This is a genomic window from Pseudomonas sp. RW3S2 (genome assembly GCF_014268955.1).
GTDB classification, from domain to species: domain Bacteria; phylum Pseudomonadota; class Gammaproteobacteria; order Pseudomonadales; family Pseudomonadaceae; genus Aquipseudomonas; species Aquipseudomonas wayambapalatensis.
In genome coordinates this window covers 112,964-166,517 of sequence record NZ_JABWRM010000010.1, presented here as the reverse complement: position 1 = coordinate 166,517, position 53,554 = coordinate 112,964, and the positions used below count along the sequence as shown (strand labels likewise).

General features: G+C 63.9%; 60 protein-coding genes (2 of these 60 cut by a window edge). 31 read left to right on the top strand and 29 right to left on the bottom strand.

Annotation, left to right across the window (positions count from 1 at the left end; genetic code table 11):
• Both HU748_RS16310 and HU748_RS16305 read left to right on the top strand, forming a co-directional pair.
• Positions 1-265, top strand: partial view of a DNA-3-methyladenine glycosylase I gene (locus HU748_RS16310; RefSeq protein ID WP_054893031.1) — the end only. 287 nt of this gene lie to the left of the window's left edge; only the last 265 of its 552 coding nucleotides appear in the window; the start codon falls outside the window, past its left edge; it ends in the stop codon at positions 263-265.
• A 41-nt stretch (positions 266-306) separates the two neighbouring features.
• Positions 307-1,194, top strand: coding sequence for a lysophospholipid acyltransferase (locus tag HU748_RS16305; RefSeq protein ID WP_186670214.1), 888 nt, complete (start codon positions 307-309; stop codon positions 1,192-1,194).
• Between the two features lie 177 nt (positions 1,195-1,371).
• On the opposite strand, the gene HU748_RS16300 is transcribed toward HU748_RS16305, so the two are convergent.
• From HU748_RS16300 to def, 5 genes are read right to left on the bottom strand one after another with little or no spacing between them, the layout of a single operon-like run.
• Positions 1,372-1,680 (bottom strand): tetratricopeptide repeat protein, encoded by a 309-nt coding sequence (locus HU748_RS16300; protein ID WP_186721125.1) that lies wholly within the window; start codon positions 1,678-1,680, stop codon positions 1,372-1,374.
• Positions 1,681-1,691: 11 nt separating this feature from the next.
• A complete protein-coding gene (gene trkA / locus HU748_RS16295; RefSeq protein WP_186670218.1) occupies positions 1,692-3,065 on the bottom strand; it encodes a Trk system potassium transporter TrkA in 1,374 nt (457 codons plus the stop codon).
• A gap of 23 nt (positions 3,066-3,088) precedes the next feature.
• The gene (gene rsmB, locus HU748_RS16290; RefSeq protein ID WP_186721123.1) at positions 3,089-4,399 is read right to left on the bottom strand and encodes a 16S rRNA (cytosine(967)-C(5))-methyltransferase RsmB; all 1,311 of its coding nucleotides are present in this window, start codon (positions 4,397-4,399) and stop codon (positions 3,089-3,091) included.
• Positions 4,396-5,328, bottom strand: coding sequence for a methionyl-tRNA formyltransferase (gene fmt / locus HU748_RS16285; RefSeq protein WP_186721121.1), 933 nt, complete (start codon positions 5,326-5,328; stop codon positions 4,396-4,398). Before fmt ends, rsmB begins: the two co-directional genes overlap by 4 nt.
• A 60-nt stretch (positions 5,329-5,388) precedes the next feature.
• Entirely contained in the window at positions 5,389-5,895 is a 507-nt protein-coding gene (def, locus tag HU748_RS16280; protein WP_186721119.1) for a peptide deformylase, read from the bottom strand.
• A gap of 208 nt (positions 5,896-6,103) precedes the next feature.
• On the opposite strand from def, the gene dprA reads away from it, so the two are divergent.
• The 5 genes from dprA to HU748_RS16255 all read left to right on the top strand — a co-directional run bounded on the left by dprA (position 6,104) and on the right by HU748_RS16255 (position 9,324).
• The gene (gene dprA / locus HU748_RS16275; protein WP_186721117.1) at positions 6,104-7,201 is read left to right on the top strand and encodes a DNA-processing protein DprA; all 1,098 of its coding nucleotides are present in this window, start codon (positions 6,104-6,106) and stop codon (positions 7,199-7,201) included.
• Between the two features lie 37 nt (positions 7,202-7,238).
• Complete coding sequence (locus HU748_RS16270; protein WP_186670231.1) at positions 7,239-7,796, top strand: Sua5/YciO/YrdC/YwlC family protein; 558 nt, start codon at positions 7,239-7,241, stop codon at positions 7,794-7,796.
• A 466-nt stretch (positions 7,797-8,262) separates the two neighbouring features.
• Positions 8,263-8,568, top strand: a complete 306-nt coding sequence (locus HU748_RS16265) for a hypothetical protein (protein WP_186721116.1) — start codon at positions 8,263-8,265, stop codon at positions 8,566-8,568.
• 200 nt (positions 8,569-8,768) lie between these two features.
• Positions 8,769-9,053: a type II toxin-antitoxin system prevent-host-death family antitoxin gene (locus HU748_RS16260; RefSeq protein WP_186670021.1), complete on the top strand. Its 285-nt coding sequence runs from the start codon at positions 8,769-8,771 to the stop codon at positions 9,051-9,053.
• Positions 9,019-9,324 (top strand): Txe/YoeB family addiction module toxin, encoded by a 306-nt coding sequence (locus HU748_RS16255; RefSeq protein ID WP_186721115.1) that lies wholly within the window; start codon positions 9,019-9,021, stop codon positions 9,322-9,324. The genes HU748_RS16260 and HU748_RS16255 overlap by 35 nt, the downstream gene beginning before the upstream one ends.
• A 58-nt stretch (positions 9,325-9,382) precedes the next feature.
• Here HU748_RS16255 and HU748_RS16250 read toward each other — a convergent pair whose 3' ends face one another.
• Positions 9,383-10,360: an NADPH:quinone reductase gene (locus tag HU748_RS16250; RefSeq protein ID WP_186721114.1), complete on the bottom strand. Its 978-nt coding sequence runs from the start codon at positions 10,358-10,360 to the stop codon at positions 9,383-9,385.
• A gap of 133 nt (positions 10,361-10,493) precedes the next feature.
• On the opposite strand from HU748_RS16250, the gene hemF reads away from it, so the two are divergent.
• Both hemF and aroE read left to right on the top strand, forming a co-directional pair.
• Positions 10,494-11,405 carry an oxygen-dependent coproporphyrinogen oxidase gene (hemF, locus tag HU748_RS16245; protein ID WP_186721113.1) on the top strand — a complete coding sequence of 304 codons (912 nt, stop codon included), beginning with the start codon at positions 10,494-10,496 and terminating at the stop codon, positions 11,403-11,405.
• A 25-nt stretch (positions 11,406-11,430) separates the two neighbouring features.
• Positions 11,431-12,255 carry a shikimate dehydrogenase gene (gene aroE / locus HU748_RS16240; RefSeq protein ID WP_186721112.1) on the top strand — a complete coding sequence of 275 codons (825 nt, stop codon included), beginning with the start codon at positions 11,431-11,433 and terminating at the stop codon, positions 12,253-12,255.
• Positions 12,256-12,258: 3 nt separating this feature from the next.
• Here the strand turns inward: aroE and HU748_RS16235 are convergent, their stop codons facing one another.
• The 3 genes from HU748_RS16235 to betC all read right to left on the bottom strand — a co-directional run bounded on the left by HU748_RS16235 (position 12,259) and on the right by betC (position 16,406).
• Complete coding sequence (locus HU748_RS16235; RefSeq protein WP_186721110.1) at positions 12,259-13,824, bottom strand: SulP family inorganic anion transporter; 1,566 nt, start codon at positions 13,822-13,824, stop codon at positions 12,259-12,261.
• A 120-nt stretch (positions 13,825-13,944) separates the two neighbouring features.
• Complete coding sequence (choX, locus tag HU748_RS16230) at positions 13,945-14,874, bottom strand: choline ABC transporter substrate-binding protein (protein ID WP_186721108.1); 930 nt, start codon at positions 14,872-14,874, stop codon at positions 13,945-13,947.
• 14 nt (positions 14,875-14,888) lie between these two features.
• Positions 14,889-16,406, bottom strand: coding sequence for a choline-sulfatase (gene betC / locus HU748_RS16225; RefSeq protein ID WP_186721106.1), 1,518 nt, complete (start codon positions 16,404-16,406; stop codon positions 14,889-14,891).
• Between the two features lie 111 nt (positions 16,407-16,517).
• Here betC and HU748_RS16220 point away from each other — a divergent pair, with 111 nt between their 5' ends.
• Positions 16,518-17,441 (top strand): LysR family transcriptional regulator, encoded by a 924-nt coding sequence (locus HU748_RS16220; RefSeq protein ID WP_186721104.1) that lies wholly within the window; start codon positions 16,518-16,520, stop codon positions 17,439-17,441.
• A 46-nt stretch (positions 17,442-17,487) separates the two neighbouring features.
• On the opposite strand, the gene HU748_RS16215 is transcribed toward HU748_RS16220, so the two are convergent.
• The 3 genes from HU748_RS16215 to trpB all read right to left on the bottom strand — a co-directional run bounded on the left by HU748_RS16215 (position 17,488) and on the right by trpB (position 19,944).
• A complete protein-coding gene (locus HU748_RS16215; RefSeq protein WP_186670010.1) occupies positions 17,488-17,796 on the bottom strand; it encodes a DUF3757 domain-containing protein in 309 nt (102 codons plus the stop codon).
• 124 nt (positions 17,797-17,920) lie between these two features.
• The gene (gene trpA / locus HU748_RS16210) at positions 17,921-18,730 is read right to left on the bottom strand and encodes a tryptophan synthase subunit alpha (RefSeq protein WP_186710935.1); all 810 of its coding nucleotides are present in this window, start codon (positions 18,728-18,730) and stop codon (positions 17,921-17,923) included.
• Positions 18,727-19,944 carry a tryptophan synthase subunit beta gene (trpB, locus tag HU748_RS16205; protein WP_186670007.1) on the bottom strand — a complete coding sequence of 406 codons (1,218 nt, stop codon included), beginning with the start codon at positions 19,942-19,944 and terminating at the stop codon, positions 18,727-18,729. The genes trpA and trpB overlap by 4 nt, the downstream gene beginning before the upstream one ends.
• Positions 19,945-20,154: 210 nt before the next feature.
• Between trpB and HU748_RS16200 the strand changes: the two genes are divergently transcribed.
• The gene (locus HU748_RS16200; protein ID WP_186670005.1) at positions 20,155-21,048 is read left to right on the top strand and encodes a LysR family transcriptional regulator; all 894 of its coding nucleotides are present in this window, start codon (positions 20,155-20,157) and stop codon (positions 21,046-21,048) included.
• Between the two features lie 82 nt (positions 21,049-21,130).
• Here HU748_RS16200 and HU748_RS16195 read toward each other — a convergent pair whose 3' ends face one another.
• A complete protein-coding gene (locus HU748_RS16195) occupies positions 21,131-21,454 on the bottom strand; it encodes a DUF883 family protein (protein WP_054893393.1) in 324 nt (107 codons plus the stop codon).
• Between the two features lie 151 nt (positions 21,455-21,605).
• Between HU748_RS16195 and HU748_RS16190 the strand changes: the two genes are divergently transcribed.
• Complete coding sequence (locus HU748_RS16190; protein ID WP_042121737.1) at positions 21,606-21,821, top strand: dodecin; 216 nt, start codon at positions 21,606-21,608, stop codon at positions 21,819-21,821.
• Positions 21,822-21,930: 109 nt separating this feature from the next.
• Positions 21,931-22,152 carry a DUF1161 domain-containing protein gene (locus tag HU748_RS16185; protein ID WP_186670001.1) on the top strand — a complete coding sequence of 74 codons (222 nt, stop codon included), beginning with the start codon at positions 21,931-21,933 and terminating at the stop codon, positions 22,150-22,152.
• Between the two features lie 109 nt (positions 22,153-22,261).
• On the opposite strand, the gene HU748_RS16180 is transcribed toward HU748_RS16185, so the two are convergent.
• Positions 22,262-23,266 (bottom strand): LLM class flavin-dependent oxidoreductase, encoded by a 1,005-nt coding sequence (locus HU748_RS16180; RefSeq protein ID WP_186721102.1) that lies wholly within the window; start codon positions 23,264-23,266, stop codon positions 22,262-22,264.
• 157 nt (positions 23,267-23,423) lie between these two features.
• Here HU748_RS16180 and HU748_RS16175 point away from each other — a divergent pair, with 157 nt between their 5' ends.
• The gene (locus HU748_RS16175) at positions 23,424-23,849 is read left to right on the top strand and encodes an OsmC family protein (RefSeq protein WP_186669999.1); all 426 of its coding nucleotides are present in this window, start codon (positions 23,424-23,426) and stop codon (positions 23,847-23,849) included.
• Between the two features lie 65 nt (positions 23,850-23,914).
• A complete protein-coding gene (locus HU748_RS16170; RefSeq protein WP_186669998.1) occupies positions 23,915-24,148 on the top strand; it encodes a DUF1161 domain-containing protein in 234 nt (77 codons plus the stop codon).
• 37 nt (positions 24,149-24,185) lie between these two features.
• Here the strand turns inward: HU748_RS16170 and HU748_RS16165 are convergent, their stop codons facing one another.
• Positions 24,186-24,599 (bottom strand): hypothetical protein, encoded by a 414-nt coding sequence (locus HU748_RS16165; RefSeq protein ID WP_186669997.1) that lies wholly within the window; start codon positions 24,597-24,599, stop codon positions 24,186-24,188.
• A gap of 45 nt (positions 24,600-24,644) precedes the next feature.
• The gene (locus HU748_RS16160; protein WP_186669996.1) at positions 24,645-25,058 is read right to left on the bottom strand and encodes a hypothetical protein; all 414 of its coding nucleotides are present in this window, start codon (positions 25,056-25,058) and stop codon (positions 24,645-24,647) included.
• A gap of 66 nt (positions 25,059-25,124) precedes the next feature.
• On the opposite strand from HU748_RS16160, the gene HU748_RS16155 reads away from it, so the two are divergent.
• Positions 25,125-26,216 carry an aminopeptidase gene (locus tag HU748_RS16155; RefSeq protein WP_186721099.1) on the top strand — a complete coding sequence of 364 codons (1,092 nt, stop codon included), beginning with the start codon at positions 25,125-25,127 and terminating at the stop codon, positions 26,214-26,216.
• A gap of 31 nt (positions 26,217-26,247) precedes the next feature.
• Here HU748_RS16155 and HU748_RS16150 read toward each other — a convergent pair whose 3' ends face one another.
• Positions 26,248-26,898, bottom strand: a complete 651-nt coding sequence (locus tag HU748_RS16150) for an HAD family hydrolase (RefSeq protein WP_186721097.1) — start codon at positions 26,896-26,898, stop codon at positions 26,248-26,250.
• 102 nt (positions 26,899-27,000) lie between these two features.
• Positions 27,001-27,549 (bottom strand): gamma carbonic anhydrase family protein, encoded by a 549-nt coding sequence (locus HU748_RS16145; RefSeq protein ID WP_186669991.1) that lies wholly within the window; start codon positions 27,547-27,549, stop codon positions 27,001-27,003.
• 102 nt (positions 27,550-27,651) lie between these two features.
• Between HU748_RS16145 and prlC the strand changes: the two genes are divergently transcribed.
• From prlC to HU748_RS16120, 5 genes are all read left to right on the top strand, one after another.
• Positions 27,652-29,703, top strand: coding sequence for an oligopeptidase A (gene prlC, locus HU748_RS16140; protein ID WP_346655475.1), 2,052 nt, complete (start codon positions 27,652-27,654; stop codon positions 29,701-29,703).
• Positions 29,700-29,978: a YheV family putative zinc ribbon protein gene (locus HU748_RS16135; protein ID WP_186669989.1), complete on the top strand. Its 279-nt coding sequence runs from the start codon at positions 29,700-29,702 to the stop codon at positions 29,976-29,978. Before prlC ends, HU748_RS16135 begins: the two co-directional genes overlap by 4 nt.
• Before the next feature lie 79 nt (positions 29,979-30,057).
• Positions 30,058-31,113 (top strand): PA0069 family radical SAM protein, encoded by a 1,056-nt coding sequence (locus tag HU748_RS16130; RefSeq protein WP_186721093.1) that lies wholly within the window; start codon positions 30,058-30,060, stop codon positions 31,111-31,113.
• A gap of 339 nt (positions 31,114-31,452) precedes the next feature.
• On the top strand, positions 31,453-32,172 hold the full coding sequence (locus HU748_RS16125) for a carbonic anhydrase (RefSeq protein ID WP_186721091.1): 720 nt from the start codon (positions 31,453-31,455) through the stop codon (positions 32,170-32,172).
• Positions 32,173-32,362: 190 nt separating this feature from the next.
• Positions 32,363-33,889 carry a SulP family inorganic anion transporter gene (locus tag HU748_RS16120; RefSeq protein ID WP_186721089.1) on the top strand — a complete coding sequence of 509 codons (1,527 nt, stop codon included), beginning with the start codon at positions 32,363-32,365 and terminating at the stop codon, positions 33,887-33,889.
• Positions 33,890-33,908: 19 nt separating this feature from the next.
• On the opposite strand, the gene HU748_RS16115 is transcribed toward HU748_RS16120, so the two are convergent.
• The 4 genes from HU748_RS16115 to HU748_RS16100 form a co-directional block, all read right to left on the bottom strand.
• Positions 33,909-35,486, bottom strand: coding sequence for a M48 family metallopeptidase (locus HU748_RS16115; protein ID WP_186721087.1), 1,578 nt, complete (start codon positions 35,484-35,486; stop codon positions 33,909-33,911).
• Positions 35,483-35,848: a hypothetical protein gene (locus HU748_RS16110; protein ID WP_186669982.1), complete on the bottom strand. Its 366-nt coding sequence runs from the start codon at positions 35,846-35,848 to the stop codon at positions 35,483-35,485. The genes HU748_RS16115 and HU748_RS16110 overlap by 4 nt, the downstream gene beginning before the upstream one ends.
• A gap of 33 nt (positions 35,849-35,881) precedes the next feature.
• Positions 35,882-37,222: a CHASE2 domain-containing protein gene (locus HU748_RS16105; RefSeq protein ID WP_186721086.1), complete on the bottom strand. Its 1,341-nt coding sequence runs from the start codon at positions 37,220-37,222 to the stop codon at positions 35,882-35,884.
• Positions 37,223-37,343: 121 nt separating this feature from the next.
• Positions 37,344-37,979, bottom strand: coding sequence for a hypothetical protein (locus HU748_RS16100; protein WP_186721085.1), 636 nt, complete (start codon positions 37,977-37,979; stop codon positions 37,344-37,346).
• A 382-nt stretch (positions 37,980-38,361) separates the two neighbouring features.
• Between HU748_RS16100 and coxB the strand changes: the two genes are divergently transcribed.
• From coxB to HU748_RS16080, 4 genes are read left to right on the top strand one after another with little or no spacing between them, the layout of a single operon-like run.
• The gene (gene coxB / locus HU748_RS16095; protein ID WP_186721084.1) at positions 38,362-39,489 is read left to right on the top strand and encodes a cytochrome c oxidase subunit II; all 1,128 of its coding nucleotides are present in this window, start codon (positions 38,362-38,364) and stop codon (positions 39,487-39,489) included.
• Between the two features lie 43 nt (positions 39,490-39,532).
• Positions 39,533-41,122 carry a cytochrome c oxidase subunit I gene (gene ctaD / locus HU748_RS16090; RefSeq protein ID WP_186669978.1) on the top strand — a complete coding sequence of 530 codons (1,590 nt, stop codon included), beginning with the start codon at positions 39,533-39,535 and terminating at the stop codon, positions 41,120-41,122.
• Between the two features lie 12 nt (positions 41,123-41,134).
• Positions 41,135-41,701 (top strand): cytochrome c oxidase assembly protein, encoded by a 567-nt coding sequence (locus HU748_RS16085; RefSeq protein WP_186669976.1) that lies wholly within the window; start codon positions 41,135-41,137, stop codon positions 41,699-41,701.
• Between the two features lie 16 nt (positions 41,702-41,717).
• Complete coding sequence (locus tag HU748_RS16080) at positions 41,718-42,605, top strand: cytochrome c oxidase subunit 3 (protein ID WP_186721083.1); 888 nt, start codon at positions 41,718-41,720, stop codon at positions 42,603-42,605.
• Positions 42,606-42,635: 30 nt separating this feature from the next.
• On the opposite strand, the gene HU748_RS16075 is transcribed toward HU748_RS16080, so the two are convergent.
• A complete protein-coding gene (locus HU748_RS16075; RefSeq protein ID WP_186709830.1) occupies positions 42,636-42,839 on the bottom strand; it encodes a twin transmembrane helix small protein in 204 nt (67 codons plus the stop codon).
• 63 nt (positions 42,840-42,902) lie between these two features.
• On the opposite strand from HU748_RS16075, the gene HU748_RS16070 reads away from it, so the two are divergent.
• From HU748_RS16070 to HU748_RS16050, 5 genes are read left to right on the top strand one after another with little or no spacing between them, the layout of a single operon-like run.
• A complete protein-coding gene (locus HU748_RS16070) occupies positions 42,903-43,646 on the top strand; it encodes an SURF1 family protein (protein WP_186721162.1) in 744 nt (247 codons plus the stop codon).
• On the top strand, positions 43,612-44,196 hold the full coding sequence (locus HU748_RS16065) for a hypothetical protein (protein ID WP_186669970.1): 585 nt from the start codon (positions 43,612-43,614) through the stop codon (positions 44,194-44,196). Before HU748_RS16070 ends, HU748_RS16065 begins: the two co-directional genes overlap by 35 nt.
• Before the next feature lie 9 nt (positions 44,197-44,205).
• Complete coding sequence (locus HU748_RS16060; protein WP_125931061.1) at positions 44,206-45,279, top strand: COX15/CtaA family protein; 1,074 nt, start codon at positions 44,206-44,208, stop codon at positions 45,277-45,279.
• Positions 45,264-46,163 carry a heme o synthase gene (cyoE, locus tag HU748_RS16055; RefSeq protein WP_186669968.1) on the top strand — a complete coding sequence of 300 codons (900 nt, stop codon included), beginning with the start codon at positions 45,264-45,266 and terminating at the stop codon, positions 46,161-46,163. The genes HU748_RS16060 and cyoE overlap by 16 nt, the downstream gene beginning before the upstream one ends.
• Positions 46,160-46,792 carry an SCO family protein gene (locus HU748_RS16050; RefSeq protein WP_186709828.1) on the top strand — a complete coding sequence of 211 codons (633 nt, stop codon included), beginning with the start codon at positions 46,160-46,162 and terminating at the stop codon, positions 46,790-46,792. The genes cyoE and HU748_RS16050 overlap by 4 nt, the downstream gene beginning before the upstream one ends.
• 114 nt (positions 46,793-46,906) lie before the next feature.
• Here the strand turns inward: HU748_RS16050 and HU748_RS16045 are convergent, their stop codons facing one another.
• The 3 genes from HU748_RS16045 to HU748_RS16035 form a co-directional block, all read right to left on the bottom strand.
• A complete protein-coding gene (locus tag HU748_RS16045) occupies positions 46,907-47,680 on the bottom strand; it encodes a MetQ/NlpA family ABC transporter substrate-binding protein (RefSeq protein ID WP_186669964.1) in 774 nt (257 codons plus the stop codon).
• Positions 47,681-47,744: 64 nt separating this feature from the next.
• Entirely contained in the window at positions 47,745-48,416 is a 672-nt protein-coding gene (locus tag HU748_RS16040) for a methionine ABC transporter permease (RefSeq protein ID WP_186669962.1), read from the bottom strand.
• Positions 48,416-49,423, bottom strand: a complete 1,008-nt coding sequence (locus HU748_RS16035; protein WP_186669960.1) for a methionine ABC transporter ATP-binding protein — start codon at positions 49,421-49,423, stop codon at positions 48,416-48,418. The genes HU748_RS16040 and HU748_RS16035 overlap by 1 nt, the downstream gene beginning before the upstream one ends.
• A gap of 225 nt (positions 49,424-49,648) precedes the next feature.
• Between HU748_RS16035 and katE the strand changes: the two genes are divergently transcribed.
• Positions 49,649-51,793 (top strand): catalase HPII, encoded by a 2,145-nt coding sequence (gene katE, locus HU748_RS16030; protein WP_186721082.1) that lies wholly within the window; start codon positions 49,649-49,651, stop codon positions 51,791-51,793.
• A 92-nt stretch (positions 51,794-51,885) separates the two neighbouring features.
• On the opposite strand, the gene HU748_RS16025 is transcribed toward katE, so the two are convergent.
• The 3 genes from HU748_RS16025 to znuC form a co-directional block, all read right to left on the bottom strand.
• Positions 51,886-52,593, bottom strand: coding sequence for a PA5502 family lipoprotein (locus tag HU748_RS16025; protein WP_186721080.1), 708 nt, complete (start codon positions 52,591-52,593; stop codon positions 51,886-51,888).
• 129 nt (positions 52,594-52,722) lie between these two features.
• Complete coding sequence (znuB, locus tag HU748_RS16020) at positions 52,723-53,505, bottom strand: zinc ABC transporter permease subunit ZnuB (protein ID WP_186669954.1); 783 nt, start codon at positions 53,503-53,505, stop codon at positions 52,723-52,725.
• Positions 53,498-53,554, bottom strand: partial view of a zinc ABC transporter ATP-binding protein ZnuC gene (gene znuC / locus HU748_RS16015; RefSeq protein ID WP_186669952.1) — the 3' end only. 717 nt of this gene lie beyond the right edge of the window; 57 of the gene's 774 nt are visible here — the last part of the coding sequence; its start codon lies off the right edge, out of view — the gene reads right to left on this strand; its stop codon occupies positions 53,498-53,500. Before znuC ends, znuB begins: the two co-directional genes overlap by 8 nt.

Sequence of the window (53,554 nt, the reverse complement as noted above, 5' to 3'; positions counted from 1 at the left end):
CCGCAATGCGCGGGCCTGGCTGGCGCTGGAAAACCCCGGCGAGTGGCTGTGGTCGTTCGTTGGCGGCGAGCCGAAGATCAACCATTACCAGGGGCGCGCCGACATCCCGGCGATCACCGACGAAGCCAAGGCGATGAGCAAAGCCCTGCAGAAAAAGGGCTTCACCTTCGTCGGTCCGACCATTTGCTACGCCTTCATGCAGGCCACCGGCATGGTCATGGACCACACCACCGATTGCGATCGCTACGCCGCGCTGGTGCGCTGAGGCGTTACAATGCGCGCCTTGCAGAAATAAGGAATTGGCCTGTGGAAAAGTTCAAGGGCGCCCTGATGGTCGGGGTGCTGCGCCTGTTCGCCAAACTGCCCTGGGGCGCGGTGCAGCGCGTCGGTGCCGGTATCGGCTGGCTGATGTGGAAAATCCCCAACGGTTCGCGCAACGTAGTGCGGATCAACCTCGCCAAGTGCTTCCCCGAGATGAACCCTGCCGAGCGTGAGCAGTTGGTGGGGCGTGCGCTGAAGGATATCGGCAAGTCCTTCGTCGAAAGCGCCTGGGCCTGGATCCGCCCGCCTCAGCAGTCGCTGGAGCTGGTCAAGGAAGTGCACGGCCTGGAAGTGCTCGAGCAAGCCCTGGCCTCTGGCAAAGGGGTGGTCGGCATCACCAGCCACCTGGGCAACTGGGAGGTGCTGAACCACTTCTATTGCAACCAGTGCAAGCCGATCATCTTCTACCGTCCGCCCAAGCTGAAGGCGGTGGATGACCTGCTGCGCGAGCAGCGGGTGCAGATGGGCAACCGCGTGGCGCCTTCGACCAAGGAAGGCATTCTCAGCGTGATCAAGGAAGTGCGTCGCGGCGGGCAGGTGGGCATTCCTGCCGACCCTGAGCCGGCCGAGTCGGCGGGGGTATTCGTGCCTTTCCTCGGCACCCAGGCGCTGACCAGCAAGTTCGTGCCGAACATGCTGGCTGGCGGCAAGGCGGTGGGGGTGTTCCTGCATGCCCTGCGCCTGCCGGACGGGTCCGGGTTCAAGGTGTTCCTCGAAGCGGCGCCCGAAGCGATGTACAGCGAGGATGTGGCGGTGGCTGCGGCAGCCATGAGCAAGGTGGTCGAGCGCTATGTGCGCGAGTACCCGAGTCAGTACATGTGGAGCATGAAGCGCTTCAAGAAGCGTCCGGCCGGCGAGCCGCGCTGGTACTGAGTTATCCACACTCTGTAGGAGCGGGCTTGTCCCGCGATCGGGCGCGAAGCGGCCGTAAAACCAGACGCCGAGATCTATCAGGAAAATCTCGGTTGCCGAGTTTGCGGCCGCTTCGCGCCCGATCGCGGGACAAGTCGCAGCGGCGAACCGCCGCTCCTACAAGGACCGCGGCGTCTGTCAGGCTTTGTTCAGCTTTTTCAGGAACACGGCCATTTCTTTCTCGGCCTGCTTGTCGCCATGGGCCTGCGCCGCAACGATCCCCTTCTCCCACGCCTTGCGCGCCGCAGCGATGTCGCCTTCGAGCTGATACGCCTTGCCCAACAGTTTCCACGCTGCCGAGTACTTCGGGTCCTGCTCGACGCAACTCGCCAGGTGCACCGCTGCTTCGGCGCCCTTGCCCTCATCCAGCCAGGCCTTGCCCAGGCCGAATCTCAGCAGCGGGTTATCCACACCCTTGGCCAGCATCTTTTCCAGCGATTCGCGCATGCCGCCTTCTCCTAGAAGAAACTCAAGCCGACGTGGAACAGCTTCTCCACATCGCGAATGTGCTTTTTATCCACAACGAACAGGATCACATGGTCTCCCGCCTCGATCACCGTGTCGTCGTGGGCGATCAGCACCTCTTCGTCGCGAATGATCGCGCCGATGGTGGTGCCGGGCGGCAGGGCGATGTCTTCGATGGCCTTGCCGATCACCTTGCTCGATTTCGAATCACCATGGGCGACTGCCTCGATGGCTTCCGCTGCACCGCGACGCAGCGAGTGCACGCTGACGATATCGCCACGGCGCACATGGGCCAGCAGCGTGCCTATGGTTGCCAACTGCGGGCTGATGGCGATGTCGATGTCGCCGCCCTGCACCAGGTCGACGTAGGCCGGGTTGTTGATCAGCGTCATCACCTTGCGGGCACCCAGGCGCTTGGCCAGCAGCGACGACATGATGTTGGCCTCGTCGTCGTTGGTCAGGGCCAGGAAGATGTCGGCCTCGGCGATGTTTTCTTCGAGCATCAGGTCTTTGTCCGATGCGCTGCCCTGCAGGACCACGGTGCTTTCGAGGTTGTCCGAAAGATGCCGGCAGCGTGCCGGGCTCATCTCGATGATCTTCACCTGGTAGCGGCTTTCGATGGCTTCGGCCAGGCGTTCGCCGATCTGCCCGCCACCGGCGATGACCACCCGCTTGTTGGTCTCGTCGATACGCCGCAGCTCGCCCATCACTGCACGAATGTCCTTCTTCGCGGCGATGAAGAACACTTCGTCGTCGGCCTCGATCACCGTGTCGCCATGGGGCTTGATCGGCCGGTCGCGGCGGAAGATCGCAGCCACGCGGGTATCGACATTGGGCATGTGCGCGCGGATCTGGCGCAGTTGCTGACCCACCAGCGGGCCGCCGTAGTAGGCCTTGACCGCCACCAACTGGGCCTTGCCCTCGGCGAAGTCGATCACCTGCAGGGCGCCGGGGTGCTCGATCAGACGCTTGATGTAGTTGGTCACCACCTGCTCGGGGCTGATCAGCACGTCCACCGGAATGTGGTCGTTGTCGAACAGCTCCTCGCGGCTGAGGTAGGAGGATTCGCGCACCCGGGCGATCTTGGTCGGGGTGTGGAACAGCGAATAGGCCACCTGGCAGGCGACCATGTTGGTCTCGTCGCTGTTGGTCACTGCCACCAGCATGTCGGCATCATCGGCGCCGGCCTGGCGCAGTACCGTGGGCAGCGAGGCGCGGCCCTGCACGGTGCGGATGTCGAGGCGGTCGCCCAGGTCACGCAAGCGCTCGCCATCGGTGTCGACCACCGTGATGTCGTTGGCTTCGCTCGCCAGGTGTTCGGCCAGCGTACCGCCTACCTGGCCTGCGCCGAGGATGATGATCTTCATCCGCTACTCCCTACCTTTTGTTCTTATCCGCGCGAGGCGGCGATCTTGATCAGCTTGGCATAGTAAAAGCCGTCGTGGCCGCCTTCCTGGGCCAGTAGCTGGCGGCCGTGGGGCTGGCGCAGGCCGGCCTCGGTCGCCAGGTCGAGCTCACGGGCACCGGGGGTGCGGGCGAGGAAGGCGTCTATCACGTCGGTGTTCTCGGTCGGCAGGCTCGAGCAGGTGGCGTAGAGCAGCATGCCGCCGACTTCGAGCGTCGGCCACAGCGCATCGAGCAGCTCACCCTGCAGCGCGGCCAGGGCCGGGATGTCCTCGGCCTGGCGGGTCAGCTTGATGTCCGGGTGGCGGCGGATCACGCCGGTGGCCGAGCACGGCGCATCGAGCAGGATGCGCTGGAACGGCTTGCCGTCCCACCAGCTGGCGGTATCGCGGGCATCACAGGCGATCAGCTCGGCATCGAGCTGCAGCCGGTCGAGGTTTTCGCGCACCCGCGCCAGGCGCTTGGCCTCCAGGTCGATGGCGACCATCTGCGCCAGGCCCGGCTCGGCTTCGAGCAGGTGGCAGGTCTTGCCGCCCGGGGCGCAGCAGGCATCGAGCACACGTTGGCCGGGGGCCAGCTCCAGCAAGTCGGCCGACAGCTGTGCGGCTTCGTCCTGCACGCTGATCCAGCCGTCGGCGAAGCCCGGCAGGCCGCGCACGTCGCAGGCTTCGGCCAGCACGATGCCATCGCGGCTGAACGGGCAGGCGCTGGCGCCGATGCCAGCATCAGCCAGCAGCGCCAGGTACGCATCACGGCTGTGATGACGGCGGTTGACCCGCAGGATCATCGGCGGGTGGGCGTTGTTGGCGGCGCAGATGGCTTCCCATTGCTCCGGCCAGAACGCCTTGAGCGACTTCTGCAGCCAGCGCGGGTGCGCGGTGCGGACCACCGGGTCGCGCTCCAGGCTGGCGAGCAGTTCCTCGCCCTCACGCTGGGCGCGGCGCAGTACGGCGTTGAGCAGGCCCTTTGCCCAAGGCTTCTTGAGCTTGTCGGCGCAGCCGACGGTTTCGCCGATGGCGGCGTGGGCCGGAATGCGTGTGTAGAACAGCTGGTACAGGCCGACCAGCAGCAGCGCCTGCACATCGGCGTCGGCGGCCTTGAACGGCTTCTGCAGCAGTTGTGCGGCAAGCAGGTCCAGGCGTGGTTGCCAGCGGGCGGTGCCGAAGGCCAGGTCCTGGGTCAGGCCGCGATCGCGCTCCTCGACCTTGTCCAGTTGCGCGGGCAGCGAGCTGTTCAGCGAAGCCTTGCCGCTGAGTACGGCCGCAAGGGCGCGGGCGGCAGCCAGGCGTGGGTTCATTGGCCGAGCACCTTGCCGCTTGCGAACTTCTCGCGGCGGCTGTTGAACAGGTCGCTAAAGGCCAGGGCCTTGCCACCGGGCAGTTGCAGGCGCGTCAGGCTCAGGGCGCCGTCAGCGCAGGCGACCACCAGGCCGTCCTTGCTGGCGGACAGGATCTCGCCCGGAGCGCCGTTGCCTGTGGACAAGTTCGCGCCCAGCACCTTCACGGTTTCGCCGTCGAGGGTGCTGTGGCACACCGGCCAAGGGTTGAAGGCGCGGATCAGGCGCTCCAGTTCCACGGCCGGGCGATTCCAGTCCAGGCGTGCCTCATCCTTGTTCAGCTTGTGTGCATAGGTGGCCAGGGCGTCGTCCTGCACCTCGCCCTGCAAGCTGCCGTCGGCGAGGCCGGCGATGGCTTGAACCACGGCGCCCGGGCCCATCTGGGCAAGGCGATCATGCAGGCTGCCGCCGGTGTCTTCGGCGCTGATCGGCGTGCTGACCTTGAGCAGCATGGGGCCGGTGTCCAGGCCCGCTTCCATGCGCATCACCGTCACACCGCTTTCGGCGTCGCCCGCCTCCACGGCGCGCTGGATCGGCGCCGCACCGCGCCAGCGTGGCAACAGCGAGGCATGGCTGTTGATGCAGCCAAGGCGGGGAATATCCAGCACCGCCTGCGGCAGGATCAGGCCATAGGCGACCACCACCATCAGGTCAGGCGCGAGCGCGGCCAGTTCGGCCTGGGCTTCGGCGTTGCGCAGGGTCGGCGGTTGCAGCACCGGGATGTCGTGGGCCACGGCCAACGCCTTGACCGCGCTCGGCATGAGCTTCTGGCCCCGGCCGGCGGGACGGTCGGGCTGGGTGTAGACGGCCACGATTTCGTACGGGCTGTCGAGCAGGGCCTTGAGGTGTTCGGCGGCAAACTCTGGGGTGCCTGCGAAGACGATGCGCATGGAGTTCTCGCTTCAAAAAAGAAAAAGGCTTGCCGGAGCAAGCCTTCTGGAAGGTGGGGATCAGGCTTGCTGGCGGTGCTGCTTTTCCAGCTTCTTCTTGATCCGGTCGCGTTTGAGCTGAGACAGGTAGTCGACGAACAGCTTGCCGTTAAGGTGATCGAACTCGTGCTGCACGCACACCGCCAGCAGGCCTTCGGCCTCGAGCTCGAAGGGCTTGCCATCGCGATCCTGGGCCTTGACCCGTACGCGCAGCGGGCGGTCGACGTTCTCGTAGAAGCCTGGCACCGACAGGCAGCCTTCCTGGTACTGGCCCATGTCGTGGGTCAGCTCTTCGACGCTGGGGTTGATGAACACCCGCGGCTCGCTGCGATCTTCGGAAAGATCCATCACCACGACCTGCTTGTGCACGTTGACCTGGGTCGCGGCCAGGCCGATGCCGGGCGCTTCGTACATGGTTTCAAACATGTCGTCGATCAGCTGGTGCAGGGCGTCGTCGAACTCCGTTACCGGTTTGGCGAGGGTGCGCAGGCGCGGGTCGGGGAATTCGAGGATGTTCAAGATGGCCATAGGGTCAGGCAGTCACTGTGCGTTTGGTTGAAAACTGAGCACACATAATAAAGGGAAATGGAGCGTTCGGCACCTGGGAAGCTTGGCTAGGGTCTCTATGAGCTTGATAGCTGGCGTTTCAGTCGACAGCTTTTCAAAGTGTTACCCACAAAGTTATCCACAGGATGTGCCCGCTTATTGGCCTCCTGCCGATCAAGGATGATCCACCATGAACCCATCCCGTTCGTCGCCTTGCACTCCAGCGGAACTGGAGGCGCGGCTGCGTCTGCATCGCCTTCCCGATATTGGCTTGCGTCGTTTCCATACCCTCATCGAAGCATTCGGCAGTGCCTCTTCGGCACTCAGTGCCCCGGCCAGCGCCTGGCGTGCTCTGGGCCTGAAGGCTTCCAGTATAGACGCCCGGCGCAGTGCGCAAGTACGCGATGGCGCATTGGCTGCAATGGCTTGGCTAGAGCGTCCGGGCCAGTGTTTACTGATGTGGGACGGCCCTGGATACCCGGCATTGCTGGCCGAGATAGATGATCCGCCGCCTTTGCTTTTCGTCGCCGGCGACCCTGCCTTGCTCGAACGGCCGCAGTTGGCGATCGTCGGCAGCAGGCGTGCGTCACCCCCGGCGCTGGATACGGCTGGTGCGTTTTCCCGTTGCCTGGCTCAGGCCGGGTTCACCATCACCAGCGGCTTGGCACTGGGTGTCGACGGCGCCGCTCATCGGGCTGCGTTGAACGCCGGCGGCCATACGATCGGGGTGCTCGGCACGGGGTTGCAAAAACTTTATCCACAGCGCCATCGCGACTTGGCACGGGCCATGATCGACAGTGGCAGCGCGCTGGTTTCGGAGTACCCGCTGGACGCCGGGCCACTGGCCGGCAACTTCCCGCGGCGCAACCGGATCATCAGTGGCCTGTCGCTCGGCGTGCTGGTGGTGGAGGCCAGCCTGGCCAGCGGCTCGTTGATCACCGCCCGGCTGGCAGCCGAACAGGGTCGGGAGGTGTACGCGATTCCCGGCTCCATTCACCACCCTGGCGCCAAGGGCTGCCATCAACTGATTCGCGATGGTGCGCTGCTGGTGGAGAGTGTCGGGCAGATCCTCGACAGCCTGCGCGGTTGGCAGAACCTGCCTCCTGCGTCTGTGGAGAAACCGGGTAATCCACTGCTGGCGTTGCTGCATGCCGCTCCACAGACCAGCGAGGGCCTGGCCCACAGCAGCGGGCTGCCACTGGCCCAGGTACTGGCCAGTCTGACCGAGCTCGAACTCGAAGGACGGGTGAGCAGCGAAGCCGGACGTTGGTTTGCCCGTTCCGCCTAAGTACACTGCGCATCAGGCTTAAAGCGGAGAGACAGCAATGGTGAGCAGTTGGCGTGTGCAACAAGCCGCGCGTGAGGTGAAGGCGGGTGCGGTGATCGCCTATCCGACGGAAGCGGTCTGGGGCCTGGGCTGCGACCCGTGGAACGAAGACGCGGTGTACCGCCTGTTGGCGCTCAAGTCGCGCCCTGTGGATAAAGGCCTGATCCTGGTCGCCGACAACATCCGTCAGTTCGACTTCCTGTTCGAGGAATTCCCCCAGGACTGGATCGATCGCATGGGCAGCACCTGGCCGGGCCCGAACACCTGGCTGGTGCCGCACCAGGACCTGTTGCCCGAGTGGGTGACTGGCCAGCACGATACGGTGGCGCTGCGGGTCAGCGATCATCCCCAGGTGCGCGAGCTGTGCGCGCTGGTGGGGCCGCTGATCTCCACCTCCGCCAATCCTGCCGGGCGGCCGGCGGCCAAGAGCCGGTTGCGGGTGGAGCAGTATTTCCACAACGAGCTGGACCTGGTGCTCGGCGGCGCGCTGGGCGGACGCAGGAATCCGAGTGTGATTCGCGACCTGTTGACAGGCGAGGTGGTGCGGCCGGGGTGATTGTTCACACCTTGTAGGAGCGGGCTTGCCCGCGAAAGGAACACCGCGATACATGGCACCGGCTATGCCGGTGATCGTGGGACAAGCCCGCTCCCACAGGGATTGGGCTGGCCTTTAGATATTGAACAAGACAGTTGCTCCTACAACGTGCGGAGCAGCGGTGTGATCTTTCTGATTCTGATCCTTGAGGCTGCACATTTCTGATTTAGGGAAATATCCTACGCGGCCTGTCGATCGCCATTACCTTCTCAGTGGGAACGTCTACCTCTAGGCTCCAGACCGTCGCCGAACAACTTGGCGATCGGGTGTGGTAACCCGAAGAGGATGATCTCCGCAGTCATGGTGGCTGTGCGCGGGAGGCTTACGCCTGCCGGGTCTGAGGTCTCCTCCCGGTTTACCACCCCGCGTGCAGCCGCCACCCATTCGCGTGGTAACGGATGGGGTTGGTCTATTCAGGAGATCAAAAGTGAAGAAGATAGTCCCCGACCCACCCCTCCCAAAAACCACCGCCCACCCCTTCGGCCGCTGCGACGCCGGCCATCCCCCGCTCTTCACCGTCAACCCCGACATCGAACCCCACGACGCCTTGGTCCACGTCGCGCTCTACCTGCGCTGCGCCTACGACACTGGCATCAAAGCCATTGACCACTTGAGTGACGAAGGGCGCGGCATGTTCTGGTCGAGCCTGCATGCCATCGAGCTGGCAGAGGGCCTGGTTGAAGCGATGCTGGATGGGATCGAGTCGACAGTGAAACCTGGTGAGTCCTCTTAACGGGTTCGGAAAAAAACTACGCGCTTCGCTGAATGCATGAAGTTTTCTGCACAGCCCTTGGACAATAAGCTTCTCGGGCTTTGCGAAGCATTCCATCCTGAACAAGCGACGAAGACGCCGATGGTAGGTCATTGAGATGTGTACGTTACATTGTACAATGTTCGCTCAGCTCTCCTTTGTTATCCGGGAAGGATTGGACAATGCACGTAATTACCTTTAGCCAAGCTCGCGCCGATCTGAAACAAACGATGGATGACGTATGTCGTGACCACGAGCCGGCAATCATCACGCGCCAACGTGGCGAGCCCGTGGTGATGCTTTCTCTTGAGGACTACAACGGCATGCAGGAAACCCTGTACTTGCTGAGCTCTTCAGCCAATGCCAAGCGCTTGCGCTCATCTGTCGAACAGCATAGGTCGGGTAAGCCCGCTGCCCATGAGCTGATCATCAATGAACATGAAGTCAAAGCACCGCAACAAGATTGAGGTGCGAAATTCTGTGAGCGTTGCGTTCACTGCTGAGGGATGGGAAGACTATCACCACTGGCGAGCAGTCGATTCGGCGATTTTCGAGGCGATCAATGCACTCATTCGTGAGTGCTGTCGTACGCCTTTCAAGGGGACTGGCAAGCCTGAACCACTCAAGGGAGACCTTTCTGGATACTGGTCACGGCGTATTACCCGAGAGCATCGCCTCGTCTATTTCTATGAGGGTGGGCAGCTAACGGTATTGCAATGCCGTTTTCATTACGATTGATAAGCAAAGCCTACGGTACAAGCCGAATTACCCAGCTTTGACTTGTACCGTCATGACCTCAGGGCAACAGCACCGTCGACCCCACCGTCCGCCGCGCCGACAACTCGGCCTGCGCCTTCGCCGCCTCGCTCAGCGGATATCGCTGCTGGATATCCACCACCAACTTGCCGCTGGCAATCATCGCGAACAGGTCATCGGCCATGGCCTGGGTGTTCTCGGCGTTGTTGGCGTAGCTGGCCAGGGTCGGCCGGGTCACGTACAGCGAGCCCTTCTGCGACAGAATCCCGAGGTTCACGCCACTCACCGCGCCGGAGGCATTGCCGAAGCTCACCATCAAGCCACGCGGGCGCAGGCAGTCGAGGGAGGTCAGCCAGGTGTCGGCACCGACGCCGTCATACACCACCGCGCACTTCTTGCCTTCGGTCAGCTCCAGCACACGCTTGGCCACGTCTTCATGGCTGTAATCGATGGTCGCCCAGGCCCCCAGCGCCTTGGCGCGCTCGGCTTTTTCTGCGGAACTGACAGTGCCGATCAGCTTGGCACCCAAGGCCTTGGCCCATTGGCAGGCCAGCGAGCCGACGCCACCTGCGGCGGCGTGGAACAGAATGAAGTCGCCGGGCTGCACCGCGTAGGTCTGCTTGAGCAGGTACTGGGTGGTCAGGCCCTTGAGCATCACGGCCGCAGCCTGCTCGAAGCTGATGCTGTCGGGCAGCTTCACCAGGTTCGCTTCCGGCAGGGTGTGGTATTCGCCATAGGCGCCCAGCGGCCCGCCGCCGTAGCCTACGCGGTCGCCGACCTTCAAGCGGGTGACGCCCTCGCCCACCGCATCGACCACCCCCGCACCTTCGGTGCCCAGGCCAGAAGGCAGTGATGGCGGCGCGTAGAGCCCGCCACGGAAATAGGTATCGATGAAATTCAGACCGATCGCATGGTTGCGCACGCGCACCTGCTGCGGGCCGGGCGGTGTCGGTTCGAATTCCACGAGCTGCAGGACTTCCGGGCCGCCATGCTGGCTGAACTGAATACGCTTGGCCATCACACACTCCTGTTGTCGTCATCGCAAAGGCCCTCTATCGGACGCCTTTGCTTGACTGCCGTCAACTGCGGCGCGGCGCTGGCCGGTGGTATGCTACGCGGCGAATTCCTCCCTGCCCCTCCCAGGTGACCCGATGACCAGCCGCACCGAGGCCGTGAAGGCCTATCTGCTCGACCTGCAAGACCGCATCTGCGCCGCCCTCGAAACCGAGGACGGCGGCGCCCGCTTCGTCGAGGACGCTTGGGTTCGCGATGCTGGCGGCGGCGGTCGTACCCGGGTGATCGGCGAGGGCAAGCTGATCGAGAAAGGCGGGGTCAACTTCTCCCATGTGTTCGGCGCCGGCCTGCCACCGTCGGCCAGTGCGCACCGTCCGGAGCTGGCCGGTCGTGGCTTCGAGGCGCTGGGCGTGTCGCTGGTGATCCACCCGCACAACCCGCATGTGCCAACGTCCCACGCCAATGTGCGGTTCTTCATCGCCGAGAAAGAGGGCGAAGAAGCGGTGTGGTGGTTCGGCGGCGGCTTCGACCTGACCCCGTACTACGGCAACGAGGAAGACTGCATCCACTGGCACCGCGTCGCCGAACAGGCCTGTGCCCCCTTCGGTGCCGACGTGTACCCGCGCTACAAGGCCTGGTGCGACCGCTACTTCCACCTCAAGCACCGCGGCGAACCCCGTGGCATTGGCGGGCTGTTCTTCGATGACCTGAACGAGTGGGATTTCGACACCTGCTTCGCCTTCATCCGTGCCATCGGCGATGCCTACATCGACGCCTACCTGCCGATCGTGCAGCGGCGCAAGAACACCCCCTACACCGCGCAGCAGCGCGAATTCCAGGAATATCGCCGCGGGCGCTATGTCGAATTCAACCTGGTCTACGACCGCGGCACGCTGTTCGGCCTGCAATCCGGCGGGCGTACCGAGTCGATCCTCATGTCGTTGCCGCCGCAGGTTCGTTGGGGCTACGACTGGAAGGCCGCGCCTGGCAGCGAGGAAGCGCGCCTGACCGAGTATTTCCTGCAGGACCGCGACTGGCTCGGCCAGTAAGCCTGTGGATAACCGAGGATTCCCCATGGACCAGTACGTCGTTTTCGGTAACCCCATCGGCCACAGCAAGTCGCCGCTGATCCACCGCCTGTTCGCCGAGCAGACCGGCCAGGATCTGGAATACAACACTCTGCTGGCGCCGCTGGACGAGTTCAGCGACTGCGCCCGCGGCTTCTTCAAGCAGGGCAGCGGCGCCAACGTGACCGTGCCATTCAAGGAAGAAGCCTACCGCCTGTGCGACAGCCTCACGCCACGGGCGCAACGCGCGGGCGCGGTCAACACCCTGACCCTGTTGGCCGATGGCACGTTGCAGGGCGACAACACCGATGGCGCAGGCCTGGTGCGCGACCTGACGGTGAATGCCGGGGTCACGCTGGCGGGCAAGCGCATCCTGATTCTCGGCGCCGGTGGTGCGGTGCGTGGCGTGCTGGAGCCGATCCTGGCGCATAAGCCGCAATCGCTGGTGATCGCCAATCGCACAGTGGAAAAGGCCGAGCAGCTGGCGCGCGAGTTCGATGAACTCGGGCCGGTGGTCGCCAGCGGCTTTGCCTGGCTGCAGGAGCCGGTGGACGTGATCATCAACGCTACTTCGGCAAGCCTTTCGGGGGAGTTGCCGCCGATCGCCGAGAGCCTGGTCGAGGCCGGGCGCACGGTGTGCTACGACATGATGTATGGCAAGGAGCCGACGCCGTTCTGCCAGTGGGCGACGAAGCTTGGGGCGGCGAAAGTGCTGGATGGGCTGGGAATGCTCGCCGAGCAGGCGGCCGAGGCGTTTTATGTCTGGCGTGGGGTTCGGCCTGAGACCGGGGCAGTGCTGGATGAATTGCGGCGGCAGTTGGCGCGGGGGTAGGGCTTACTCCTCGAACCTGATCGGACACCCGTCGATCCCCTCCAGCTTCTGCAATTCTTCCACCACCTGGGGCCTGGCCCGATGCAGGGTCAGGCTGCCGCCATTGCGTAACAGCCGCCGCGCCTCGCGGTGCAACATATCCACACCCGAATAGTCGATGAAGTTGATCTGTCGCGCGTCGATCACCACATGCGGCCCTTGGCAGCGCTGCAGGCGTACCTGCAGATAATGCGCTGCACCGAAGAAGATCGAGCCACCGACCCGCAGCACGTCCGCCTCCCCTTCACGGCTCTGCTGCACCCGCGGCCGCGAGGTGCGCTTGAGGTAGAAGAACAGCGACGCCAGCACTCCCGCGTAGATCGCCGTCTGTAGCTCCAGCAACAGGGTGGACGCCGCAGTCAGCGCCATCACCAGGAACTCCGAACGACTGACCCGGAACAACGCGCGAATCGCCCGGTGATCCACCAGCCCCCAACAAATCAGCAGGATGCTGCCGGCCATCGCCGGGATCGGCAGGTGAGCGATGAGCCCGGCGCCGGCCACGGCGAACAGCGCCACCCACAGCGCCGAGAACACCCCGGCCATGGGGGAACGGGCGCCCGCCTCGAAGCTCAGCCCGGAGCGGGTGAACGAACCTGACGACAGGTAACCCGAGAAAAACGCGCCGACCATGTTGGAAAAGCCCTGGGCGCGGATCTCCTGGTCGGCGTCGATCAGTTGTTCCGAACGTGCTGACAACGAGCGGGCGATCGACAGGCTGGTGACCAGCCCGAGCATGCCCACCGCCACGGCGCTGGGCAGCAGGCGCAGGATCAGGTCCAGGTCGAGCAACGGCAGCGGGCTCAGGGGCGGCAGATGGCCGCTGAACGCAGGAACGCGGGGCACGTGGGCGAAGTAACCGGGCAGCAGCCACGCCACCAGGCTCACCAGCACCAGGCTGATCAGCAGCGCCGGCCAGCGCGGGCGCACGAGCTTGATGGCGATGCCAATCAGCAAGGTGGCCAGGCCCAGCCCCAGCGAGGGCAGGTCCACTTCGCGGGCATGGGCGAACAGGTCCTGGGCGGTCTTGAGTGCCGTGGCCTGGCTGGGCAAGTCCATGCCCATCAGATTCGGCAACTGGCCAAGGGCAATGACGATGGCGGCACCCAGGGTGAAACCGAGCACCACGGAATGGGAGACGAAGTTGACCAGTGCGCCGAAGCGCAGCAGCCCGAGCAGCAGTTGGAACACCCCGCCAAGAAAGGTCAGCAGCAGGACGAGGGTCACGTAGTCGCTGCTGCCGGCCACGGCCAGCGGGCTGACGCTGGCGTAGAGGACGATGGAGATGGCGGCGGTGGGGCCGCAGATCAGGTGCCAGGACGACCCCCACAGGCAGGCGATCAGTACCGGCACGATGGCCGCATACAGGCCGTATTCGGCGGGCAGGCCGGCAATCAGCGCATAGGCGATGGATTGCGGCAGGGCGAGGATCGCGCCGCTCAGACCCACCAGCAGGTCCTGGCGCAGGCTGCGGCCGGATTGCCGGGGAAGCCAGGTCAGGAAGGGCAGCAGATGGGTCAGGCGAGGCATGGGTTATTCACAGTCCTGAGTTTTGCCCCTGTCTGGAGCGGATTCATACCAACTGTAGGAGCGGGCTTGCCCGCGAATGCGTCAGTGAATGCACCACAGCATTCGCGGGCGAGTCAGAAATCAGAGTTTGCCCTTGACGGCCGCCAGTCCATCACCGCCAGCCTTGCTGCTCACGCCAGCGAGCCACGCCTGCAGCACTTGTGGATGAGCCTTCACCCACGCCTTGGCCGCCTGGTCGAAACTGACCTTCTTGTCCACAACCTCGGCCATGATGGCGTTCTCCATATCCAGGGTAAATACCAGATTGCCCAGCAGCTTCGCGGCATTCGGGCACGCCTGTGGATAACCGTTGCGCACCAGGGTGAACACCTCGCCCCTGCTGCCGAACCATTTTTCGCCACCGGTGAGGTAGTGCATCTTCAGCTTCACGTTCATCGGGTGCGGTGTCCAGCCGAGGAAGGTGATGAACTGGTTCTTCTTCACGGCGCGGTCGACCTGCGCCAGCATTGCCTGCTCGCTGGACTCGATCAGCTTCCACTGCCCGAGGTCGAACGCGTTCGTGTCGATGATCTCTTTGAGCGACAGGTTGGCCGGCGCGCCGGAGCCGATGCCGTAGAGTTTCTTGTCGAACTGCTCGGCGTGTTTCTGCAGGTCGGCGAAGTCCTTGATACCGGCATTCCACACGTAGTCGGGCACTGCCAGGGTGAACTCGGTGCCTTCGAGGTTGCGCGACAATTGTTTCACGTCGCCGGTGGCGATGAATTTGTCATGAAAGCCCTGCTGCGCTGGCATCCAGTTGCCGAGGAAGGCGTCCACGCGGCCATCTTTCAGGCCGCCGTAGATGATCGGCACGGCCAGGCTGTCGATCTTCACCTGATAGCCCAGGCTTTCGAACAGCAAGCGGGCGATGGCGTTGGTGGAGGCGATATCGCTCCAGCCGGGGTCAGCCAGTTTGACGGTGCTGCATTGCGTGTCGCTGTCGGCCGCCTGGGCGGTCAGGGCGCCAAGGCCCAGGGCCAGGGCGATCACGGCGGTGGAGAACTTCTGCATGGCGGCCTCTCTTCTCAATCCATGGGTGCGGGCTGTGGATAACGTGCCTTGCGCTCGAGGTCATCGAGATCGATATGGTTGCGCATGTACTGTTGGCTGGCGTCGACCAGGGGTTGGTGGTCCCAGCTTTTCAGCTTGCCGATGGCCAGGGCCTCGGCCACCAGACGGCGGCGGCGCTGGCTGGCGAGCACCTGCTGGCGCAGGCTGGAAACGTCCCAGCGTTGCCTGGCTTCATCGACAAATGCCTGCAGCAAGCCCTGGTGATCCGGGCTGCCGGTGAGGTTCTCCCGCTCGTGCGGGTCGCGGCTCAGGTCGTAGAGTAGGCACGGGTCGTCTTCGCTGTACACGAACTTGTACGCGCCACGCCGAATCATCATCAGCGGCCCGACCGTACCCTCGGCCATGTATTCGCCGATCACCTCGTCGTGTCCGCCCTGCCCTTGCAGGTGGCCGAGCAGCGAGCGGCCGTCCAGGTGCAGGCTGTTATCCACAGCCCCGCCTGCCAGCTCGACCAGGGTCGGCAGCAGGTCACAGGTGGACACGCTGGCGCTGACCCGCGCCGCGGCAAAACGCTTGGGCGCATGGACCAGAAGCGGCACCCGCGCCGACATCTCGAACCAGTGCATCTTGTACCAGAGCCCGCGCTCGCCAAGCATGTCGCCATGGTCGCCGGAGAACACGATCAGCGTGTCGTCGGCCAGGCCGCAATCCTCGAGGGTCTGCAGCAGCTTGCCGATGTTGTCGTCGATGTAGCTGCAGGCGCCGAAGTAGGCGCGGCGGGCGTCGCGGATCTTGCCCACAGGCAGCGGCTTGTCCCACAGGTCGTAGACCTTGAGCAGGCGCTGCGAGTGGGGGTCTTGCTGGTCCTGGGCGATTTCGTCGCGCGGCAGCGGGATATCCACAGACGCGTAGAGATCCCAGTAGCGCCGCGGGATGGTGTAGGGGTCGTGGGGATGGGTCATCGACACCGTCAGGCAGAACGGCCGACCGTCATCCTCGCGGACGTGGTCGTACAGGTACTGCTGCGCCTTGAACACCACTTCCTCGTCGAAATCCAGCTGGTTGGTGCGTACGCACGGCCCGGCCTGTAGCACCGAGGACATGTTGTGGTACCAGCTCGGGCGCACGTCGGGGGCGTCCCAGTTCACCGCCCAGCCGTAATCGGCGGGGTAGATGTCGCTGGTCAGGCGCTCTTCATAGCCGTGCAACTGGTCGGGGCCGCAGAAATGCATCTTGCCCGACAGCGCGGTGCGGTAGCCGAGGTGGCGCAGGTAGTGGGCGTAGGTGGGGATGTCGGCGGGAAAGTCGGCGGCGTTGTCGTAGGCGCCGATGCGGCTGGGCAACTGGCCGCTGACCAGGGTGAAGCGCGACGGCGCGCACAGCGGGCTGTTGCAGTAGGCCGAATCGAAGACCACGGCCTGTTCGGCGAGGCGGGCGAGGTTCGGCATCCTGATCGGCGAGGGGTTGTAGATTGGCAGCATAGGCGCGGCCATCTGGTCGGCCATGATGAACAGGATGTTGGGTTGCTTCATGGGGTGCCCTTCCATCGTCGAACGTTATGTGAATTGCTTGCGTTCGAGGATGCGGCTGTGGATAACATGGGTAAAGTCCATGGCGGGCAATGACTGGGATTAGCTGAGCTTATGTTTGAGCACCTTGCGGGCATGTCACTGGAAAGCTTGCGCGTGTTCGAGGCGGCGGCGCGCCTGCGCGGTTTCACGGCGGCGGCACTGGAACTGGGCACCACGCAGCCGGCGGTGAGCCAGCAGGTCAAGCGGCTCGAGGCGCAGTTGGGCACGCGCCTGTTCGACCGGATCTACCGGGGGATCGAGCTGACGGATGCGGGCCAGTCGCTGTTCGAACAGGTCCACCAGGGCTTGCAGGCGATGGACGAAGGCATCGCCGAGGCGAGCGGCCGCGGCCAGCACGAGGTGCTGCAGGTGGCCACCGACTTCGCCTTTGCGGCCTTCTGGCTGATGCCCCGGCTGCAGCGCTTCCACGAGGCTTATCCACAGGTGGATGTGAGCCTGGTGACCGGTGAGCGCAGTCAGGGGATGCTGCGCCCCGATATTGATGTGGCCGTGCTGTTTGGCGACGGGCGCTTTCATCAGGGCGAAAGCCGCTGGTTGTTCGATGAAGAGGTCTTTCCGGTTTGCAGCCCTCGGCTGACTGATGGCAAACCCTTGTCAGCAGTGGCTTTGGAACGATTGCCCTTGTTGCATCTACGCGGTGAACAGGCCAGTGGCTGGTTCGACTGGGCGGGGGTGTTTCGCGGTTTCGGCGTGGTCAGCCCGCCACCACCAGGGCAGTTGCGCTTCGATAATTACACCTTGTTGATCCAGGCCGCGATCGCCGGGCAAGGGGTCGGGATTGGCTGGGGGCATCTGGTCGATGGGCTGGTCGAGCAGGGGTTGCTGTGCCGGCCAGTGGAAGGGAGTTTGCGCTCGTCGCGTGGCTATTACGTGGTGTTGCCGCCACGCAAGCGGCGTGGGGCGTTGATCGAGCGGTTTGTGGAGTGGCTGGAGCGTGAGCTCAGCCTATCGAACCCATCTGTTGCTACGGATTGAGTCAAGAAATGCGCAAAAGAAGGGCGCGCTAGGCGCCCCCCTCTTATTATTTCTTGCTTGAAAGACTCAGGCCTCCGCCTTTGGCGTCCGTGTAGCGACAAATAGTGGAGGTCGAACCTTCCTGCGAGTTGACGAATTTCAACGAGGCCAGCTGAACTTCCTTGGTGCCCTTGTCATCGGCATTCGGCGCAAAGCCTTTCCATTTGCCATCTGCAGAAGTGTAGTGATAGCCACTGAAGCCATCCTCGGTGGATTGTGTCGAGGCTTCCTTGATGTCCTTGGGCTCGGGGCAAGTTGCAGCAAGTGCAGTGCCTGACATAAACAGAGCAAGAAGTGCGGTTGAGAGTACACGCATATCGGCTATTCCTTCAGCAAGTTAGTGAGCTTTCAGCTTGCGATCTCTGAAGGCCTGACACAACTAGCAAAATTATCAGGTAGCCGAATGCATGTGCATGGAACTGTCGTACGCCAGTTCCCCCTCAGCCCCGGGCGCCGCGCACCCCTTCAGCCAGCGCCGAGCACAGGCTCAGCACATCGCTCACAGCCTGTTCGGGTGACTTGGCCTGGGCGATCTTGTCGACCAGCGCCGAGCCCACCACCACGCCATCGGACAGCTTGGCGATCGCTGCGGCCTGCTCTGGCGTACGGATGCCGAAACCGACGCTGATCGGCAGGTCGGTGTGGCGACGCAGGCGGGCGATGGCTTCCTTGACGTGCTCGGTGGTCGCCGAGCCCGCACCGGTCACACCGGCCACCGACACGTAGTAGACGAAACCCGAGCTGCGCTCGAGCACACGCGGCAGACGCACGTCGTCGGTGGTCGGGGTGGTCAGGCGGATGAAGTCGATACCCGCGGCCTGGGCCGGGGTTGCCAGCTCGGCGTCGTGCTCTGGCGGCAGGTCGACGATGATCAGGCCATCGACGCCAACGGCCTTCGCCTCGGCGACGAACTGTTCCACGCCAAAGCGGTGGATCGGGTTGTAGTAGCCCATCAGCACGATCGGCGTGGTCTGGTTGTCGACGCGGAATTCGCGGACCATCTGCAGGGTTTTCGCCAGGGTCTGGCCGGCCTCCAGGGCGCGCAGGGTGGCGAGCTGGATCGCCACGCCGTCGGCCATCGGGTCGGTGAAGGGCATGCCCAGCTCGATCACGTCGGCGCCGGCTTCAGGCAGGCCCTTGAGGATTTTCAGCGAGGCATCGTAGCCAGGGTCGCCTGCGGTGATGAAGGTGACCAGCGCCGAGCGGCCTTCGGCCTTCAGGTCGGCGAAACGTTGTTCAAGACGGCTCATGCCTGTTTCTCCTGGGCAGCCATGTGATTCATCACGGTTTGCATGTCTTTGTCGCCGCGGCCGGACAGGCACACGACCATCAGGTGATCCTTGGGCAGGTTCGGGGCGCGCTTGATCGCCTCGGCCAGGGCGTGGGAGCTCTCCAGCGCCGGGATGATGCCTTCGAGGCGGCAGGTGGCGTGGAAGGCGTCCAGGGCTTCGTCGTCGGTGATGCTGACGTATTCGACCCGCTTCACTTCGTGCAGATAGGCGTGCTCGGGGCCGATGCCGGGGTAGTCCAGGCCGGCGGAGATCGAGTGGGCATCGGTGATCTGGCCATCGTCGTCCTGCAGCAGGTAGGTGCGGTTGCCGTGCAGTACGCCAGGGACGCCGCCGTTGAGGCTGGCGGCATGCTTGTCGGTGTGCACGCCATGGCCACCGGCTTCGACGCCGATGATCTGCACGCTTTCGTCTTCGAGGAAGTTGTGGAACAGGCCCATGGCGTTGGAGCCGCCGCCGACGCAGGCGACCAGGCTGTCTGGCAGGCGGCCTTCCTTCTCGTGCAACTGGGCGCGGGTTTCCTTGCCGATGATCGACTGGAAATCGCGGACCATCGCCGGATACGGGTGCGGGCCGGCCACGGTGCCGATCAGGTAGAAGGTGTCTTCGACGTTGGTGACCCAGTCGCGCAGGGCCTCGTTCATGGCGTCCTTCAGGGTGCCGGTGCCGGCGGTGACCGGAACGATCTCGGCGCCCAGCAGCTTCATGCGGAACACGTTGGCCTGCTGGCGCTCGATGTCGGTGGCGCCCATGTAGATCACGCAGGGCAGGCCGAAGCGCGCAGCGACGGTGGCGGTGGCCACGCCGTGCATGCCGGCGCCGGTCTCGGCGATCAGGCGCTTCTTGCCCATGCGCTTGGCCAGCAGCACCTGACCGATGCAGTTGTTCACCTTGTGCGCGCCGGTGTGGTTGAGCTCTTCACGCTTGAAGAAGATCTTCGCGCCGCCGCAGTGCTCGGTCAGGCGCTCGGCGAAGTACAGCGGGTTGGGGCGGCCGATGTAGTCGCGCTGGAAGTAGGCGAGCTGCTCGAGGAATTCGGGGTCTGCCTTGGCCGCTTCGTACTCGCGGGCCAGGTCCAAGACCAGGGGCATCAGGGTTTCGGCTACGTAGCGGCCGCCGAATGCGCCGAACAGGCCATTGGCGTCGGGGCCGGGGCGGTATTGGGACTGGGACATGGGGCGCTCCATAGGGGTCTGGATTGGAAGATCGTGTCGCCTTCGTCGCGGGCATGCCCGCTCCCGCAGGCTGAATACAGCACTGCACTGGTGGGAGCGGGCTTGCCCGCGAAGAGGCCACCACTGATCGATGGGCCTACTCTACCCAGCGCAACGTCCCCTGAAAACCGATAAGATTGCGACAACTCGTCAGGAAAACTCACAAGTCAAATGCCTCAGGACCTCCCTCCCCTCAATGCCCTGCGCGCTTTCGAGGCCACTGCCCGGCTGAATAGCGTCAGCCAGGCCGCCGAACAGCTGCACGTGACCCACGGCGCGGTGAGCCGGCAGATCAAGGTGCTCGAGGAGCATCTCGGCGTGGCGCTGTTCATCAAGGATGGGCGTGGCATCAAACTCACAGATGCCGGGGTTCGCCTGCGCGATGCCAGCTTCGATGCCTTCGACCGCCTGCGCAGCGTATGCGCCGAGCTCAGCCGTGATGTCAGCGATGCACCCTTCGTCCTGGGATGCTCCGGCAGCCTGCTGGCGCGGTGGTTCATTCCCCGGCTCGGGCGTTTGAAGGCCGATCTGCCTGAGCTGCGTCTGCACCTGTCGGCCGGAGAGGGCGATCTGGATCCGCGCCGCCCGGGGTTGGATGCGTTGCTGGTGTATGCCGAGCCGCCGTGGCCCGCCGACATGCAGGTGCATGTACTGGCCGAGGAACGTATCGGGCCGGTGCTCAGCCCGCACTTTCCCGGCTTCGAGCGCCTGTGCCAGGCCCCTGCACGTGCGCTGCTGGGTGAAGCCTTGCTGCATACCACCTCGCGTCCACAGGCGTGGCCGACCTGGGCCGCGCAGCAAGGGCTGGACGCCAGTGCGCTGACCTTCGGCCAGGCATTCGAGCACCTGTATTACCTGCTGGAGGCTGCGGTGGCGGGTTTGGGGGTGGCGATCGCGCCGCAACCGCTGGTGGCGGACGACCTGCGTGGCGGACGCCTGGCGGCGCCGTGGGGTTTTTCGCCGACGCCAGCGGCGTTGGCGCTATGGGTGCCGCGGCGCGCCGCCGATGGGCGCGCCGAGCAGTTGGCGCAGTGGTTGCGCCGGGAGTTGCAGGCGCAGGCTTAGGCTCTGTCCGAAAAGCCTTGATACTCGGTGATGCTGCGTTGAAAACAGCCTGACCTTCGTCTCAAGACTTTTCATACAGACCCTAGTTGCGGCGGCACAGCAAGTAGGCCGCAAGCAGGCCCAATGCGCCAACGGCCACGCCCGCAGTGGTCCAGGGGTGTTCCTGGGCGTAGTCACGGGTGGCGATGCCGGTTTCCCGGGTGCGGGTCTTCACTTCTTCGTAGGCGTCGGTCAGCAGGCTGCGCGAATGCTTGAGGGCGTTCTGGGCGTTGCCGCGCAGGGCCTTCATGGTTTTCTGCGTTTCCTCCGAGGCATCGCCTTTGAGGTCTTCCAGCGTCTTGAGCAGGCTTTCGATCTCCGCTTCCATGCTTTCCAGTGAGGTCTTGCGCAGTGCGTTACGGGCCATGTGGACTCTCCTTCGCTGAGTAGGGTGTAAAGAGTGCGACTGCGCGCTGTGCCGAAAGTGCGATCGAACTTTCGCCCGAGGCGATGGCTCGCAGGTAAACCGGGCCTGCGCTGCTAGGCTCAATCCAGCACATCATCCAAGGAGAGTGTTCATGTCCGATCATCACACCTACAAGAAGATCGAGCTCGTCGGTTCCTCGCCCACGAGTATCGAAGATGCGATCAACAATGCCCTGGCCGAAGCAGGCAAGAGCATCAAGCACCTGGAGTGGTTCGAGGTGGTCGATACGCGTGGCCATATCCGCGACAACAAGGCTGCGCATTTCCAGGTTACGCTCAAGGTCGGGTTCCGCATCGCCAACAGTTGAAACAGTATGGGGATAGCCTGTTCCTGAGTTATGGCGTATGACTTCCAGGGGCACCGGTATACGCCGGTGCTCTATGCTGCTTTTTTGATCCGCATAAGGAACGATGACGATGAAGAAAGTGTTTCTGGCAGTAGGCCTGATGATGTTGGCCGGTGGAGCGATGGCGGCAGGTAAGCCGTGCGAGGAGCTCAAGAGCGAAATTGCAGCCAAGCTCGATGCCAAGGGGGTTCAGGGGTATACGCTGGAGATCGTCGACAAGGGCACGCCGGCTGGCAAGGTGATCGGCAGCTGCGAGGCCGGGACCAAGGAAATCATCTATCGCCGCGGTTGAGGCGTAAATCCGAACACAATACCTGTAGGAGCGGCGGTTCGCCGCTCCTACATGGGGATTGGGCAGGCCTTTAGATTTCGACTAAGGCAGTTGCTTCCACATACGACATTCAATCGCCCTTCAACGCCTGCGCCAGCAGCTCATACGAGCGCACCCGATCCGCATGCTCATACAGGTCGCAGGTGAAGATCAGCTCATCCGCGCCGGTCTGCTCCAGCAGCACCTCCACCTTCGCCCGCACCTTCTGCGGGCTGCCAATCATCGCCAGCCCAAGGAAACTCCCCACCGCATCACGCTCATGGGGCAGCCACAGGCCGTCCATGCTCTGCACGGGTGGGCGCTGCATCAGGCTCTGGCCGCGGATCAGCGCGAGGATGCGCTGGTAGACCGAGGTCGCCAGGTATTCGGCCTTCTCGTCGCTGTCCGCCACCACCATCGGGATGCCCAGCATCACGTAGGGCTTGTCCAGCGTTGTCGACGGCTTGAAATGGTCGCGGTAGATGCGGATCGCCTCGTGCATGTAGCGCGGGGCGAAGTGCGAGGCGAAGGCGTATGGCATGCCGCGCATGCCGGCCAGTTGCGCGCTGAACAGGCTTGAACCCAGCAGCCACATCGGCACTTCGGTGTCGTGGCCGGGCACGGCGATCACTTTCTGATCGTCGGTACGTGGGCCGAGGTAGCGCGACAGCTCCTCGACATCGTCGGGGAAGTCGTCGGCGCTGCCAGAGCGCTCGCGGCGCAGGGCGCGTGCGGTCATCTGGTCGGAACCGGGCGCACGGCCCAGGCCCAGGTCGATGCGGCCGGGGTAGAGGCTGGCCAGGGTGCCGAACTGTTCGGCGATCACCAGCGGCGCATGGTTGGGCAGCATCACCCCGCCCGAGCCGATGCGGATGCGCGAGGTGCCGCCAGCGAGATAGCCCATCAGCACCGAGGTCGCCGAGCTGGCGATGCCGTCCATGTTGTGGTGTTCGGCCACCCAGAACCGGTTGTAGCCGAAACGCTCGACGTGCTGCGCCAGGTCCAGTGAGTTGCGTAGCGACTGGGCCGGGCCGGCATCGGCGCGCACCGGCACCAGGTCGAGGGTGGAAATCTTCAGGTCACGCAGCTGCGTCATCGGAGCCTCCGCAGGAAATTGGTTGGCCAAGGGCCTTTGTGACTCTGTATGGGCACCCTGCGATGGATTCAATGATTGACCATGGATTGATCTGAACTTGCTGTAGGCAGTGTCCTCAGAATCCGTAGTGACACCCACTGAACATCCAGGAGGCATCATGAAAAAGACAGCATCGGCGATCTGGCAGGGAGGGCTCAAGGATGGCAAGGGCCTGCTGTCCACCGAGAGTGGCGCCCTCAAGCAGAACCCCTATGGCTTCAATACCCGCTTCGAAGGATCGCCTGGGACCAACCCCGAGGAGCTGATCGGTGCGGCCCATGCGGGCTGTTTCTCGATGGCGCTATCGATGATGCTGGGTGAGGCCGGGCTGACGCCCGAACGCATCGACACCGTCGCCGAAGTCAGCCTCGACAAGCAGCCCGATGGCTTTGCCATTACCGCCGTGCATCTCACCCTCAAGGCCAAGGTCCCCGGTGCCAGTGAGGCGCAGTTCCAGGAGATTGCCAACAAGGCCAAGGCGGGATGCCCGGTGTCCAAGGTGCTCAATGCGACGATCAGCCTGGATGCGACGCTGCTCTCGTAGGTGAGGCTTTGCTTGCTGTAGTCTGGAAGGGTCGGCAGCTTGCCTGCCCTTTGAGGAGCCGTTCCATGATCCGCGTAGCATTCGCCGTTCTGGCCTCGTTGCTGGCCACCTCCGCGCTGGCGGCAGTCAAGCCGTGCGAGGAGCTCAAGGCCGAGATCGAGGCGAAGATCCAGGCGGCCGGGGTGCCTTCCTACACCCTGGAAATCGTGCCGAACAGCGAGGTCAGTGATCCGAACATGGTCGTTGGCAGCTGCGATGGCGGGACCAAAAAGATCATCTACCAGAAGAACGACCAATAGCGGTCGTTGCAGCGGGGTCGCAGCGCGACCCCGTTGTTCATGGGATGCAGAAGATGTTGCTCGGCTCGTCCACCAGCACCTGGCGGTTGGCGTCGTACAGGTATACCTGCGGCTGCATCGCCGGGGCCCGGGCTTCGAGGCGATAGCGCTCACCGGCCTTGAAGTTGTCGAAGCGCACGGTCAGGTAGCAGGTGCGCTCGGTCGGGCTAGTGGTGAAGAGCCCGGCAGTCAGCTCGTAGTCGAAGCGCACCACCAGTTCATGGCGGCCCGGCGTGAGCTGGAAGTATCGGCCGTCGTCGAGGCGCTTGCCATCGAGCTTGTCGGCCATGATGGTACGACCGGGGGTGACGGTATAGAGGTCGACCCAGGCCTGGGCCGGGTCTTTGGGTGGCAAGGGGCTGGCGCAAGCCCCCAGTGCACTGAGGGCGATCAGCATCATGGGCTGGCGCATGATGAAACTCCGCTTGCGGGTCACAGACTACAAGCATAGCGCTGATCAGGTGCGCTGACAGCCCGCTGGCAGGCCTTGGCCTATCAGTTTCTGCTGTTCGTCATAGAGTTTCACCCAAGGCCGGAAGCCAATGCTGCCGGCTTGCAGGCTGTAGCGCTGGCCGGCGCTGAAGTCCTTGAAGGTGAGGTTCAGTTGGCAGTCGCGCCACAGTGGTTCGTCGACTGGGCCGATATTGCTCGGGGTGACCGGAAACTGGTAACGCACCGTCAGTTCGTGGCTACCCGGCGGCACTTCGAAATAGCGGTTGTCGGCCCAGTCGCGCTCGTCCACCTGCACGGCGTGCAGCGAGGTGTCGTCGTCGCGGGCGAGGTCGATCCAGGCCTGGTTGGGGTCGGGGTCGGGCAAGGTGGAGCAGGCGCTCAGCAGCCCGAAGGTGCCGACGGCAAACAGTGTACGCATGGCGAAAAGGCCCTCTGGCGAGATAGTCTTGGAACGCACAGGCCTTGAGCGGGATGAACAGCCCTGATGTTTCGACTTTTTCTGCTACAGCGCTCAGGCCACCGGGCTCTCGACCGCGTTTTCAGCCCTTTTGTTCCGCTGCTGGCCGCGCTCCTGCTGAGCGGTTGCGGCAGCCTCGGCTACTACGGCCAGCTGGCCGAAGGGCAATGGCAACTGCTGCGTGCCCGCCAGCCAGTGGAGCGGGTGCTGGCCGACCCCACGACGGACGAACGGCTGCGTCAGCGTCTGCTGCATGCCGAACAGGCCCGCACTTTCGCAAGCGAGCACCTGAAGCTGCCAGACAATCGCAGCTACCGGGTGTACGCCGATCTCGGGCGGCCCTATGTGGTGTGGAATGTGTTCGCCACGCCGGAGCTTTCGCTGCAACCGGTCACCCACTGTTTCCCCATCGCCGGTTGCGTCGCCTACCGCGGCTACTACCGCCAGGGCGCTGCGCGCGGGGCAGCGGCGCTGATGCGCGAGCAAGGGCTGGATGTGTACGTCGGGGGTGTCGAGGCTTACTCGACCCTGGGCTGGTTCGACGATCCGATTCTCTCGTCTATGGTGGGCTGGGGCGAGGAGCGCCTGGCCACGCTGATCTTTCACGAACTGGCGCACCAGCGCTTCTACGTGAAGGACGACACCGAATTCAACGAGTCCTTCGCCACCTTCGTCGAACAGGAGGGCACGCGGCAATGGCGCATGGCGCGTGGGCTTGCGGCGGCTCACGAGGATGGGGCGCGGCAGCGTGAACAGTTCATCCGCCTGGTGCTGGCGAGTCGCGAGCGTTTGCAGGCGATCTACGCTGGGACGCTTGCTGATGCCGACAAGCGGGTGGCCAAGCAAGCCGAGTTCGCGCGATTGCGACGTGAATACCGCGAGCTGCGCGATCGGGACTGGGCCGGTGACCGCCGCTATGACGCCTGGGTGTATGGGCCGATGAGCAATGCCAAGCTGCTGCCGTTCGGCCTGTATGACCAGTGGGTGCCGGCGTTTGCGGCGCTGTTTCGTCAGGCTGGTGGGGACTGGACGACGTTCTATCAGCGGGTCGAGCACTTGGGGCAGCAGCCGATCGATCAGCGAAAAGCGGCGTTGCAGCGGTTGATGGTCCAGCCGTGAGATGCCGGGGCCGCGCGCGGCCCCGTGGCCATCAAGCCTTGATGAACGCGTGGTGCAAATCCGCCACCGTGTCGAAATGAAACGCCGGCGCCTCGGCCACCAGCTCTTCGCGGCTGCCGAAACCGTATCCCACCGCCACGGCCTGCAACCCGTTGCTGCGGGCGCCGATCAGGTCGTGCTTGCGGTCACCGATCATCAGGGTCTGCGCCGGGTCCAGCCTTTCTTCGTCCAACAGATGGCGGATCAGCTCGACTTTGTTGGTGCGGGTGCCATCCAGCTCACTGCCGTAGATCACCTTGAAATGCCGGTCGAAAGCAAAGTGCCGGGCGATCTCGCGGGCGAACTCCCAAGGCTTGGAGGTGGCAACGTACAAGGTGCGGCCCTGGTCGTTCAGGGCTTGCAGCAGCTCTGGCACGCCGTCGAATACCAGGTTCTCGTACAGGCCGGTGACGCGGAAGCGTTCGCGGTAGAAGTTGACCGCCTCCCAGGCCTTGGCCTCGTCGAAGCCGTAGAACTGCATGAAGGCCTGCAGCAAGGGCGGGCCGATGAAATGCTCGAGGCGGGTCAGGTCGGGCTCGTCGATACCTAGTTTGGCCAAGGCGTACTGGATCGAGCGGGTGATGCCCTGGCGTGGGTCAGTCAGGGTGCCGTCGAGGTCGAAGAGGATGTTTTGCTGGTGCATGTATGCGGGTCCACTCAAGTCTTGCGTCGACTGCTTCGCGGGCAAGCCCGCTCCTACAGGATAATCACAGAGCCTGTAGGAGCGGGCTTGCCCGTGAATGGGTCATTCCGGTTGATCGTAGCCTTCGGCCAGGTGCTGGTCCTTGAGCTTCACATAGTTGCTGGCGCTGTAGGGGAAGAACGCGCGTTCCTTTTCGTTCAGCGGCCGGGCCTGCTTTACCGGGCTGCCGACATACAGGTAGCCGCTCTCCAGGCGCTTGCCGGGCGGCACCAGGCTGCCGGCGCCGATGATCACCTCGTCCTCGACGATGGCGCCATCCATGATGGTGCTGCCCATGCCGACCAGGATCCGGTTGCCCAGTGTGCAGCCGTGCAGCATCACCTTGTGACCGATGGTCACTTCGTCGCCGATGATCAGCGGGAAGCCGTCCGGGTTGAAGGGACCGGCGTGGGTGATGTGCAGCACGCTGCCATCCTGCACGCTGGTGCGCGCGCCGATGCGGATCCGGTGCATGTCGCCGCGCACTACGGTCAGCGGCCAGACCGAGCTGTCTTCACCGATCTGCACGTCGCCGATCACCACCGCCGAACGGTCGACGAAGGCGCGTGGGCCGACTTTCGGCGTGTGTTCCCGGAAGGTCCGGATGGCCATGATAGTGTCCCTCTGCAATGCCGATAGGCAGGCTGCCTGCTGCGGTCGGCGTCGATTGTAATTAAGATGGTCCCGTGTTTCTCCTGCCAAGGTATCCAAACCGTGAGTGCGAACAACCCGCTTCTGCAGTCCCACGACCTGCCACCCTTCTCCGCAATCCGCGCCGAACACGTGCTGCCGGCGATCGAGCAGATCCTGGCCGACAACCGCAAGGCCATCGCCGATATCCTCGCGCAGCAGGGCAAGAATCCCTCCTGGGCCGGCCTGGTGCTGGCGATGGACGAACTCAACGACCGCCTGGGCGCGGCCTGGAGCCCGGTCAGCCACCTCAATGCGGTGTGCAACAGCAAGGAACTGCGCGAGGCTTACGAGTCGTGCCTGCCGGCGCTGAGCGCCTATTCCACCGAGATGGGGCAGAACCGCGCCCTGTTCGATGCCTACCAGGCGCTGGCCAACAGCGATGAAGCCGCCAGTTTCGACGTGGCGCAGAAGACGATCCTCGACCACGCCCTGCGTGACTTCCGCCTGTCGGGTATCGACCTGCCGGCCGACAAGCAGCAGCGCTATGCCGAAGTGCAGAGCAAGCTCAGCGAGCTGGGCAGCCGTTTCTCCAACCAGTTGCTCGACGCCACCCAGGCCTGGACCAAGCACGTCACCGACGAAGCCGCACTGGCCGGCCTGACCGATTCGGCCAAGGCGCAGATGGCCGCCGCTGCCCAGGCCAAAGGCCTCGACGGCTGGCTGATCACGCTGGAGTTCCCCAGCTACTACGCGGTGATGACCTACGCCAGCGACCGCGCCCTGCGCGAAGAGCTGTACGCCGCCTACTGCACCCGCGCCTCGGACCAGGGCCCGAACGCCGGACAGTTCGACAACGGCCCGGTGATGGCCGAGATCCTCGACCTGCGTCAGGAACTGGCCGCGCTGCTGGGCTACGCCAACTACGCCGAGCTGAGCCTGGCCACCAAGATGGCCGAGTCCAGCGACCAGGTGCTGAGCTTCCTGCGTGACCTGGCCAAGCGCTCCAAGCCGTTCGCAGCTCAGGATCTGGAGCAGCTCAAGGCCTACGCCGCCGAGCAGGGCACTCCGGAGCTGGCCAGCTGGGACGCCGGCTATTACGGCGAGAAGCTGCGCGAGCAGCGCTACAGCGTGTCGCAGGAAACCCTGCGCGCCTACTTCCCGATCGACAAGGTGCTGAGCGGCCTGTTCAGCATCGTCCAGCGCCTGTACGGCATCGAAATCGCCGAACTCAAGGGCTTCGACGCCTGGCACCCGGACGTGCGCCTGTTCGAGATCAAGGAGAACGGCCAGCACGTCGGGCGCTTCTTCTTCGACCTCTACGCCCGTGCCAACAAGCGTGGTGGCGCCTGGATGGACGGTGCCCGCGACCGTCGCCGCACCGCGGCCGGTGCATTGCAGAGCCCGGTGGCCAACCTGGTGTGCAACTTCACCCCGGCCGCACCGGGCAAGCCGGCGCTGCTCACCCACGACGAAGTCACCACGCTGTTCCACGAGTTCGGCCACGGCCTGCACCACCTGCTCACCCGCATCGAGCATGCCGGTGTGTCCGGCATCAACGGTGTGGCCTGGGACGCGGTCGAGCTGCCGAGCCAGTTCATGGAGAACTGGTGCTGGGAGCCTGAAGGCCTGGCACTGATTTCCGGCCACTACGAGACCGGCGAGCCGCTGCCCCAGGACCTGCTGGACAAGATGCTGGCGGCGAAGAACTTCCAGTCCGGCATGATGATGGTGCGCCAACTGGAGTTCTCGCTGTTCGACTTCGAGCTGCACGCCACCCATGGCGACGGCCGCAGCGTGCTGCAGGTGCTCGAGGGCGTGCGCGACGAGGTCACGGTGATGCGTCCGCCGGCCTACAACCGCTTCCCTAACAGCTTTGCGCATATCTTCGCCGGCGGTTATGCGGCGGGCTACTACAGCTACAAGTGGGCCGAAGTGCTGTCGGCCGACGCCTTCTCGCGCTTCGAGGAAGAAGGCGTGCTCAATGCCGAGACCGGACGCGCGTTCCGCGAGGCGATCCTGGCCCGTGGCGGTTCGCGCGAGCCAATGGTGCTGTTCGTCGATTTCCGTGGTCGTGAGCCTTCCATCGATGCGCTGCTGCGTCATAGTGGCCTGACCGAGGATGCGGCGGCATGAGTGAGGGCGGCGTGATCAAGACCAAGAAACGCTTCATCGCCGGGGCGGTATGCCCGGCGTGCAGCGAGCCCGACAAGCTGATGATGTGGAACGAAGACGGCGTGCCACACCGCGAGTGCGTGGCCTGCGGCTTCACCGACACCCTCAACGAGCAGGGCTTGTCGGTGCCCAAGGAGCTCGGTACCCGGGTAAACCAGCAGGCGGTCAAGGCCGAGCCGGTAAAGGTGCAGACGGTTCAGTTCTTCCCGAACCCGAAGCTCAAGAAGCCGCACTGACCCTGTCCGCCTGACGGCACTGGTCTTCTGTGTAAACCCGGATTACTGTATGTGCATACAGTAATCCGGGTTTTCCACCATGAAACCAACCCCAGTCCGTGGTCGCGGCACCGCCACCAACCCCCACAATCGCTTCGCCCCCAGCCATTCGGTGGTCGAGGACGACGGCTGGCACCAGGAAGTCCCCCTCACCCAGGGCACCGAGGTGCGGATCGAAACCGCCAAGACCATCATCGCCCGCAACACCTCGCCCGACCTGCCCTTCGACCGTTCGATCAACCCCTACCGCGGTTGTGAACACGGCTGCATCTACTGCTACGCCCGGCCCAGCCACGCCTATTGGGACCTCTCCCCCGGCCTCGACTTCGAGACCAAGCTCATCGCCAAGACCAATGCCGCCGAGGTGCTCGAACAGCAGTTGAGCAAGCCGGGTTATGTCTGTGCACCGATCAACCTCGGCGCCAACACCGACCCCTACCAGCCCATAGAGCGCGAGCACCAGTTGACCCGTCGCCTGCTCGAGGTGCTGCTGCGCTACCGACACCCGGTGACCATCGTCACCAAGGGCTCGCTGGTGCTACGAGACCTGGACCTCTTGAGCGAACTGGCCAGCCAGCGCCTGGTGCGGGTGATGATCAGCCTGACCACCCTCGACGACGAACTCAAACGCACCCTCGAACCCCGCGCGGCGGCACCCAAGGCGCGCCTGCGGGCGATCCGCGTGTTGCGCGAGGCGGGTGTACCGGTGGGCGTGCTGTGTTCGCCGATGATCCCGATGATCAACGACAGCGAGCTGGAGCACCTGCTTCAGGCCGCCAAGGAAGCTGGCGCGCAGAGCGCCGCCTACATGATGCTGCGCCTGCCGCTGGAGGTGGCGCCGTTGTTCGAACAGTGGTTGCAGGACCACTACCCGCAGCGCGCGGCCCACGTGCTGAGCCTGATTCGTCAGAGCCGGGGCGGTGAGCTGTATGACAGCCGCTTTGGGGCGCGGATGCGCGGTGAAGGTGTGTTCGCCGAGCTGCTGGCGCAGCGTTTTCGCAAAGCTTCGCGGCAGTTGGGGTTCGAAGGGCGGGAGCAGGTGTCGCTCGATTGCAGCGCCTTCTGCCCGCCAGGCGGGCAGATGGCATTGTTCTGAACCGGTGATGGTCTTGTGGGAGCGGGTTTACCCGCGAAGACGCCACCACAGCACAGTGCTCCACTACCCTGTAATCTGACTAATACCTACCAATAATTTCATTGGAGGGTATTGGCGGCTGATGCTTTTTTGCTATTATCAAAACCTCCCCTCGAAAACCTGGAACGCCCGTTCTAGAGCCTCCGAATTCAGTTTCAGTTAAGTTTTCTCCGCTAGCGTAGGAAGTCAGTCCAGCGCGACTGTGATTTATTACCTGTGCGCGTCATCTAATTCTCCGCATAGCCAGAATCTTTCCCCGGTAAAATGGAACTTACCTACAAACCGTCTAGAGGATGAATCATGCCCGTCAAGGACCCATCCAAGCCCGTTCCGGCCGCTCCCGCCGAGAGCGCCGATGCTGCCCTGAAGCACATCGTCGACGGCTTCCTGAAGTTTCACCATGACGTTTTCCCCGAGCAGCAGGAGCTGTTCAAGAAGCTCGCCACCGCGCAGAAACCGCGCGCGATGTTCATCACCTGCGCCGACTCGCGCATCGTGCCCGAACTGATCACCCAGAGCTCGCCGGGCGATCTGTTCGTGACCCGTAACGTCGGCAACGTGGTACCGCCCTACGGACAGATGAACGGCGGTGTTTCCAGCGCCATCGAATACGCCGTGATGGCCTTGGGTGTTCACCACATCATCGTCTGCGGTCACTCCGACTGCGGTGCGATGCGCGCAGTGCTCAACCCGCAATCGCTGACCAAGATGCCGACCGTTTCCGCCTGGCTGCGCCACGCCGAAGTGGCCCGTACCGTGGTCGAGAGCAACTGCTCGTGCGCAACGGAACACGAGAGCATGAAGGTGCTGACCAAGGAAAACGTCATCGCCCAGCTGCACCACCTGCGCACTCATCCTTCGGTCGCCGCGCGCCTGGCGGCCGGACAGCTCTACATCCACGGCTGGGTCTACGATATCGAAACCAGCCGCATCGAAGCCTACGACGTCGCGAGCGACAGCTTCCTGCCCCTGGCTGCTGACGAGCCAGTGCCGTGCGCAACTCCGAGAGGCCGCTACTAAGCGACCCCAACACCTGAAGAAACCTTGATAGCCGGCTGCGCCCACCAGGCGCGGCAGGGCTTTCTGCTGCCTTGAATTTCTCTGACCTACTTGCCGGCAATCCTGCTGGCGGCCCGCGCCTGCGCGCGATTCAGGGATTCCCGTGCCGTCGGCCAGTGGAATGGCCGTGAATCAGAAAAGGAGCGTTATGGTGAACATGACACAGATAAAAGCGGCCTTGCCGCGAGAGTTACTGGCTTCGGTTGTGGTGTTCCTGGTGGCCCTGCCGCTGTGCATGGGCATCGCGATCGCCTCGGGCATGCCACCCGCCAAAGGGCTGATCACCGGGATCATCGGTGGCATCGTCGTGGGCTTTCTGGCCGGCTCGCCGCTGCAGGTCAGCGGCCCGGCCGCGGGCCTGGCGGTGCTGGTGTTCGAGTTGGTGCGCCAGCACGGTGTGGCCATGCTCGGACCGATCCTGCTGCTGGCAGGCCTGTTGCAGCTGCTGGCCGGGCGACTGCGTCTGGGCTGCTGGTTTCGCGTCACTGCACCGGCGGTGGTGTACGGCATGCTGGCCGGTATCGGCGTGCTGATCGTGCTGTCGCAGGTGCATGTGATGTTCGACAGCGCGCCACAGCCCTCGGGTGTCGAGAACCTGCTGGGTTTCCCCGCGACCCTGGCCTCGGCACTGCCGTTGGAAACCGCCGGTAATGGCTGGCAGGCCGGCGCCCTGGGCCTGGGCACCATCGCAATGATGTGGAGCTGGGAGCGTAGGCGCCCACAGCGCCTGCGCTTCATCCCCGGTGCCTTGCTGGGCGTGGCGATTATGACCGTGATCAGCATCTGGCTGGCGCTGCCGGTCAATCGCGTGCAGGTGCCTGCGGACCTGTCGGAGGCGATCGACTGGATTCGTCCGGACGACCTGCTCAAACTGGCCGATCCGACCTTGCTGGTGGCCGCCTTCGCCCTGGCCTTCATCGCCAGCGCCGAGACGCTGCTGTCGGCTGCAGCGGTAGACCGCATGCACAGTGGCCAGCGATCGGATTTCGATCGCGAGCTGTCGGCGCAAGGTATCGGCAACATGCTGTGCGGTGTGCTGGGGGCATTGCCGATGACCGGCGTGATCGTGCGCAGTTCGGCCAACGTCCAGGCGGGTGCGCAGACGCGTGCGTCGGCGATTCTGCATGGTCTTTGGTTGCTGGCGTTCGTGGTGGTGCTGAGCAGCGTGCTGCAGCAGATTCCGGTGGCAAGCCTGGCGGGCGTGCTGGTGTACACCGGTATCAAGCTGGTCGATTTCAAGGCCTTCCGCGGCCTGGGGCGCTATGGCCGGATGCCGATGTTCACCTATGCTGCCACGGCGCTGGCGATCATCTTCACCGACCTGCTGACCGGTGTGTTGCTGGGCTTTGCTCTGACCTTGCTCAAGCTGGCGTTCAAGGCGGCGCGCCTCAAGATCAACCTGGTCGAGCTGCCGCGCCCTGGGCACATGGAGCTGCGCCTGAGCGGTGCTGCCACCTTCCTCAAGGTGCCTGCCCTGACCCAGGTGCTCGAAAGCGTGCCTGCCGGGACGCATCTGCATGTACCGCTGGCGAACCTGAGCTACATCGACCACTCGGTGCTGGAGTTGCTCGAGGACTGGGGGCGCGCGAGCCGCGCCGCCGGCTCACGTCTGTCCATCGAGCAGCGCGGGCTCAAGCGGCGCATCGAGGGCCGCTTGCGACGCAGCGCGCAGGTCTGAGGCGTCGTGTGCCCAAGTCTCAGGCCGACTTGGGCACCAGCTTGCGGCAGCCTTCTTTACGGCTGGGGTACTGCTCGCATTTGCGCAGTACCTGCTGTACCTGGTCGTCGGCCTTGAGTTGACGATTGGCCAGCAGCTTCTCGGTGATGAACAACTCTTCTGATCCCAGGGTCTGTTCGGCCTTGTCGATCATCCCCAGCGCTGCCTGCGGATCGCGGTTGCGCAGGTGATGACCGATGATCAGGTCATAGACCATCGGGCTTGCCAGCGTCCAGTCCTGGATGCCCTGCAGGTCGGCCAGGGCCGCGCGGCCGTTACCCTGCGCCGAATGCACGGCGAAGGCCGCACGCCGGATGCCTGGCTGGGTGCCGACCGGAGACGCCAGCGCACGGCTGACGAAGGCCTCGGCTTCGCGGGTCTTCTTCTGCTCCAGTGCGGCGGTGGCTGCGTAGGCGTCACGGTAAGCCTGCAGCGAACGCTGCACGGTCGCCGAATCGCGCACCTGTGGCCAGCTGCGACGGTTCACCCGCGCCAGGGTCTGTTGCTGGTATTCGCGGTCCAGATACTGGCGTAGCTCTTCGTCTCGCTGGATCGGCGACATATGCGAGCGGGTCAGGTACTGGCCGGTGGCGTTCAATGCCGTGCCCAGGCCTTGGTTGAGCAGGGTCTGCAGCTCCTGGGTGGTGCGGTTGAGGTCGAGCTTTTTCAGCGAATCGGTCATCGCCGTCTGGCGCTCTTGCAGGAAGCTTGCGAGCAAAGGCTTCTGCTTGCCCTGGAAGTCTTCCAGGCGTTGCAGGCTGACGCTCGAGGCCCGCGGCGCGTAGCCAGCGCGGATCATCAGGTCGGCGCCGAGCAGGTCGGCCTGGTCTTCCTGGGTGCGGCCCCAGGCGGTGCTCCAGACGTTGTCCGAGAAGCTGTTGGCCAGCGAGGTGTAGAGCACGGTGTTGCCGATGGCCTTCTGCGTGCCCACGGGGTCCTTGCTGAACAGTGCGCCGGTCTGCTTGTTGCGTCCGGTATCCTTCGCCACGGTTGCGATCACCACTGTGGTGGTGATGTTGGTGAGCAGCTGTTTCTGCTCCTGGAACGCTGCGCGACGATCATGATGGCGCAGCAGCACATGGCTCATCTCGTGGCCGAGCATGGCAGCGATTTCATCCTCGCTCTCGACGTTGTCGAGCATGCCCAGCGGCACGAAAATGTTGCCGTAGGGGTCGGCCGAGGGGCCGAAGGCGTAGCTGTCGACGATGCGTACCTGCAGGTTCGGCGCCTGCCCCGGCCAGCCTTTGGCCAAGCGGGTGACGATACCTTGCAGGTAGCTTTCCAGGGCCGGGATGCGCACCAGGTTCTGCTGGCGGATCTCGTCGGCGGGAATCGCCCGACCGTCAAAGCTCAGGCGCAGTTGCTGGGTTTGCTGTGGGTCGAGCCGATAATACGAACGCACGTCCTTGTGGTCGACGTAACGCCCGTCCAGCCGCGACTGGGTCGAGGGGCCGACCAGGTTCTGCAAGGCGTCGTTGGCGCCGTTGAGTGTGTTGCAGCCGCCGAGCAGTACCAGCGACAGGGCCGCAGCGACGCGCTTGATCTTGCCCGCACTCATTTCTTGCACCCGGCGCCATAGCCGATGGTCGAGTTGTTCTGGTGGTCGTCGGAGTAGCCGCTCTGCAGGGTCTGGCAGGGGAACTTGACGATGTTCAGCGGCGGGTTCACCCGTACCGCCATGGTGTCCATCCAGACGTTACCCTCGGGCAAGCCTACCTGGATGATGTCCAGCTCCTTGTTGTACTGCAGCACCTTGGGGGCTTTTGGCAGGCTGCTGCTGTCGACCTGGTGCAGTGACTTGCCCTGTTCGTCCAGCACCGCCACCGACTTGCGCAGCCAGGCTTCGACCACCGGCTCGGGGGTGGCCATCACGCTCTGGCTGACCAGCAGCGACAGCAGCAATAGGGAGCTCTTGATCATCTCTGGGGTCCTTTGATAGAGAAATTCCGGGTGTCAGGCCCTGCTGGCGAACAGGGCCTGGATCCTTGCGCTGAACAACGTGAGCGACAACAGCAACAGGCCGAGCACGTTGGCCGGCGTGTAGTTGTAGTGCCAAAGCCCGCAACTGAGCAGGACAATGGCCGCGAGTACCAGGGCCCAGGCAGCCAGTGGTCGCAGCCTTGGGCGACGCCGCTGGATGAACAGCGAGTGGGTGAACAATGGGGCCTCCAGGCTGCCCTTGAGCAGGGTGATGCCGCCCAGCAGGAGCAGTTCGAGGATATCCAGTACATCGACGGAGCCTGCCGGAATGCCGAGGTCGGCGAGGCTGGGCGTGGCCCGGTAGTAATTCATGCCCCAGTTGATCAGGTTGTCCAGGGCCATGGCATGCCAGTAGACGCCGGGAATCTTGCCGTGCAGCGCAGATTGGGTGAGGTCGCCGGTGCCAGCGATCTGCGCGCCGACCAGGACCAGCTTCCCGCGCAGCAGCGATTCGAGCAGCTTGCGGTCCTTCGGGTCGGTGACCTCAAGGTCGGTGGGCGACAGCGTCAGGGTGTACGCGCAGGTCGCCCGTGCCTGTTTGCCCAGCTTCCAGAACACCGCCTGCTTCAGTTGCTCGAACAATCCCGGAATATTGCAGGTGCTGGTATCGGCGACCTTTTCCTGCTCGGGTGAGCGGTGCACGCCCCATTGCACGGTCATCGGTGCAAGTTCGGCAGCGCTGGCGGGGTCTGCGGGCAGGTCTGTGCATGCCTGGTGGCGGCAATAGTCGCGGTAGAGCCGCAGGGCCGGAGTTTCCAGCGTACCCAAGGGCGTCTTCACGGCGAGCGGGTACTGGTTACCGAAATCGCTCCAGCTCACCAGCGCAGGTGTGCTGACCTCGGCCAGGCGCGGCAGGGTGTTGACCGCGCCTTCGCTTGCCCGCGGCAGGCCGGTATCGGCCACGTACAGCGGGATATCCTGCTGGCGATAGCGCTCGAACACGTTGGCCAGCAGCTGGCTTTCCATGCGCGGGGGCTGCCCGGGGATTTCCCGCGAGTGGTCGTGGCTGTAGAGCAGGTCGACGAACACCGCTGCCGGCTCATAGGCCAGCAGGCGCTTGAACAGCTTGCTCTGCTCGTTGTATGGCAGCGGCCAGTAGGTGTCGTTGCGCAGCAGGTAGTCATCGTCGATCAAGACCACTACCACCTGTTGCTGGCCCTTGTCGGCGTAGGTAGCAGCCAACAGGCGGTTGAGCCAACGTGACGAGGCATCGTCGGTCGAACTTGCGATACCGAAGGGGTCGAGCAATGCGATCAGTACGACTGAAAGGCCGAACAGTGCCTGGCGCAGGGAAAAAAGGGAGAGCTTCAGCATCCATGCCTCAAACAAGGGGTTGAGGCATTTTGCCACTATTGGCAATGGATCCGAAAGCGCTGGCAACCATCAAGGGGCGCATTGCGCCCCGTCAACGATCGAATCGTCGGTCTGCGGCCTGTTACAGCGCCAGTTCCACGCTCAACTGGCGCGACAGGCACGGCCAGCGCTTCCAGGCTGCGCCGGTCTCGGGGCTGCAGAGGGTGTCGCGATACTTTTCCACAGACTCCACTGCAAAGCTCTGGTCATCGAGCATCTCGTCGACCGAGTGATGCACCACTTCATCCAGCTGGTTGGCGAAGGTTTCGCCGATCAACTGGTGGGCGATGAGATTGGCGACGGTGGTGTCTACCGGAATCAGCGGTTGCTGAAAGTGGCGGATATACAGGTCGTTGACTTCCTCGACTAGGCGATGGGCCAAGTAGGCTTCATCGAGCAGGCAGTCGAGCCCGACGTGCCCGTCCATGACCTGCGGAGGTTGCAGGAAGTAGGCTTCGGCGATCTTCAATACCGGTTTGATCTGCGCTTCGATACCGGCTTCGCGAGCGACCGTGTTGGCGGCCTCGAGCAATTCCGGAACCTGGTCGATGTAGGCGCGGACGAAGCGCGTCAAGGTACCCTGGGCGTCCTGCGGGGGCAGTTGGATCGAAGGATGCAGGTGAGGCAGTTGCTGTTCGAGGCGTTGCTTCAGTTGGCCTGTACGGCTCTCATGTTGATGGGCTTGTTCGATCTGCTCGCGTACAGCTGCGATGTTCATGACAACTCCAGGGACAAGGCGTTACAAACGGAAGACACTAAGTTAGCTCGGCTGCGTAGATTGCTAAGACGCATTTGTTATAACAACAGGGCACTTGTTCCGCCGGGTTATATCAATGTGCCACTATTATGCCCCAAGCCCTCTGGAATAATCCTTTCAGCCATTTCAGCCAATGCGTGAAGTTGTTTTCACATCACGCGTTGCGTGCGATTGGTCGCTGTCTATACTCCGCTTGAACGTGATTCGTTGATGAGGCCCGACTGCCGTTTGCAGGGGGCTCGGTCGTCGAAGCCAGGCAGTCTTGACCCCCGTTCCCCCCCTTATGCCGTAGAAAACGTCGTCCACGCCTCCGGGACTACAAGAACGATAAGGGGAACCCGCAATGATGAGACATCCACATGTCTGGATGGGCCTCCTGTTGTGGACGGTGTTCGGTCAGGCGCACGCCGCCTGGACCGTGAACATGTCTCCGGGGGCGACGGAAGTCTCCCACGCCGTGTTCGACCTGCACATGACCATCTTCTGGATCTGCGTGGTCATCGGCATCGTGGTGTTCGGCGCGATGTTCTGGTCGATGGTCATCCACCGCCGCTCCACCGGCCAGCAGCCTGCGCATTTCCACGAGCACACCTGGGTCGAGATCATGTGGACGGTCGTCCCGTTTCTCATCCTCGTCGCCATGGCCATCCCGGCCACCAAGACCCTGATCGACATCTACGACGCCAGCGAGTCGGATATCGATATCCAGGTCACCGGCTACCAGTGGAAATGGCACTACAAATACCTGGGCCAGGACGTCGAATTCTTCAGCAACCTCGCCACCCCTTCCGAGCAGATCCGCAACCAGGCGCCCAAGGACGAGCATTACCTGCTCGAGGTCGATCAGCCGCTGGTGCTGCCGGTCGGGGCCAAGGTGCGTTTCCTGGTGACCGCCGCCGACGTGATCCATTCCTGGTGGGTGCCGGCCTTCGCGGTCAAGCGTGATGCCATCCCCGGTTTCGTCAACGAAGCCTGGACGCGCATCGAGAAGCCCGGCATCTACCGCGGCCAGTGCACCGAGCTGTGCGGCAAGGACCACGGTTTCATGCCCGTGGTGGTCGAGGTGAAGTCCAAGGCCGACTACGACACCTGGCTCGGCGAGCGCAAGGCCGAGGCGGCCCAGCTCAAGGAACTGACCAGCAAGGGTTGGACGCTGCAAGAGCTGGTCGAGCGCGGCGACAAGGTCTACCACACCACCTGCGTGGCCTGTCACCAGGCCGAAGGCCAGGGCCTGCCGCCAATGTTCCCGGCGCTCAAGGGCTCGAAGATCGCCACAGGGCCCAAGGAAGACCACCTGGGCATTGTCTTCCATGGCAAGCCCGGCACGGCGATGGCCGCGTTCGGCAAGCAGCTCTCGGAAGTCGACATCGCCGCAGTGGTCACCTACGAGCGCAACGCCTGGGGCAACAACAAGGGCGACATGGTCACGCCCAAGGACGTACTGGCGCTCAAGCAGGCGCAAAGCAAATGAGCCGGTGCCCGCTTGATATCCCGCAACGTGCAGGAGACAGGACATGAGTGCAGTGATCGACGACCACGCCCACGGCCATGACCATGCGCACGGTCCGGCCAAGGGCCTGATGCGCTGGGTGCTGACCACCAACCACAAGGACATCGGCACGATGTACCTGTGGTTCAGCTTCGCCATGTTCCTGCTTGGCGGCTCGTTCGCCATGGTGATCCGCGCCGAGCTGTTCCAGCCGGGCCTGCAGATCGTGGAGCCGGCGTTCTTCAACCAGATGACCACCATGCACGGCCTGATCATGGTGTTCGGCGCGGTGATGCCGGCGTTCGTCGGCCTGGCCAACTGGATGATTCCGCTGATGATCGGCGCGCCGGACATGGCCCTGCCACGGATGAACAACTTCAGCTTCTGGCTGCTGCCGGCGGCCTTCCTGCTGCTGGTCTCGACCCTGTTCAGCCCCGGCGGTGGGCCGAACTTCGGCTGGACCTTCTACGCCCCGCTGTCCACCACCTATGCGCCGGCCAGCGTGACCTTCTTCATCTTCGCCATCCACCTGATGGGCATCAGCTCGATCATGGGCGCGATCAACGTGATCGCCACCATCCTCAACCTGCGCGCCCCGGGCATGACCCTGATGAAGATGCCGCTGTTCGTCTGGACCTGGCTGATCACCGCCTTCCTGCTGATCGCGGTGATGCCGGTGCTGGCCGGCGTGGTGACCATGATGCTGATGGACATCCACTTCGGCACCAGCTTCTTCAGCGCGGCGGGTGGCGGCGACCCGGTGCTGTTCCAGCACGTGTTCTGGTTCTTCGGCCATCCAGAGGTGTACATCATGATCCTGCCGGCCTTCGGCGCTGTCAGCTCGATCATCCCGGCGTTCTCGCGCAAGCCGCTGTTCGGCTACACCTCGATGGTCTACGCCACCGGCGCAATCGCCTTCCTGTCGTTCATCGTCTGGGCGCACCACATGTTCGTGGTCGGCATCCCGGTGGTGGGCGAGCTGTTCTTCATGTACGCGACCATGCTGATCGCCGTGCCCACCGGGGTGAAGGTGTTCAACTGGGTCAGCACCATGTGGCAGGGCGCGATGACCTTCGAGGCGCCGATGCTGTTCGCCATCGCCTTCGTCATCCTGTTCACCATCGGCGGCTTCTCCGGGCTGATGCTGGCCATCGCCCCGGCGGACTTCCAGTACCACGACACCTATTTCGTGGTCGCCCACTTCCACTACGTGCTGGTGCCCGGCGCCATCTTCGGCATCTTTGCCTCGGCCTATTACTGGCTGCCGAAATGGACCGGGCACATGTACGACGAAACCCTGGCCAAGCTGCATTTCTGGCTGTCGTTCGTGGGCATGAACCTGGCCTTCTTCCCCATGCATTTCGTCGGGCTGGCCGGTATGCCGCGACGGATTCCGGACTACAACCTGCAGTTCGCCGACTTCAACATGATCTCGTCCATCGGCGCGTTCATGTTCGGCGCCACACAGATCTTCTTCCTGTTCATCGTCATCAAGTGCATCCGCGGCGGCGAACCGGCTCCGGCCAAGCCCTGGGATGGCGCCGACGGGCTGGAGTGGTCGGTGCCCTCGCCTGCGCCCTACCACACCTTCCAGACCCCGCCGGAAGTGAAATAGGAGACCGACGCGATGACCGGCCTGTCGCTCAAACGCCTGGTGCTGCGCCTGTTGATGCTGACGGTGGTGATGTTCGCCTTCGGCTTTGCCCTGGTGCCGATCTACGACGTGATGTGCAAGGCCTTCGGTATCAACGGCAAGACGGGCGGGCAGTACGAAGGCAGTCAGATCAGCGACCCTTCGCGCACGGTGCGGGTGCAGTTCATGTCGACCAACGCCAGCGACATGGTCTGGGACTTCTACTCCACCGCTGACCAGCTCGAAGTGAATCCGGGCGCGGTGAACCAGATGGTGTTCGTCGCACACAACCCGACCGACCGGCCGATGAGTGCCCAGGCGATTCCCAGCATCACCCCGGCCGAAGCGGCGGCGTATTTCCACAAGACCGAGTGCTTCTGTTTCACCCAGCAGGTGCTGCAGCCGGGCGAGCGCATCGAGATGCCGGTGCGCTTCATCGTCGACCGCGACCTGCCGGGCAACGTGAAGCACCTGACCCTGGCCTACACCTTGTTCGACATCACTGCGCGTCACCCGCCGGTTGCCCATGCCGCGGTACAGGACGCTCAGGGCGCCCGCTGAGGGAAGGAGAACAGCAATGGCAAGTCATGAGCACTACTACGTTCCGGCGCAGAGCAAGTGGCCGATCATCGCCACTGTCGGGCTGTTCATCACGGTGTTCGGCCTGGGCACCTGGTTCAACGATCTCAAGGCCGGACACCCGGAATCCCACGGGCCGCTGATCTTCTTCGTCGGTGCGCTGTTCCTGGCCTACATGCTGTTTGGCTGGTTCGGTGCGGTGGTGAAGGAGAGCCATGCCGGGCTGTACAGCGCGCAGATGGACCGCTCGTTCCGTTGGGGCATGAGCTGGTTCATCTTTTCGGAAGTGATGTTCTTCATGGCCTTCTTCGGGGCGCTGTTCTATGTGCGGGTGCTGGCCGGTCCCTGGATCGGCGGCGAAGGCGCCAAGGGCGTGACGCACATGCTCTGGCCCAATTTCGAGTTCGTCTGGCCATTGCTGCACACGCCGGATCCGAAGCTGTTCCCGCCGCCGAAGGACATCATTAACCCCTGGCACCTGCCGCTGATCAACACCATCCTGCTGGTCAGCTCCAGCGTCACCATCACCATCGCCCACCATGCCCTGCGCAAGGGCCATCGCGGCGCGCTGAAACTGTGGCTGGGGCTGACCATCCTGCTGGGGCTGTCGTTCCTGGCGCTGCAGGCCTACGAATACTACGAGGCCTATGTGCACCTGGGCCTGACCCTGGGCTCGGGGATCTACGGCGCGACCTTCTTCATGCTCACCGGTTTTCATGGTGCGCACGTCACGCTCGGCACCTTGATCCTGATCGTGATGTTGGTGCGCGTACTGCGCGGGCATTTCAACCCGGACAAGCATTTCGGGTTCGAGGCGGCCAGCTGGTATTGGCACTTCGTGGATGTGGTATGGGTGGGGTTGTTCATCTTTGTGTATGTGCTTTAGCCGCAAGGTGGACCCTGTGGGTGGGGTGATTCAGAACGGCGCGTGCGAAACCAATTGCCCACTGATGAAGCCCCAGGCCACCAGGCCGACGGTCAGGACGGCCAGGGTGACGCGCAGGGTCAGGGCCTTGAGCAAGCGGGTGGACTGGTCGTCGTCCTTGACCAGGAACACCAGGCCACTGAACAGGCTGGCGATGGTGGCCAACAGCATCAGGACAATCGCGGCCTTGAGCATGGCGAAACTCCGGGGGGATGCAGTGATGTGGACAAGTATAGCGATCGACAGAGCGAGGCCGCGGTGAGGCCATTTCGCCCGGGGCTGGTCCCGACCCTGGTGGTGTTCGCACTGCTGCCGGGGCTGATCGCGCTTGGCTGCTGGCAACTGCGCCGGGCCGAGGAAAAGCGCCAACTGCTCGACAGCTACGCCGAGCGGCGCATCGAGGCGCCGGTGACCGTGGCGCAGCTTGTGCAACTGCCCGACTCGGCCTTCTACCGCGTGCGCCTGTTCGGCCAGTTCGACCCCGAGCACAGCCTGTTGCTGGACAACCGCCTGCGCGACGGCCAGGCCGGTGTCGAGCTGCTGCAACCCTTCCACGACCAGGCCAGCGGCCAGTGGTTGCTGGTCAACCGCGGTTGGTTGCCTTGGCCGGACCGCCGCGTGCCGGTGCGTTTCGACACCCCGGCCCAGCCCCTGGCGTTGCAGGCCACGGTCTACGTGCCGCCAGGCAGCACCTTCCAGCTGCACCCCGACCCGCCCGGCGGCCGATGGCCGCACCTGCTGACAGCCCTTGATCCCGCACAGCTCTGGCAGCAGCTGGCGCGTGAAGGCTTCGCCCATGAACTGCGCCTGGAGCCAGGCCCTGCCAGCTATCGGCTGGATTGGCCGGTCGTTGCCATGGGCCCGGAAAAACACCTCGGCTATGCCGTGCAATGGTTTGCCCTGAGCACGGCGCTGGTGCTGCTGTACCTGTATTTCGGCTGGCACAACGACAACAAGGAGAAACGCCATGGCCGCCGCCACGAGTCCACTGGACGTGCCTGAAGGGCGCAAGTCCCGCACCCGCGGGCGCTTGCAGCTGATCCTGATCCTGCTGGTGACCCTCGGCCCGATGATCCTTGCCACCAGCATGTACAAGCTCAAGTTCTGGGTGCCGGAGGGACGCAGCTACCACGGCGTGATGATCGGCAATGGCCAGAGCCGCGCCGATATCGGCATCCAGGCCCAGGACGAGCGCTGGCAACTGCTGGTCAGCACGCCCGATGCCTGCGCCGAGGACTGCCGGCAGCTGGTCTACCTGGCCCGGCAGATCCAGGTCGGCCTTGGCCGCGATGCCAGTCGTGCCAGCCATGCGCTGGCAACCGCGACTCCCTTGAGTGGCGACTACCAGGCGCTGCTCGAACGCGAGTACCCGCAACTGCAGCGCTATGCGCTGGATGCCGACCGCTACCGCACAAAGGTCGTCGAGCCCGGCGCGCAACTGTGGATCGTCGATCCACATGGCAACCTGGTGCTGCGCTACGACGCCAAGGTCAAGGGCAAGCATGTGCTCGACGACCTGCGCCACCTGCTCAAGCTGTCCAACATCGGCTAGGAGGCCAGCATGGCCAGACCCGGTTACCGACTTGCTGTGTTCGCCACCTTGCTGGCATTGGTCGTCGTGCTGCTCGGCGCCTACACGCGCCTGACCCACGCCGGCCTCGGCTGCCCCGACTGGCCCGGCTGCTATGGCTTCATCGGCGTGCCCAAGACCGACGCGCAACTGGCCCATGCCGAGTTGCACTTCCCCGAGCATCCGGTGGAAGAAGCCAAGGGCTGGGCTGAGATGGTGCATCGCTATTTCGCTGGCACACTGGCGCTGGTCATCGCCTGGCTGGCGATAGGTGCGGTACGTCGTCATGGCCGCGACGGCGGGCCCTACCGGTTGCCGGTGCTGCTGCTGGCCGTGGTGCTGGCGCAGGCGGCGTTCGGCATGTGGACGGTGACCCTCAAACTCTGGCCGCAGGTGGTCACCGCGCATCTACTTGGAGGCTTCACCACCCTGAGCCTGCTGTTCCTGTTATCCCTGCGTCTATCCCGGGCCTTTGCGCCACCGCCCAAGCTGCCGTTGAGTCTGCGCCGGGTGGCTGCGCTGGCACTGCTGGTGGTGATTGGGCAGATCGCCCTGGGTGGGTGGGTGAGTGCCAACTACGCGGCAGTCGCCTGCATCGACTTGCCGACCTGCCATGGTCAATGGTGGCCTGCGGCAGACTTCAGCAACGGTTTCCATCTCACCCAGCACGTCGGCCCGAACTACCTGGGTGGGCAGCTCGACAGTGATGCGCGTACGGCCATCCATATCAGCCATCGCCTGGGCGCATTGATGGTCGTGGCAGTGCTGCTGATGCTGAGCTGGAAGCTGCACCGCAATGGCCTGTCCGGCCTGGCTCGGTTGGTGCTGGCTGCCTTGGCGCTGCAAGTGGGGTTGGGAATCAGCAACGTGCTGCTGCACCTGCCGCTGGGGGTTGCCGTGGCGCACAACGCCGGGGGCGCCCTGTTGCTGCTGACCATGGTGCTGGTGAACTACCGCATTCGGGTGGTCGACAAGGTGCGTGTCGGCCTGGGCTGGCGCCTGCGGCCGGTCACGCCTGGCGGCGTTTCCCATCACTTGAGGAACGACACGTGGCGACGGTTCTGAGCCAAGGGCGGCAGCGCGCGGGATGGCGCGATTACCTGGAGCTGACCAAGCCCAAGGTGGTGGTGCTGATGCTGATCACTTCGCTGGTGGGCATGTTCCTCGCCACCCGCGCGGGTGTGCCGTGGACGGTGCTGCTGTTCGGCAATCTGGGCATCGCCCTGTGCGCCGGCGGCGCGGCGGTGGTCAACCACGTGCTGGACCGGCGCATCGATGCCTTGATGGCACGTACCTGCAAGCGCCCGGTGGCCAAGGGAAGGGTGGCGCCCTTGCCGGCGCTGGCGTTCGCCCTTGCCCTGGCAAGCGCCGGGATGGCGCTGCTGCTGGCCTTCACCAACCCGCTCACGGCCTGGCTCACGCTTGCCTCCCTGTTGGGCTATGCGGTCGTCTACACCGGCTTTCTCAAGCGCGCCACGCCGCAGAACATCGTGATCGGCGGCCTGGCAGGCGCCGCCCCGCCGTTGCTGGGTTGGGTCGCGGTCAGCGGGCACCTGAGCGCCGAGCCGCTGTTGCTGGTGCTGATCATCTTCGCCTGGACGCCGCCACACTTCTGGGCCCTGGCCATCCACCGCAAGGAGGAATACGCCAAAGCCGAGATACCCATGCTGCCGGTGACCCACGGCGAGCACTACACCAAGCTGCATATCCTGCTCTACAGCCTGGTGCTGCTGGCGGTGAGCCTGCTGCCCTATGCCATCCACATGAGCGGCCCGCTCTACCTGGCCTGCGCCCTGTTGCTGGGGCTGCGCTTTGTCCAGTGGGCCTGGGTGTTGTACCGTGGCACCCGGCCGCACGCGGCGATCGGCACCTTCAAGTACTCTATCGCGTACCTGTTCCTGCTGTTCATCGCCCTGCTCGTTGATCACTACCTGTTGCTGAACCTATGACCCGAACCCAGAAAACCGTCTTCATCCTCGTTGCCCTGGTCGCGCTGATCATGGGCTTGACCGTCAACAAGGTGCTCAATGGCCGCGGTGAGGCCAACCCGGCCGAGCTGATCGACGCCGGCATCATCCTCCTGCCGCAGAGCCGCAGCGTGCCGGATGTGACCATGAACGACCAGAACGGCCAGCCGGTGGCGCTGGATCAGTTGAAGGGCAAATGGTCGTTGCTGTTCTTCGGCTACACCTACTGCCCGGACATCTGTCCGACCACGTTGGCGCAGTTGCGCCAGGTGAAAAGCGAGCTGCCCAAGGAGGCGATCGACCGCTTGCAGGTGGTGCTGGTGAGCGTCGACCCGAACCGCGACACGGCGCAGCAGCTCAAGCAGTACCTGGGCTATTTCGACAAGGATTTCGTGGGGCTGGCAGGATCCATCGAGGATACCCAGAAGCTGGCCAATGCCCTGAGCATTCCGTTCATCCCCGCGGACACCAGCAAGCCGGGGTACACCGTCGATCACAGTGGCAACCTGGCGGTGGTCGGGCCGGACGGGCGTCAGCGTGGGTTCATTCGTGCGCCGTTCAACAACCAGAAGCTGGTGGCGCAGTTGCCGGGGCTGGTCAAGCGGGATTGATGAACCCCCAAAAGCTTCGCGGGCAAGCCCGCTCCTACGGGAACGCGATTTCCTGTGGGAGCGGCGGTTCGGCGTTCCGACTTGCCCGCGAAGAGCTCAGCGCGATCGTTCGGCTTAGAACGCCGGCACCACAGCCCCTTTGTACTTCTCGTTGATGAACTGCTTCACCTCAGGCGAGTGCAGCGCCTGCACCAGTTTCTTCACCGCGTCCGCGTCCTTGTTGTCCTCACGGGTCACCAGGATGTTCACGTACGGCGAGTCGCTGCCTTCGATGGCCAGGGCGTCCTTCTGAGGGTTGAGCTTGGCTTCGAGCGCGTAGTTGGTGTTGATCAGCGCCGCATCGACCTGGGTCAGCACGCGCGGGATGGTGGCCGCTTCCAGTTCGCGGAACTTCACGCCCTTCGGATTTTCAGCCACATCCTTCACGGTGGACAGGATGTTGGTGTTGTCCTTGAGCTTGATCACACCGGCCTTGTCCAGCAGCAGCAGGGCGCGGCCGCCGTTGGTGGCGTCATTGGGGATGACCACGGTGGCGCCGGATGGCAGCTCGTCGAGCTTCTTGATCTTGGCCGAGTACACGCCCAGCGGCTCGATGTGCACGCCGGCAACGCTGACCAGCTTGGTGCCCTTGGCCTTGTTGAACTCATCCAGGTACGGCTGGTGCTGGAAGAAGTTGGCATCCAGGCGTTTTTCCGCGACCTGCACGTTCGGTTGAACGTAGTCGGTGAACTCCTTGACCTTCAGCTCCACGCCTTCCTTCGCCAGCTGTGGCTTGACGAAGTTGAGGATCTCGGCGTGCGGCACCGGGGTGGCGGCGACGGTCAGGGTTTCGGCGGCATTGGCCGAGAAGGCCGCGACGGCGGCGACGACAGCGAACAGCTTTTTCATCGATCACTCCTTGTGAGGGCCGCGACGGCCCCCGAACGGGACGGCCGGGCCGACCCTGTTAGGCTTACTTACGGGAAAAATGTACGACCAGCTTGTCGCCGACGGTCTGCAGTATCTGCACCAGCACCAGCAGCAACACCACGGTGACGATCATCACGTCGGTCTGGAAACGCTGGTAGCCGAAGCGGATGGCCAGGTCGCCGAGGCCGCCCGCGCCGACCACACCGGCCATTGCGGTGTAGGACACCAGGGTGATGGCGGTGACGGTGATGGCCGCGAAGATGCCCGGACGGGCCTCCGGCAGCAAGGCATTGGTGATGATCTGGCGGGTAGTGGCGCCCATCGACTGGGTGGCTTCGATGATGCCGCGGTCCACCTCGCGCAGCGCGGTCTCGACCAGGCGCGCGAAGAAGGGCGTGGCGCCCACCACCAGCGGCGGAATGGCACCGGCCACGCCCAGCGAGGTGCCGGTGATCAGCACGGTGATCGGAATCATCACGATCAGCAGAATGATGAACGGCAGCGAACGCAGGATGTTTACGATCAGCGACAGCAGCGCGTAGACGCCCTTCTGCTCGAACATCTGCCGCGGCCCGCAGAGGAACAGCAGCACGCCCAGCGGCAGGCCGAGCAGTACCGTGAACAGCAGGGAGCCGAACAGCATGATCAGGGTGTCGCCGGTGGCGAGGGAAATCTCGGACCAGTCGACGTTGGCGAAGAAATTCAGGGCGTCCATCAGCGCAGGACCTCCATATGTACGTCAGCCGCCTTGAAGCGGTCGAACGCTGCGTCGATGTTGCCGCCGGTGACGGCGAGGGTCAGTTGGCCGTAGGGGACATCCTTGATGCGGTCGATACGGCCGGCCAGGATGCTGTAGTCCACCCCGGTCTCACGGGCCACGGTGCCCAGCAGCGGCGCATAGGTGGCGTCGCCCTGGAACGTCAGGCGCACGATACGGCCCGGCACGTGGGCGAAGTCGTCGCGCTGGTCGCCTTCGTCGACCTGCTCGTCTTCCTGGACGAAGCGCTTGGTGGTCGGGTGTTGCGGGTGCAGGAACACGTCCGCCACCGGCCCCTGCTCGACGATCACCCCTGCGTCCATCACCGCCACGCGGTCGCAGACGCGGCGGATCACATCCATCTCGTGGGTGATCAGCACGATGGTGAGCTTCAGCTCGCGGTTGATCTCGGCCAGCAATTGCAGCACCGAGGCGGTGGTCTGCGGGTCGAGGGCGCTGGTGGCCTCGTCGCACAGCAGGATCTTCGGGTTGGTCGACAGCGCCCGGGCGATGCCCACACGTTGTTTCTGGCCGCCCGACAGCTGTGCCGGATATTTCTTCGCGTGGTCCGACAATCCGACGCGGGCCAGCAACTGGCTGACGCGCTTGTCGATCTCGCCGCGCGACAGCTCGCCGGCGAGCACCAGTGGCAGGGCGACGTTGTCGGCCACGGTTTTCGAGGCCAGCAGGTTGAAGTGCTGGAAGATCATGCCGACCTGCTGGCGGAAGCGGCGCAGTTGGTTGGCGTCGAAGGCGGTGACGTCCTCGCCATCGACGATGATCTTGCCGCCGGACGGCGCTTCGAGGCGGTTGATCAGGCGCAGCATGGTGCTCTTGCCAGCGCCGGAGTGGCCGATCAGGCCGAACACCTGGCCATTTTCGATGGTCAGGCTGGTCGGATTCAGGGCGGGGATGTCCCTACCGGCGACGCGGTAGGTCTTGTGCACATGTTGGAACTCGATCACGTAGCGAACCTTGTGGGGCGCATGGAAATTGGGGTCAGCGGTGAGCTGGGGTGGCGCATTTTAGCCTTTTCCCATAGTTGTTCTTAGCATTTATTTCGTAATCGACCAATCCATCCGGCATAACGCGACAACCGGTAATCCCGATGGAACGCTTGGCGAAAGCGTCCAGTCACTACTTCAACAAGCCCGAAAGGGCAGCCTGAAGACTGATGAGGAGAACCGCCGATGGCCAGCAAGAAGAGCACCGCGCCGCATGCCAGCCAGGTCGCCGGGGCCGACACCCCGGACAAGGCCAACACCAACGCCAAGCTGCAGAGCCTGGAAACCTTCCGCAGCGACGCCACCGGCCAGGCGCTGCGTACCAACCAGGGGGTGAAGGTCGCCGACAACCAGAACAGCCTCAAGGCCGGCGCTCGCGGGCCTTCGCTGCTCGAAGACTTCATCATGCGCGAGAAGATCACCCACTTCGACCATGAGCGCATCCCCGAGCGTATCGTCCACGCCCGCGGCACCGGCGCCCACGGGTATTTCCAGAGCTACGCCAACCACAGTGCCCTGACCAAGGCCGGTTTCCTGCAGGACCCGCAGAAGATCACCCCGGTGTTCGTGCGTTTTTCCACCGTGCAGGGGCCGCGTGGCTCCGGTGACACGGTGCGCGATGTGCGCGGCTTTGCCGTCAAGTTCTACACCGATGAGGGCAATTTCGACCTGGTGGGCAATAACATGCCGGTGTTCTTCATCCAGGATGCGATCAAGTTTCCTGACTTCGTCCACGCGGTGAAACCCGAACCGCATAACGAGATCCCCACCGGCGGCTCGGCCCACGACACGTTCTGGGATTTCGTTTCGCTGGTGCCCGAGTCGGCGCACATGGTCATGTGGGCCATGTCCGACCGCGCCATTCCGCGCAGCCTGCGGATGATGGAAGGGTTCGGGGTGCACACCTTCCGCCTGATCAACGCCGAGGGCGTGGCCAGTTTCGTCAAGTTCCACTGGAAACCCCGCCAGGGCGTACACTCGGTGCTGTGGGACGAAGCGCAGAAGCTGGCAGGCAAGGACACCGACTATCACCGTCGCGACCTGTGGGAAGCCATCGAGACCGGTGACTACCCGGAGTGGGAGCTGGGGGTGCAGATCGTGGCAGAGGAAGACGAGCACAAGTTCGACTTCGACCTGCTCGACCCGACCAAGATCATCCCCGAGGAGCTGGTGCCGGTGACGCCGCTGGGCAAGATGGTGCTCGATCGCAACCCGGACAACTTCTTCGCCGAAATCGAGCAGATCGCCTTTTGCCCGGGGCACATCGTGCCGGGTATCGATTTCACCAACGACCCGCTGCTGCAGGGCCGGCTGTTTTCCTACACCGACACGCAGATCAGCCGCCTGGGCGGGCCGAACTTCCACGAAATCCCGATCAACCGGCCAATCGCGCCTAACCACAGCGGCCAGCGCGATGCCATGCATCGGATGACCATCGACAAGGGGCGTGCGTCCTACGAGCCCAACTCCATCGATGGCGGCTGGCCGAAGGAAACCCCGCCGGCAGCGCAGGACGGCGGCTTCGAGAGCTATCAGGAGCGCGTCGACGCGCACAAGATCCGCCAGCGCAGCGATTCGTTCGGCGATCACTTCTCGCAGGCGCGGCTGTTCTTCCACAGCATGAGCGACAACGAACAACAGCACATCATCAAGGCTTACAGCTTCGAGCTGGGCAAGGTCGAGCGCGAGCACATTCGCGCGCGGGAGGTTAACGAGATCCTGGCCAATATCGACCTGAAGCTGGCAGCGGCAGTCGCGCAGAATCTCGGCCTGCCGGCGCCCAAGGCCGGGACGGTCAAGGGCAAGGAATCGAAGCTCAAGTCGTCACCGGCCTTGAGCCAGATGAATCATCCGGGCGATGTGGGCATCAAGGGGCGCAAGATTGCGCTGCTGGTAGCCAATGGCGTGGATGGCGACAGCGTCGACAGGCTGGTCAAGGCGCTGGAGGCCCACAGCGCACGCCCCATGCTGCTGGGGCCGACCTCGGCGCCGGTGAAGACCTCTGACGGCAAGGCGCTGGCGGTGGATGCCTCGATGGAAGGCATGCCGTCGGTCATGTTCGACGGGATCCTGGTCCCGGCTGGCAAGGCCTCGCTGGATGCACTGGCGGCGAGCGGGGTGTCCAAGCACTTCCTGCTTGAAGGCTACAAGCACCTCAAGGCGATCGGCCTGGCCAAGGACGGCAAGGCGCTGCTGGGGGCGCTGGGGCTCAAGGAGGACAAGGGTTTGCTGCTGGGGGATGACCAGAAGACCGTGGAGGCTTTCGTGAAGGCGGTCGAAGGGCACCGGGTGTGGGCGCGGGAGGCGGCTGCAGAAGCGATTCCGGCTTGATGCCGTAGCATATGTTCGCGGGTAAGCCCGCTCCCACAGGTTATGTACGCATCTGTGGGAGCGGGTTTATCCGCGAAGATGTCGACGCTGTTTCAGCGCTGATGCGGCACCAGCACTACCTGTGCTGGCAATGCCCGCTGGATCTCGTGCTTCTGCTTCAACGCAAAATCGGCATCGATCCGCTTCACCCGCTTCTGCAGCAGGGTCTTGAGCCACGGTGCATCCTGGGTGCGCGGCACCTGGAACACCACTTCGCACTGGTAACTCACCACATCGGCGGCGATGTCATCCAGCTGCTTGCGCATGGCTGCAATGTCCGTGGTTTTCAGCGCAATCACCGTGCTCGGTGCCGCTGGGTCGATGACCCGGGCCTGCGGCTTGGATTCTGCAGCCTTCAGCGCGGCTTCAGCCTTGTCCAGCTCGGCCTGGCGGGCGTGGGCGACGGCATCGCCGCCGGTCAGCGCCGGTGCCTGTGGCATCAGTGCGCGGGCGCGGGCCAGTGCGGTGGCGGCCGCGTTGACGTCGCCTTTCTGCAGGACGATCTGGCTGCGCTGCAGGTAGGCTTCGGCGATCTGGCGCTGGTATTGCTCGATACGCGCATCGTTCGGCGACTGTGCCTGCAGGCTGGCGAGCTGGTCTTCGGCGGTGGCCAGCTCGTTGCTGGCGATGTTCTGTTGCAACTGCTGCCAGGCGTCCGGCTGCGCAGGCGCGACGGGCTGCTCGACCGGGGCACTGGAACAGGCAGCCAGGAACAGGGAAAACGCGGCAACAAGCAGATAACGGGAGGCGAACGGCTTCATTCCTGCGACTCTCTATTTGCGCAAAAAGCGAGCAAGTCTACACCCAGGTGCGCACGCTCGAAAACAAGTCTTACAGACCCTTTACGGGCGCAAAGGTTGCAGGGTGCGTCAATGCGCACCCTGAAAATATCAGCGTTTGGGCAATGCCAGGCTCAGCAAGAATAGCACTGCGGCGCAGACCACGATCGACGGACCGGCAGGCGTATCCTTGAACCAGGACATCGCCAGCCCCCCGCAAACCGCGGCCACGCCCAGCAGGCTGGCGCCCAGGGCCATCTGCTCGGGCGAGCGCGCGTGACGTTGTGCCGCAGCGGCCGGGATGATCAGCAGCGAGGTGATCAGCAGCACGCCGACGATCTTCATCGCCACGGCGATGACCACCGCGATCAGCAGCATCAACGCCATGCGCAGGCCCGCCACTGGCAGGCCCTCGACCATCGCCAGCTCCTCGTGCACGGTGATTGCCAGCAGCGGGCGCCAGAGCACCGCGAGCAAGGCCAGCACCAACACACTGCCGCCGAGAATCCATGACAGGTCGGTGGTACTGATCGCCAGCAGGTCACCGAACAGGTAGGCCATCAGGTCGATGCGCACGTCGTGCATGAAGCTCAGCACCACCAGGCCCAGCGACAGGGTGCTGGGCGCGAGGATGCCGAGCAGGGTGTCGGACGCCAGCGGCTGGCGTTGTTGCAGGGTCACCAGCAGGATCGCCAGCAACAGGCAGCCGACCGTTACCGCGAGCGTGGGGCTGACGTCCAGTACGAAGCCCAGGGCCACGCCCAGCAGCGCGGCATGGGACAAGGTGTCGCCGAAATAGGCCATGCGCCGCCAGACCACGAAGGAGCCCAGGGGGCCGGCCACCAGCGCCAGGGAAAGACCGGCAAGCAAGGCGTACAGAAGAAAATCAGCCATGCTTGCAGTGCTCTCCGTGGACATGGGCGCCGGGGGCGATCACCGCACC

Excerpts from the sequence above, each read along its gene's own strand:
- HU748_RS16300 (WP_186721125.1), bottom strand. The coding sequence starts at position 1,680 with ATGCGCGAATCGCTGGAAAAGATGCTGGCCAAGGGTGTGGATAACCCG.
- trkA (WP_186670218.1), bottom strand. The coding sequence starts at position 3,065 with ATGAAGATCATCATCCTCGGCGCAGGCCAGGTAGGCGGTACGCTGGCC.
- rsmB (WP_186721123.1), bottom strand. The coding sequence starts at position 4,399 with ATGAACCCACGCCTGGCTGCCGCCCGCGCCCTTGCGGCCGTACTCAGC.
- fmt (WP_186721121.1), bottom strand. The coding sequence starts at position 5,328 with ATGCGCATCGTCTTCGCAGGCACCCCAGAGTTTGCCGCCGAACACCTC.
- def (WP_186721119.1), bottom strand. The coding sequence starts at position 5,895 with ATGGCCATCTTGAACATCCTCGAATTCCCCGACCCGCGCCTGCGCACC.
- dprA (WP_186721117.1), top strand. The coding sequence starts at position 6,104 with ATGAACCCATCCCGTTCGTCGCCTTGCACTCCAGCGGAACTGGAGGCG.
- HU748_RS16270 (WP_186670231.1), top strand. The coding sequence starts at position 7,239 with ATGGTGAGCAGTTGGCGTGTGCAACAAGCCGCGCGTGAGGTGAAGGCG.
- HU748_RS16260 (WP_186670021.1), top strand. The coding sequence starts at position 8,769 with ATGCACGTAATTACCTTTAGCCAAGCTCGCGCCGATCTGAAACAAACG.
- HU748_RS16255 (WP_186721115.1), top strand. The coding sequence starts at position 9,019 with ATGAACATGAAGTCAAAGCACCGCAACAAGATTGAGGTGCGAAATTCT.
- HU748_RS16250 (WP_186721114.1), bottom strand. The coding sequence starts at position 10,360 with ATGGCCAAGCGTATTCAGTTCAGCCAGCATGGCGGCCCGGAAGTCCTG.
- hemF (WP_186721113.1), top strand. The coding sequence starts at position 10,494 with ATGACCAGCCGCACCGAGGCCGTGAAGGCCTATCTGCTCGACCTGCAA.
- aroE (WP_186721112.1), top strand. The coding sequence starts at position 11,431 with ATGGACCAGTACGTCGTTTTCGGTAACCCCATCGGCCACAGCAAGTCG.
- HU748_RS16235 (WP_186721110.1), bottom strand. The coding sequence starts at position 13,824 with ATGCCTCGCCTGACCCATCTGCTGCCCTTCCTGACCTGGCTTCCCCGG.
- choX (WP_186721108.1), bottom strand. The coding sequence starts at position 14,874 with ATGCAGAAGTTCTCCACCGCCGTGATCGCCCTGGCCCTGGGCCTTGGC.
- betC (WP_186721106.1), bottom strand. The coding sequence starts at position 16,406 with ATGAAGCAACCCAACATCCTGTTCATCATGGCCGACCAGATGGCCGCG.
- HU748_RS16220 (WP_186721104.1), top strand. The coding sequence starts at position 16,518 with ATGTTTGAGCACCTTGCGGGCATGTCACTGGAAAGCTTGCGCGTGTTC.
- HU748_RS16215 (WP_186670010.1), bottom strand. The coding sequence starts at position 17,796 with ATGCGTGTACTCTCAACCGCACTTCTTGCTCTGTTTATGTCAGGCACT.
- trpA (WP_186710935.1), bottom strand. The coding sequence starts at position 18,730 with ATGAGCCGTCTTGAACAACGTTTCGCCGACCTGAAGGCCGAAGGCCGC.
- trpB (WP_186670007.1), bottom strand. The coding sequence starts at position 19,944 with ATGTCCCAGTCCCAATACCGCCCCGGCCCCGACGCCAATGGCCTGTTC.
- HU748_RS16200 (WP_186670005.1), top strand. The coding sequence starts at position 20,155 with ATGCCTCAGGACCTCCCTCCCCTCAATGCCCTGCGCGCTTTCGAGGCC.
- HU748_RS16195 (WP_054893393.1), bottom strand. The coding sequence starts at position 21,454 with ATGGCCCGTAACGCACTGCGCAAGACCTCACTGGAAAGCATGGAAGCG.
- HU748_RS16190 (WP_042121737.1), top strand. The coding sequence starts at position 21,606 with ATGTCCGATCATCACACCTACAAGAAGATCGAGCTCGTCGGTTCCTCG.
- HU748_RS16185 (WP_186670001.1), top strand. The coding sequence starts at position 21,931 with ATGAAGAAAGTGTTTCTGGCAGTAGGCCTGATGATGTTGGCCGGTGGA.
- HU748_RS16180 (WP_186721102.1), bottom strand. The coding sequence starts at position 23,266 with ATGACGCAGCTGCGTGACCTGAAGATTTCCACCCTCGACCTGGTGCCG.
- HU748_RS16175 (WP_186669999.1), top strand. The coding sequence starts at position 23,424 with ATGAAAAAGACAGCATCGGCGATCTGGCAGGGAGGGCTCAAGGATGGC.
- HU748_RS16170 (WP_186669998.1), top strand. The coding sequence starts at position 23,915 with ATGATCCGCGTAGCATTCGCCGTTCTGGCCTCGTTGCTGGCCACCTCC.
- HU748_RS16165 (WP_186669997.1), bottom strand. The coding sequence starts at position 24,599 with ATGCGCCAGCCCATGATGCTGATCGCCCTCAGTGCACTGGGGGCTTGC.
- HU748_RS16160 (WP_186669996.1), bottom strand. The coding sequence starts at position 25,058 with ATGCGTACACTGTTTGCCGTCGGCACCTTCGGGCTGCTGAGCGCCTGC.
- HU748_RS16155 (WP_186721099.1), top strand. The coding sequence starts at position 25,125 with ATGTTTCGACTTTTTCTGCTACAGCGCTCAGGCCACCGGGCTCTCGAC.
- HU748_RS16150 (WP_186721097.1), bottom strand. The coding sequence starts at position 26,898 with ATGCACCAGCAAAACATCCTCTTCGACCTCGACGGCACCCTGACTGAC.
- HU748_RS16145 (WP_186669991.1), bottom strand. The coding sequence starts at position 27,549 with ATGGCCATCCGGACCTTCCGGGAACACACGCCGAAAGTCGGCCCACGC.
- HU748_RS16135 (WP_186669989.1), top strand. The coding sequence starts at position 29,700 with ATGAGTGAGGGCGGCGTGATCAAGACCAAGAAACGCTTCATCGCCGGG.
- HU748_RS16130 (WP_186721093.1), top strand. The coding sequence starts at position 30,058 with ATGAAACCAACCCCAGTCCGTGGTCGCGGCACCGCCACCAACCCCCAC.
- HU748_RS16125 (WP_186721091.1), top strand. The coding sequence starts at position 31,453 with ATGCCCGTCAAGGACCCATCCAAGCCCGTTCCGGCCGCTCCCGCCGAG.
- HU748_RS16115 (WP_186721087.1), bottom strand. The coding sequence starts at position 35,486 with ATGAGTGCGGGCAAGATCAAGCGCGTCGCTGCGGCCCTGTCGCTGGTA.
- HU748_RS16110 (WP_186669982.1), bottom strand. The coding sequence starts at position 35,848 with ATGATCAAGAGCTCCCTATTGCTGCTGTCGCTGCTGGTCAGCCAGAGC.
- HU748_RS16105 (WP_186721086.1), bottom strand. The coding sequence starts at position 37,222 with ATGCTGAAGCTCTCCCTTTTTTCCCTGCGCCAGGCACTGTTCGGCCTT.
- HU748_RS16100 (WP_186721085.1), bottom strand. The coding sequence starts at position 37,979 with ATGAACATCGCAGCTGTACGCGAGCAGATCGAACAAGCCCATCAACAT.
- coxB (WP_186721084.1), top strand. The coding sequence starts at position 38,362 with ATGATGAGACATCCACATGTCTGGATGGGCCTCCTGTTGTGGACGGTG.
- ctaD (WP_186669978.1), top strand. The coding sequence starts at position 39,533 with ATGAGTGCAGTGATCGACGACCACGCCCACGGCCATGACCATGCGCAC.
- HU748_RS16085 (WP_186669976.1), top strand. The coding sequence starts at position 41,135 with ATGACCGGCCTGTCGCTCAAACGCCTGGTGCTGCGCCTGTTGATGCTG.
- HU748_RS16080 (WP_186721083.1), top strand. The coding sequence starts at position 41,718 with ATGGCAAGTCATGAGCACTACTACGTTCCGGCGCAGAGCAAGTGGCCG.
- HU748_RS16075 (WP_186709830.1), bottom strand. The coding sequence starts at position 42,839 with ATGCTCAAGGCCGCGATTGTCCTGATGCTGTTGGCCACCATCGCCAGC.
- HU748_RS16065 (WP_186669970.1), top strand. The coding sequence starts at position 43,612 with ATGGCCGCCGCCACGAGTCCACTGGACGTGCCTGAAGGGCGCAAGTCC.
- HU748_RS16060 (WP_125931061.1), top strand. The coding sequence starts at position 44,206 with ATGGCCAGACCCGGTTACCGACTTGCTGTGTTCGCCACCTTGCTGGCA.
- HU748_RS16050 (WP_186709828.1), top strand. The coding sequence starts at position 46,160 with ATGACCCGAACCCAGAAAACCGTCTTCATCCTCGTTGCCCTGGTCGCG.
- HU748_RS16045 (WP_186669964.1), bottom strand. The coding sequence starts at position 47,680 with ATGAAAAAGCTGTTCGCTGTCGTCGCCGCCGTCGCGGCCTTCTCGGCC.
- HU748_RS16040 (WP_186669962.1), bottom strand. The coding sequence starts at position 48,416 with ATGGACGCCCTGAATTTCTTCGCCAACGTCGACTGGTCCGAGATTTCC.
- katE (WP_186721082.1), top strand. The coding sequence starts at position 49,649 with ATGGCCAGCAAGAAGAGCACCGCGCCGCATGCCAGCCAGGTCGCCGGG.
- HU748_RS16025 (WP_186721080.1), bottom strand. The coding sequence starts at position 52,593 with ATGAAGCCGTTCGCCTCCCGTTATCTGCTTGTTGCCGCGTTTTCCCTG.
- znuB (WP_186669954.1), bottom strand. The coding sequence starts at position 53,505 with ATGGCTGATTTTCTTCTGTACGCCTTGCTTGCCGGTCTTTCCCTGGCG.